Origin of the sequence: Pseudomonas sp. NFACC14, from assembly GCF_900106885.1 — a bacterium.
In the GTDB taxonomy this organism is placed as follows: domain Bacteria; phylum Pseudomonadota; class Gammaproteobacteria; order Pseudomonadales; family Pseudomonadaceae; genus Aquipseudomonas; species Aquipseudomonas fluorescens_AA.
Genome location: NZ_FNOA01000035.1, coordinates 1 through 44,371, shown reverse-complemented (window position 1 = coordinate 44,371; position 44,371 = coordinate 1). Strand labels below are relative to the sequence as shown.

Annotated in this window: 38 protein-coding genes and 3 pseudogenes; 15 read left to right on the top strand and 26 right to left on the bottom strand. The window is 62.0% G+C overall.

The genetic code is table 11. The annotated features are described in order from the left end of the window. Nucleotides 1–173 precede the first annotated feature (173 nt). Nucleotides 174–1,661 (bottom strand): aldehyde dehydrogenase family protein, encoded by a 1,488-nt coding sequence (locus tag BLU85_RS28905; protein WP_092205220.1) that lies wholly within the window; start codon nt 1,659–1,661, stop codon nt 174–176. A 208-nt stretch (nt 1,662–1,869) separates the two neighbouring features. Here BLU85_RS28905 and BLU85_RS31570 point away from each other — a divergent pair. After that, nucleotides 1,870–2,829: pseudogene (locus BLU85_RS31570) on the top strand (methyl-accepting chemotaxis protein); the annotation flags it as partial. A gap of 64 nt (nt 2,830–2,893) precedes the next feature. On the opposite strand, the pseudogene BLU85_RS28895 reads toward BLU85_RS31570, so the two are convergent. Then, a pseudogene (locus BLU85_RS28895) lies at nt 2,894–3,493 on the bottom strand (hypothetical protein); the annotation flags it as partial. Nucleotides 3,494–3,784: 291 nt separating this feature from the next. Between BLU85_RS28895 and BLU85_RS28890 the strand changes: the two are divergent. From BLU85_RS28890 to feaR, 3 genes are all read left to right on the top strand, one after another. Next, nucleotides 3,785–5,284, top strand: a complete 1,500-nt coding sequence (locus tag BLU85_RS28890; protein ID WP_092205218.1) for an APC family permease — start codon at nt 3,785–3,787, stop codon at nt 5,282–5,284. Continuing rightward, nucleotides 5,229–5,849 carry a DUF3156 family protein gene (locus BLU85_RS28885; RefSeq protein ID WP_170847668.1) on the top strand — a complete coding sequence of 207 codons (621 nt, stop codon included), beginning with the start codon at nt 5,229–5,231 and terminating at the stop codon, nt 5,847–5,849. Before BLU85_RS28890 ends, BLU85_RS28885 begins: the two co-directional genes overlap by 56 nt. A gap of 123 nt (nt 5,850–5,972) precedes the next feature. Beyond that, complete coding sequence (gene feaR, locus BLU85_RS28880; RefSeq protein ID WP_092205217.1) at nt 5,973–6,935, top strand: transcriptional regulator FeaR; 963 nt, start codon at nt 5,973–5,975, stop codon at nt 6,933–6,935. A 172-nt stretch (nt 6,936–7,107) separates the two neighbouring features. Here feaR and BLU85_RS28875 read toward each other — a convergent pair whose 3' ends face one another. The 6 genes from BLU85_RS28875 to BLU85_RS28850 all read right to left on the bottom strand — a co-directional run bounded on the left by BLU85_RS28875 (nt 7,108) and on the right by BLU85_RS28850 (nt 11,978). Further along, nucleotides 7,108–7,875, bottom strand: coding sequence for an SDR family oxidoreductase (locus tag BLU85_RS28875; RefSeq protein WP_092205216.1), 768 nt, complete (start codon nt 7,873–7,875; stop codon nt 7,108–7,110). Further along, nucleotides 7,868–8,668 (bottom strand): SDR family NAD(P)-dependent oxidoreductase, encoded by an 801-nt coding sequence (locus BLU85_RS28870; protein WP_092205215.1) that lies wholly within the window; start codon nt 8,666–8,668, stop codon nt 7,868–7,870. The genes BLU85_RS28875 and BLU85_RS28870 overlap by 8 nt, the downstream gene beginning before the upstream one ends. Further along, nucleotides 8,661–9,482: a molybdenum cofactor biosynthesis F family protein gene (locus BLU85_RS28865; RefSeq protein WP_092205214.1), complete on the bottom strand. Its 822-nt coding sequence runs from the start codon at nt 9,480–9,482 to the stop codon at nt 8,661–8,663. The genes BLU85_RS28870 and BLU85_RS28865 overlap by 8 nt, the downstream gene beginning before the upstream one ends. A 79-nt stretch (nt 9,483–9,561) precedes the next feature. Beyond that, nucleotides 9,562–10,218, bottom strand: coding sequence for a helix-turn-helix transcriptional regulator (locus tag BLU85_RS28860; RefSeq protein WP_092205213.1), 657 nt, complete (start codon nt 10,216–10,218; stop codon nt 9,562–9,564). Between the two features lie 51 nt (nt 10,219–10,269). Next, the gene (locus tag BLU85_RS28855; RefSeq protein ID WP_053122428.1) at nt 10,270–10,635 is read right to left on the bottom strand and encodes a cupin domain-containing protein; all 366 of its coding nucleotides are present in this window, start codon (nt 10,633–10,635) and stop codon (nt 10,270–10,272) included. 44 nt (nt 10,636–10,679) lie between these two features. Continuing rightward, a complete protein-coding gene (locus tag BLU85_RS28850; RefSeq protein WP_092205212.1) occupies nt 10,680–11,978 on the bottom strand; it encodes an NAD(P)/FAD-dependent oxidoreductase in 1,299 nt (432 codons plus the stop codon). Between the two features lie 311 nt (nt 11,979–12,289). On the opposite strand from BLU85_RS28850, the gene BLU85_RS28845 reads away from it, so the two are divergent. The 3 genes from BLU85_RS28845 to hpaR (BLU85_RS28835) all read left to right on the top strand — a co-directional run bounded on the left by BLU85_RS28845 (nt 12,290) and on the right by hpaR (BLU85_RS28835) (nt 15,187). After that, nucleotides 12,290–13,459 carry a p-hydroxyphenylacetate 3-hydroxylase oxygenase component gene (locus BLU85_RS28845; protein WP_092205211.1) on the top strand — a complete coding sequence of 390 codons (1,170 nt, stop codon included), beginning with the start codon at nt 12,290–12,292 and terminating at the stop codon, nt 13,457–13,459. A 65-nt stretch (nt 13,460–13,524) separates the two neighbouring features. Continuing rightward, the gene (locus BLU85_RS28840; protein ID WP_092205210.1) at nt 13,525–14,466 is read left to right on the top strand and encodes a p-hydroxyphenylacetate 3-hydroxylase reductase component; all 942 of its coding nucleotides are present in this window, start codon (nt 13,525–13,527) and stop codon (nt 14,464–14,466) included. A 298-nt stretch (nt 14,467–14,764) separates the two neighbouring features. After that, on the top strand, nt 14,765–15,187 hold the full coding sequence (gene hpaR / locus BLU85_RS28835; protein ID WP_060742164.1) for a homoprotocatechuate degradation operon regulator HpaR: 423 nt from the start codon (nt 14,765–14,767) through the stop codon (nt 15,185–15,187). Nucleotides 15,188–15,326: 139 nt separating this feature from the next. On the opposite strand, the gene hpaI is transcribed toward hpaR (BLU85_RS28835), so the two are convergent. The 8 genes from hpaI to BLU85_RS28795 all read right to left on the bottom strand — a co-directional run bounded on the left by hpaI (nt 15,327) and on the right by BLU85_RS28795 (nt 22,775). Then, entirely contained in the window at nt 15,327–16,124 is a 798-nt protein-coding gene (gene hpaI, locus BLU85_RS28830) for a 4-hydroxy-2-oxoheptanedioate aldolase (protein ID WP_092205209.1), read from the bottom strand. Nucleotides 16,125–16,138: 14 nt separating this feature from the next. Continuing rightward, a complete protein-coding gene (gene hpaH / locus BLU85_RS28825) occupies nt 16,139–16,942 on the bottom strand; it encodes a 2-oxo-hept-4-ene-1,7-dioate hydratase (protein WP_092205208.1) in 804 nt (267 codons plus the stop codon). 12 nt (nt 16,943–16,954) lie between these two features. Beyond that, nucleotides 16,955–18,259, bottom strand: a complete 1,305-nt coding sequence (locus BLU85_RS28820; protein WP_092205207.1) for an MFS transporter — start codon at nt 18,257–18,259, stop codon at nt 16,955–16,957. A gap of 52 nt (nt 18,260–18,311) precedes the next feature. Further along, complete coding sequence (locus BLU85_RS28815; RefSeq protein ID WP_092205206.1) at nt 18,312–18,704, bottom strand: 5-carboxymethyl-2-hydroxymuconate Delta-isomerase; 393 nt, start codon at nt 18,702–18,704, stop codon at nt 18,312–18,314. A gap of 83 nt (nt 18,705–18,787) precedes the next feature. Then, on the bottom strand, nt 18,788–19,645 hold the full coding sequence (gene hpaD / locus BLU85_RS28810) for a 3,4-dihydroxyphenylacetate 2,3-dioxygenase (RefSeq protein WP_092205205.1): 858 nt from the start codon (nt 19,643–19,645) through the stop codon (nt 18,788–18,790). Between the two features lie 219 nt (nt 19,646–19,864). After that, on the bottom strand, nt 19,865–21,325 hold the full coding sequence (gene hpaE, locus BLU85_RS28805) for a 5-carboxymethyl-2-hydroxymuconate semialdehyde dehydrogenase (RefSeq protein WP_092205204.1): 1,461 nt from the start codon (nt 21,323–21,325) through the stop codon (nt 19,865–19,867). Nucleotides 21,326–21,330: 5 nt separating this feature from the next. Beyond that, nucleotides 21,331–22,101, bottom strand: a complete 771-nt coding sequence (locus tag BLU85_RS28800) for a fumarylacetoacetate hydrolase family protein (RefSeq protein ID WP_092205203.1) — start codon at nt 22,099–22,101, stop codon at nt 21,331–21,333. Further along, nucleotides 22,098–22,775, bottom strand: coding sequence for a fumarylacetoacetate hydrolase family protein (locus tag BLU85_RS28795; protein WP_092205202.1), 678 nt, complete (start codon nt 22,773–22,775; stop codon nt 22,098–22,100). Before BLU85_RS28795 ends, BLU85_RS28800 begins: the two co-directional genes overlap by 4 nt. Nucleotides 22,776–22,959: 184 nt before the next feature. On the opposite strand from BLU85_RS28795, the gene hpaA reads away from it, so the two are divergent. Further along, entirely contained in the window at nt 22,960–23,865 is a 906-nt protein-coding gene (hpaA, locus tag BLU85_RS28790; RefSeq protein ID WP_092205201.1) for a 4-hydroxyphenylacetate catabolism regulatory protein HpaA, read from the top strand. 62 nt (nt 23,866–23,927) lie between these two features. Then, on the top strand, nt 23,928–24,350 hold the full coding sequence (gene hpaR / locus BLU85_RS28785; protein ID WP_060742174.1) for a homoprotocatechuate degradation operon regulator HpaR: 423 nt from the start codon (nt 23,928–23,930) through the stop codon (nt 24,348–24,350). Between the two features lie 168 nt (nt 24,351–24,518). On the opposite strand, the gene BLU85_RS28780 is transcribed toward hpaR (BLU85_RS28785), so the two are convergent. From BLU85_RS28780 to wecB, 6 genes are all read right to left on the bottom strand, one after another. After that, on the bottom strand, nt 24,519–24,767 hold the full coding sequence (locus BLU85_RS28780) for a phage infection protein (protein ID WP_092205200.1): 249 nt from the start codon (nt 24,765–24,767) through the stop codon (nt 24,519–24,521). A gap of 199 nt (nt 24,768–24,966) precedes the next feature. Further along, nucleotides 24,967–25,839 carry an alpha-amylase family protein gene (locus tag BLU85_RS28775; RefSeq protein WP_170847667.1) on the bottom strand — a complete coding sequence of 291 codons (873 nt, stop codon included), beginning with the start codon at nt 25,837–25,839 and terminating at the stop codon, nt 24,967–24,969. 87 nt (nt 25,840–25,926) lie between these two features. Then, complete coding sequence (locus BLU85_RS28770; RefSeq protein ID WP_092205198.1) at nt 25,927–27,735, bottom strand: bacteriophage N4 adsorption protein A; 1,809 nt, start codon at nt 27,733–27,735, stop codon at nt 25,927–25,929. Then, nucleotides 27,732–29,846 carry a glycosyl transferase family protein gene (locus BLU85_RS28765; protein ID WP_092205197.1) on the bottom strand — a complete coding sequence of 705 codons (2,115 nt, stop codon included), beginning with the start codon at nt 29,844–29,846 and terminating at the stop codon, nt 27,732–27,734. Before BLU85_RS28765 ends, BLU85_RS28770 begins: the two co-directional genes overlap by 4 nt. Before the next feature lie 12 nt (nt 29,847–29,858). Then, the gene (locus tag BLU85_RS28760) at nt 29,859–32,072 is read right to left on the bottom strand and encodes a hypothetical protein (RefSeq protein ID WP_092205196.1); all 2,214 of its coding nucleotides are present in this window, start codon (nt 32,070–32,072) and stop codon (nt 29,859–29,861) included. A 36-nt stretch (nt 32,073–32,108) separates the two neighbouring features. Beyond that, nucleotides 32,109–33,341: a non-hydrolyzing UDP-N-acetylglucosamine 2-epimerase gene (gene wecB, locus BLU85_RS28755; protein ID WP_092205221.1), complete on the bottom strand. Its 1,233-nt coding sequence runs from the start codon at nt 33,339–33,341 to the stop codon at nt 32,109–32,111. Nucleotides 33,342–34,237: 896 nt separating this feature from the next. On the opposite strand from wecB, the gene BLU85_RS28750 reads away from it, so the two are divergent. The 3 genes from BLU85_RS28750 to BLU85_RS28740 are packed head-to-tail and all read left to right on the top strand — an operon-like array spanning nt 34,238 to nt 37,145. Continuing rightward, nucleotides 34,238–34,798, top strand: a complete 561-nt coding sequence (locus BLU85_RS28750) for a TRAP transporter small permease (protein ID WP_092205195.1) — start codon at nt 34,238–34,240, stop codon at nt 34,796–34,798. Then, entirely contained in the window at nt 34,795–36,075 is a 1,281-nt protein-coding gene (locus tag BLU85_RS28745) for a TRAP transporter large permease subunit (protein ID WP_092205194.1), read from the top strand. The genes BLU85_RS28750 and BLU85_RS28745 overlap by 4 nt, the downstream gene beginning before the upstream one ends. Before the next feature lie 50 nt (nt 36,076–36,125). Beyond that, nucleotides 36,126–37,145: a TRAP transporter substrate-binding protein gene (locus BLU85_RS28740; protein ID WP_092205193.1), complete on the top strand. Its 1,020-nt coding sequence runs from the start codon at nt 36,126–36,128 to the stop codon at nt 37,143–37,145. A 187-nt stretch (nt 37,146–37,332) separates the two neighbouring features. Here the strand turns inward: BLU85_RS28740 and BLU85_RS28735 are convergent, their stop codons facing one another. Together BLU85_RS28735 and BLU85_RS28730 are read right to left on the bottom strand one after the other, a co-directional pair. Beyond that, on the bottom strand, nt 37,333–38,124 hold the full coding sequence (locus tag BLU85_RS28735; RefSeq protein ID WP_092205192.1) for a transporter substrate-binding domain-containing protein: 792 nt from the start codon (nt 38,122–38,124) through the stop codon (nt 37,333–37,335). Nucleotides 38,125–38,217: 93 nt separating this feature from the next. Continuing rightward, nucleotides 38,218–38,871 (bottom strand): TetR/AcrR family transcriptional regulator, encoded by a 654-nt coding sequence (locus BLU85_RS28730; protein ID WP_092205191.1) that lies wholly within the window; start codon nt 38,869–38,871, stop codon nt 38,218–38,220. Between the two features lie 141 nt (nt 38,872–39,012). Between BLU85_RS28730 and BLU85_RS28725 the strand changes: the two are divergent. Continuing rightward, a pseudogene (locus BLU85_RS28725) lies at nt 39,013–40,242 on the top strand (arabinose transporter). A 56-nt stretch (nt 40,243–40,298) separates the two neighbouring features. Continuing rightward, entirely contained in the window at nt 40,299–41,165 is an 867-nt protein-coding gene (locus BLU85_RS28720; protein WP_092205190.1) for an SDR family oxidoreductase, read from the top strand. Between the two features lie 111 nt (nt 41,166–41,276). Here the strand turns inward: BLU85_RS28720 and BLU85_RS28715 are convergent, their stop codons facing one another. Continuing rightward, nucleotides 41,277–41,909 carry a response regulator gene (locus BLU85_RS28715; RefSeq protein ID WP_024619432.1) on the bottom strand — a complete coding sequence of 211 codons (633 nt, stop codon included), beginning with the start codon at nt 41,907–41,909 and terminating at the stop codon, nt 41,277–41,279. A 32-nt stretch (nt 41,910–41,941) separates the two neighbouring features. After that, nucleotides 41,942–43,303: a cache domain-containing protein gene (locus tag BLU85_RS28710; protein WP_092205189.1), complete on the bottom strand. Its 1,362-nt coding sequence runs from the start codon at nt 43,301–43,303 to the stop codon at nt 41,942–41,944. A 313-nt stretch (nt 43,304–43,616) separates the two neighbouring features. Between BLU85_RS28710 and BLU85_RS28705 the strand changes: the two genes are divergently transcribed. Beyond that, a partial coding sequence (locus BLU85_RS28705) for a carbon starvation CstA family protein (protein WP_305882190.1) occupies nt 43,617–44,371 on the top strand: 755 nt, incomplete at its 3' end.

The window sequence follows — 44,371 nt, the reverse complement described above, 5'->3', positions numbered from 1 at the left end:
GGATACTGGATCTGTGGACACCGAAGAACCCATGTGGGAGCGAGCTTGCTCGCGATGGCGTTGTGTCAGTCGGCATCATGGTTGGCTGATAGTCCGCTATCGCGAGCAAGCTCGCTCCCACAAGCGGGATTTTTGCTGGTAGGGCTCTGGGATCGTCACAGAGCCCTTGAAGGTCAGTAGCGGATCATCACCGATTTCAGTTCGGTGTAGTCGTCGATGAATGCACTGCCGAATTCACGGCCCACCCCGGAAGACTTGCTGCCACCAAAAGGCACGGCCGGGTCGAGCAGGGTGTGCATGTTCACCCATACCGTGCCCGCTTCGATGGCGGGGACCATACGCAGGGCCTTGCCCAGGTCGTTGGTCCAGAGGCTGGCGCTCAGGCCGTAGGGCGTGTCGTTCATCAGTTCCAGCAGTTCCTCCTCAGTGTCGTAAGGAAAGAACGTGGCGATCGGGCCGAAGGTTTCTTCGTTGAGCAAGGCGTCGTCGCGGCGATTGGCGAGGATGATGGTCGGCTCGACGTAGCAACCCGGCCCATCGATCAGCTTGCCGCCGTGGATAATGGTGTTGTTCTGCGCGAGGGCCTTGGCGAAGAACTCCGCGAGTTTGTGCTGGTGCTGGCGGTTGGTTACCGGGCCGAACTCGGTGCGTTCGTCCAGGGGCGAGCCGATGATGAGTTTGCCCAGGCGCTGGGCCAGTTTGTCCATGATCGACTCGATCTGCGAGCGGTGGACGAAGAACCGTTCCGCCGCCGCGCAGATTTGTCCCGAATGCAGAAAACCCGCCTCGATGATGCCGTTGACCGCCACCTCGGAGTCGATGTCACGCAGGAACCCCGCCGCATTCTTCCCGCCCAATTCCAGGGTCGCCCGGGTCAACCCGGCACCCATGGCCGCCTGGCCCACTGCCAGGCCGGTGGGCACGGAGCCGGTGAATGAAACCTTGTTGGTGCCGGGGTGTTCGATCAGCCCTTTGCCCACCTGGCCGCCGCCCGTCAACACATTCAGGGCCCCGGCCGGCAGGCCGGCCTCCATGGCCAGTTCGGCGATGCGCAGAATGGTCAGGGGGGTGAACTCGCTGGGCTTGATGATGACGCTGCAACCGGTCACCAGGGCTGAGGCCAGTTTCCAGATGGCGATCATGGTGGAGAAATTCCACGGCACGATACCGACTACCACCCCAACCGGTTCGCGCAGGGTGAATGCGGTGTAGCGTTCGCCAGCGAAGGAGGGCAACGAGGGGGTGATCGTCTCGCCGTTGATCTTGGTCGCCCAGCCAGCGTAGTAACGCAGGAAATGAGCGGCCTGGTCGACTTCGAAGGCCCGGGAGATGTGGATGATCTTCCCCGACTGGCAGGTCTCGATCTGCGCCAGCTCTTCGCGGTTGCGTTCCAGCAGGTCTGCCAATTTGAGCAGCACATGGCCGCGGACCGCGGGTGCCGTTTGCGACCACTGCTTGAAGCCGCGGCGGGACGACTCCACCGCCACATCAATGTCGCCGGAAGTGGCGTCGCTGACCTGGGCGATGACTTGGCCGTTGGCAGGATTGACGACGTCAAGTGTCTGGCTGCTCTGGCTTTCTACGTAGCCACCGTCGATGAACAGGGCGTGATGTCTGCCGAGGAAGGCTTCGACCTGAGGCAGCAGGGCAATATCGCTCATGAGGGTTTCCTGATCACGAATAGGGAAAGTCTTGAGGGTAATCCCGGCAGGACCATCCAGCTTGACTGAGCCTGCCGCGCCGTATGTCTGTGGCTGCCAGCCTGGGTGGTTGGCAGCCAGGAGCAAGGCCTCGTGCAGGCAGGGACAAGCCAGCCTGGCCGGTTTGCGATCAGATCCGGGTTTCGACTTGATGGCATAGGGGCGGGCGATGTTTCTCCAGACCAACAAACAGAGACTGGCGTTGACTGCGCAGGTGCAACGCGTGCTGACCGGCGAAACGGAGCACACGCCGCAGCTCGACGCGTATCCGCAACTGCGCACCGTCCTTGAGCAGCATGCACGGCAGGTGGCGAGCGCGACTGCACATCTGCATCAGGTCGAAGCACAACTACAGGCGCAAACCCTGCAATGGCAGCACTGCGAGGGTGAGATGCACAGGGTTCGCCAGCAATTGGAGCAAGCCCTTGAGCGCGAGCAGGCGCTTGAAGTTCGACTGGGCGAACACAGCCGGCAGCTACAGCAACAACGCCAGGATGCGCAGATCTGGGAGTTGCTGCAATCGACCCTGACTGAAGGCTGCTGGGATATCACGGTCGTCAACGGTGACCTCCAGCATCCGGCCAGTGGCATGCGCTTTTCCAGTCAGTTCCGTTCGCTGCTGGGGTATGGGCCGGATGACTTGCCCGATGGCTGGGATGCCCAGGTCGGCATCACCCACCCGGACGACTTGCCCAAGATCATGGCCATTTTCGACCGGGAAATCCTTGGCTCCCAGGGCAGCGGTGAATACGTCTTCGAATACCGGATGCGCCACAAGACCCGGGATTACATCTGGTGTCGTGAACGCGGTCGGGCGGTACGCGACTCGCATGGGCAACTGGTGCGAGTCATTGGTGCGGTGCGTGATATCAGCGATGAGCGCTCGGCCCAGTCCACCCATCAGCGCATGCTCGAACAGAACCAGGTGACCTACGCCCAGATTGCCACGGTGGTAGGGGTGATCAAGGGCATCGCCGACCAGACCAATCTGCTCGCCTTGAACGCCGCGATTGAAGCCGCCAGGGCCGGAGATGTCGGGCGCGGTTTCTCAGTCGTGGCCGATGAGGTGCGCAAGCTGGCGCAGAGCACCCGGCAGGCGACCCATCAGATCCAGACCATGCTGCATCAGCACAAGTAGTAGGCCGAGCGGGAGCTGCCGTCGGGGCAGCTCCCGCCACGTTCAGAACGCAACCGCCACGGTTCTGGCCGTTGAACATCGAGTCCCAGTCCTTGGAGTAATGGCTGTAGCGATAGGTCAGGTCCGGTGTCCAGGGCAGGTCGGAAGGTGTAGCCGGCTTCGCCGTACCAGGCTTTCTCCGGGCCCGCGTCCTTGTCCTGCCAGGCGTACTCGAAGGAGAAGTGGGCGTTTTCGATGCCAGCATTGCCGGCGCCGCGCAGGCTGTAGATGTCCATGCCTTCGCGCTGTTTCTGGAAGTTGCTGGCGTAGCGGTCATCGACATCGATGCCATGGATATAGGCCAGCCCCAGGGTGCCAGGCGCGGCGGTGTATTCCAGGGTTGGCCGTCCCGTAGAAACTGCCCAGGTTGCCGAGTGTCTGGTCGATACTCAGGCCATACTTGATGAAGCCTTCGCGCCAGCTTGAACCACCGGTGTAGCCGTCGTAGTTCTTGCGGCTGTTGAACAGCCCGTAGACCGCCAGGAAGTTGCCGATGACGATGGTGTCTTCGTCGGAATAAAGCTCATAAGCCTGGGCCGGTGAATCGGCGACCAGCAGGGCGATGCCCAAGCCGATGGGCATTGCGCAGCAAAGGTGTACGGCGTGTGTGCTCCATGGTGGATTCCCCAGTGTGATAGGACAGCAGAGCGCGCATTAAAGGGAGCGACACCCGGGGAAGTCTTTCACCTGCCTGCCATGGAGTTGATCCAGGCCGCCAGCGTGGCAGCGTTGGCAGGCAGCAACAAAACCGGCGGCAGACACGGGCAAGACGCCCGGGGCGGGGCGGCGCAGAGTAAGGCTGCACGCAACGCCGTTTCGATCAGGGACCGGTTGGGGAAGGCATGATCGCCGGCTCCTGGACGGCTGTGGCATCCATACTAAAAATCCGCTTTCGAGGATCCGCACGATGTCGATCAATGACAGGCTCACCGAGCACTTGAACCGGGGTTCGGTGGGTTTTCCCACCGCGTTGGCCAGCACCATTGGCCTGATCATGGCAAGCCCCGTGATTCTCACCGCGACCATGGGCTTTGGCATCGGCGGCAGCGCCTTTGCCTTGGCGATGCTGATCGCCGTGGTGATGATGCTGGCCCAGGCGACGACATTCGCCGAGGCAGCGTCGATTCTTCCGACCACCGGCTCGGTCTATGACTACATCAACTGTGGCATGGGGCGTTTCTTCGCGATCACTGGCACCTTGTCGGCCTATCTGATTGTCCATGTGTTCGCCGGCACCGCCGAGACCATCCTGGCCGGCGTCATGGCCCTGGTGAACTTCGAACACCTCAACACCCTGGCCGAATCGGCAGGCGGCTCCTGGTTGCTGGGCGTGGGGTTCGTGGTGGTGTTTGGCGTGCTCAATGCGTTCGGTGTCAGTGCCTTTGGCCGGGCCGAAATCATCCTGACGTTCGGCATGTGGACCACCCTGATGGTGTTCGGCGTGCTGGGCCTGATCGCCGCTCCGGCAGTGGAGCTGGAGGGCTGGTTTGGCGCGTCCGTGGTGGGCACCGATATGGTCACGGTGCTGTCGCTGGTGGGCATGGCCATGTTCATGTTTGTCGGCTGCGAATTCGTCACGCCGCTGGCACCGGACCTGCGCCAGTCCGCCCGGACCATGCCCCGGGCCATGATGCTGGGCTTGTTCAGCGTCGCCACCTGCATGTTCATCTACGGTGCGGCGATGAAGCGCCAAGTGGAAAACGTGCTGCTCGATGCCACCAGCGGCGTGCATCTGCTGGACACCCCCATGGCGATTCCACGCTTCGCCGAACAGGTCATGGGCGATATTGGCCCGATGTGGCTGGGCATTGGCTTTCTGTTTGCCGGTGCGGCGACCATCAACACCCTGATGGCCGGCGTACCGCGGATTCTCTACGGCATGGCGGTGGACGGTGCGTTGCCGAAGGTCTTCACTTATCTGCACCCACGCTTCAAGACGCCGTTGCTGTGCATCCTGGTGGCGATGCTGATTCCGTGCCTGCACGCATGGTGGCTGGGCGGCAATACCGACAACATCATGCACCTGGTGCTGGCCGCGGTGTGCGCCTGGAGTTTTGCCTACCTGTTGGTGACCGTGTCGGTGGTCAGCCTGCGGATTCGTCGTCCCGATCTGCCGCGGGCCTATCGCTCGCCGTGGTTCCCGTTGCCACAGATCCTGTCCAGTGTCGGCATTATGCTGGGCATGTGGTTCATCACGCCGCCCGGCATGAACCCGGCAGACATCTACGTGCCCTTCGCGGTGATGCTCGGTGGCACGGCAGCGTACGCCTTGTTCTGGACCCTGGTGGTACAGAAGGTCAATCCATTCAAGCCAGCGTCGGTAGAAGACGTGTTGGCCAAGGAGTTCTCCCATGAGCCAGGGCAACTTGCGGGCGAGTTTGTCGACCCTGCTGCAAAAACTGTCTGAGTTGTTCAGCGCCCAGCGCACCCCGGCTGGTTATCGGCCCGGGGTGACCCTGGAACACCTGCGGCGCAACCTGGCGCTGGCGCGATTCGAGGTGGCGGGCCTGACTAGGGCGACGGCAGCCACCGACGACGGCAGCTTGCACTTGGAGATCGTCGAACGCACCGAGTCGCAGTTGTTGATGCACCTGGTAATGACCGAGTTTGTCCTGCGCGTGCCTGCTTCCCGAGAGGGCACGGCACGCCTGGAACTGCACCACAGCGGGGCTGTTCGGCGCAGTGGTATTCGCTGCCGGCAGCGGGACGGGCGCAGTGACCTGGCGGCCCGGTTGCAGGCGGCGGTGGAGCAGGATCCTGCGTTGTATCAGGCCCTCATGCCGCTGGATTTCAAACGGTTGAGCATCGATTTGCAGGGACGCCAGTGGTGCGTGCGCCTGGAACACATGGGCGGTAGCGAAGTGGTCAATCGCATGCCGGCCTTTCGACGTTACATCCCGTTGAGCCGCGAGCAGCGCGGCGTCTTGCTGGCAACCTTGAGCGGCCTGCAGCGGGTGCTGGCAACGCTCTGATCCTGTTGTGCTGCCCTGGCATCATTCCTGCTACTGCTCTGGCGATCAGGTACTTGTTGCGTGCATATAGATAACATGTTAACTATTGCCGCACAAAAACAATAAGCCACTGCGGAGAATGCCATGAGCATGCAACAGGTTGGGCAGGACGGTCTGGACATCTGGAACCGGGATCTGCGGGCGACTTGCGGCCACTTCGATACCGAGCTGGCCTTTAATCGTTCGCTGTTTATTGGTGAAGTGTCGAATTTCCATCGGGGTGGCCTTGCCCTCGCGAACCTGCGCACCAACGCCGGTAGCATCAAGCGTCACCTACCCAACGCGGATCACGACGATGACCAGGATTGCTTCCTGGTCAGCCAGCGCAGCGGCTACTGCCGCATTACCCAGAACGGCTTGAGCATTCAGCTGGCCCCCGGTGAACTGCTGCTGATGGATTCCGTGGGGGCGCTTGAGATCAGCCCGTTCGGCCTGATCGAACACGCGGTGCTGTCTTTGTCTCGCCAGGACGTGTCGCGACAATTGGGCGGAGAAACCAAGACCTTCGGCAAGGTTTCGTCCAGCAAGGCGTGTGGGCGGATGCTGCATGTGTTGATGGACCAACTGTGCAAGGACACGCCGGACGGCGAGGGTGCGGCGGGTGAGGGTGAAGCCTTGCAGAGTGCCTTCGTTTCACTGTTGGGCTCGGCCCTGGAACAGGGGAGCGATGGCCGTGACGAAGGGGTGGCCTTGCAGGGTAGTCACTTGCGCAGCTATGTGCAGAGGGTCATCGACGAATCACTCACCCAGCCCGGTCTCAGCCCGGTTGGCCTGGCCAATCGACTGAATATCTCGGTGCGGCATCTGTATCGCTTGTTCGAAGAGCAGGATGACAGCGTTTGCCGCTACATCCAGCGGGCCCGCCTCAAGCGCAGCGCCGATGACCTGACCAACCCGTTCCTGCGGGACGAGTCCATTACTTCGATCGCCTACAAATGGGGCTTTACCGATTCGGCGCACTTCAGCCGTTCGTTCAAGAAGCAGTTCGAGCTGTCGCCCAAGGAGTTTCGCTCCAGCCGTTTGCAGGTGGGGCAGGGGGTGGCTTGAATGAGGCCGTCGTTGACTGGACGATCGCTATCGCGAGCAAGCTCGCTCCCACAAAGGGATTTGTGATGAACATGCTTTTTGTGAGGGACACTGGAAAGTGTAGGAGCGAGCTTGCTCGCGATGACGGCGGTACATTCACCACCATCGTCAGCGAGGCACCGCTCCCATCGGTTCAAACCTCCGGCAACGTCGAACCCCCATCGACCACCAACGTCTGCCCGGTCACATAACTGGCCAGGCCCGAAGCCAGGAACAGCATGGCGCCGGCGATGTCGCTCGGTTGGCCCAATCGACCCAGCGGCACCCGGCGGGCAATGTCCTGGTTGACTTCATCGTCGCCCAGGTTGGCCATGGCCGGTGTCGCGATCATGCCCGGCTCGACCCCGTTGACGCGGACATTCTCGGCCGCCAGCTCCAGCGCGGCGTTGCGAATGAAACCATTGACCCCGGCCTTGGAGGCCGCGTAGTGGCTGAGCCCCGGATACGCCACCCGCGGGCCGGTGACCGAGGAGGTCACCAGCACGCAGCCTCGGCCCTGGCGCCGGAACATCGGCAGCGCCGCCTGGGTCAGCCAGAACAGCGCCGACAGGTTCACCGCCAGCGTCCGTTCAAGCATCGCCGGGGTGATCTCGGCGAACGGCATCAACGGAAAATACCCGGCGTTGTGCACCAGGGTATCCAGCCTCCCCAAGCGCTGTTCCAGTGCGCTCATCATTTCGAAGATCGCCGTCGCGTCGGCCAGGTCAACGCCCACCGCCTGCACCTGACAGCCTACGGCCGTCAGTTCGCCGGCTAGCGCCTCGGCGCGGGCCAGGCCCAGGTCGGCAATGACCACACTCGCTCCGCGCAGGGCAAACGCTTCGACGATGGCCCGGCCAATGCCCTGGGCGCCGCCCGTGACCAGTACGGTCTGGCCACTGAAATCCAGATCCTCAGACATCGCTGGCCTCCATCCGGCTGAAGGCCAGTGTCGGCACGTCGACGATGCTGGAGCCGCCATCGGCCACCAGCGTCGCCCCGGTGATGATCGATGCATCGGGCGAGGCCAGGAAGCGGCAGACGTTGGCGATTTCCTCCGCACTGGCAGCCCTGCGCAACGGCACGTCGGCGCAGACCCGGTCATAGGCCTGCTGCAACGTTTCGCCATGGAACTGCATCAATGCCTGCATTTCTTCATCGGCCATGGGGGTGCGGACCCAGCCTGGGCAGACCGCATTGACCCGTACGCCGTGAGGCCCGTAATCCCTTGCCAGGGAGCGGTTGAGGCCCAGCAGGGCGTGCTTGGCGGTGGTGTAGCCGCACACGTGGGGGCCTGCCGCCAATGAAGCGATGGAGGCGATCAGCACAATATTGCCGGCGCTTTCCTGCAGCAGTGGCAGGCACGCCCGGGCGCTGTAGAAGGCGCTGTCGAGGTTACTGCGCAGGGCCGCTTGCCAGGCCGATGGCTGAGTCTCAGTGGCGCTGCTCATTCCCAAGCCACCGGCACAGGCGAGCAGCACGTCGAGTCGGCCATGACGCGTGCGAATCTGCTCGACGAAGCCATCCCAGGCGTTTGGACAGGCCGCGTCGCCCACCAACACCAGGCCGCCGATGTCCCCGGCGAGGGCTTCGAGGGGCGCGTGACGACGGCCGATCAGCACCAGGTTGGCGCCTTCGGCGGCATACAGGCGGGCGCAGGCGGCGCCGATACCGGTGCCGGCACCGGTGATCACCACGGTACGTGATTCAGGCATCGGGATACTCCGTCTGATTGAGCACCTGGCAGTAGGAACTGACCGGGAAATTGGAAAACTCGTCGAAGGACTCACCGGCATAGCCGAAGATCTTGCCGTCACTGCGGTGCTGCTGCAGGTCGATCAGCACCAACCCCAGGGTCGGGATGATCTTTTCTCGCCACACGAACAGGTACAACTGATCGGCGATCTTGTAGGTGTCGCAACGATCGGTGTCGCACAGGCCTTGCTCAACGCCTTTGAGGCACTGCCAGGAGTAGAACTGGTCGTTGAGGTAAATGTGTTCGTAGACTTCGCTCGGGCTGTAGCGATACAGGTTGCGCAGCCCCACCAGCTCCGTGGTCGATGCGTGCGGGCACAGGCCCGGCTGCCAGGGACGGTCGAGGCTGCCATGCAGGAACTGCACTTGAACCGAGGTCAATGGTTTGCCGGCCAATGCCCGGCTATAGAGGCCTTCGCCGGTTTCCGGCTGGCTTGGCATGCGGCCGATCACGGCGGTGAAGGCGGCGCTGGCGGTATCGAGCACGAGGCTTATCGACGAGGTCAGCTCGCCTTCGCGCTTGATGAAGTCCGCCAGGTACAGGCCTGGGCGTACGGATGTGGCCCGGTAGGTCGCGGAGCCGCTGGAGTGCCCATCGGCGGCGTTCCAGGTCAGGGTGTCCCGCTCGAAGCGATGCTCGATCTGCCAGCCATTGGCGAAATGCAGGGTGAACGTCTTGCCGTCCAGATCGGCCAGGTTTGGCAGGATGAAGGCTTCGGGGGCAAAGCCATCGGCCAGGGCGCCGACGGTGATCCAGTCTGTAGAGGTGCTCATTTGCAAGGTTCCGATGGTTGAATTAGCCACTCGGATCATGCGGCGCCGCGCAGTGGCGGCCTATCAACCAGATGGTTGATCAGAGGAACAGTGCGCTGACCAACTCGGTACGACTGCTCACACCGACTTTGCGGAACAGGTGGATCAGGTGAGTCTTGATGGTCGGCAAGCCCACCCCCAGTTCTCGGGCCAGTTGCTTGTTGCTGACGCCTTGGCGTAACAGCCAGGCGATCTGGCGCTCCTTGGGCGTCAAGTCGCCCAGTGCATCCTCATGGGCCGGCAAATGGGCCACGGCCAGTTGCAGCAAGGCCTGCAACGCGCTGAGTTGGCTCAACTGCTGACCGGTGAAGACGCCTTGCTCGGCGGTGCGCAACAACGAAATCGCAGCTTGGGGCTGACCATCGCGATGGGCGAAGACTTCCACCACGTCGACCACGCCGTAGCGCTGCAGAAAGTCGCGATAACGATGGTTGTCACGCAGCGGTTGGCGGGCCATTGCCAGGCCCAGCGGCACCACGGCCAGTTCGCTGGAGGTGCAGTGGCGCGGTTGCAGGGGGTCGAACTGGCGGTAATTGTCCAGGTAGTCGCGGTGCATCTCGCCGCTCATCCCATGGAGGCTGAAGTCGTGGGCTTGCAACTGCCGATCGACGCAGTAGAACGCCGCCCGGCTGACGGGAACCAGTTGGGTGAAGGCGTGCAGGCAATGGCCGGCGATGTCCTGGGCGATGACGTTCATGGTCGCAACCTTCGCAAGCGGGCTGCCGGGTGGGCCGGCAGCCCTGTCCGGTCAGACTACCGCGAAGTAGTGCTTGACGAAACTTTCGCTGACCACTTCCCACAGCACCGGTGTGCCCTTGGTCACGAACCAGCTGTCGCCTGCCTTGTAGCGGGTGCTCTGGCCGGTGGCCTCGTCGGTGAGGACCACTTCACCGGTGACCACGGTGGCTTGTTCGGCGAAGGGGTAGACCATCCGGAACTTGCCTTGGGTAGTGCCGAAGTAGGCGCTGCTGACCGGGTCGGTGGGGGCGCCGAAGGTCATCTTGCCGAAGGCTTTGACTTCGCCTTCGAGAATCTGCGAACCCAGGTCGGCAACGGTGCCCCAGGCGTCCAGGTCGGACAGCTGGATGTCTTTTTCGAGGGTGATGAGGGGCATGGCAGGTGACTCCTGATGATTGGAAGAAAGAAGAAGGTTGGCCGTCAGCGACGGCCGTTCCAGTAGCCCGACAACTGGTGCCAGGACTTGCCGGCGGTCAGCAGCAATGGGCGAATGGCGTCTTTGCCGATGATGGTCGGGCGGTGGATCGAGCTGACCAGGTCGTAGCGCGCCGAGCCTTCGCTCATGCCTTCGGCCAGCACCTTGCAGATGATGTGGCTCGGGGTGACGCCAAAGCCTGAGTAACCTTGGACGAAAAACGCGTTGCTGCGCCCGGGCAGGGTGCCGATCTGCGGGAACAGGTTCGGGCTGCAGGCCATCGGCCCGCCCCAGGCCAGGTCGATCTTCACGTCCTTGAGGTATGGGAAGATCTTCAGCATCAGGCGCCGGTTCCAGGCCTTGAGATCCTGGGGAATGTGCTCCACCAACGGCGTGGCGGCACCGAACAGCAGGCGGTTTTCGTTGGTGACGCGGTAGTAGTCGATCACCGGGCGAATGTCGCTGTAGGCACCGCGAATCGGGCTGATGCGCTGGATCAGTTCGTCCGACAGTGGCTCGGTCATCATCTGGAAGGCGTAGGTGTTGATGGTCGAGCGGTGCAGTTCCGGTTCCAGTTTGTTGAGGAAACTGTCGCAGGCCCATAGGAGCTTGCTGGCCCTGACCGAGCCGCGTCCGGTGCGCACGGTGATGCGCTCGCCATAGCTGACCTCCAGGGCCGGGCTGTTTTCGAAGATCCGTACGCCGTGGCTGACCACCGCCTGGGCTTCACCCAACAGCAGGTTCAGCGAGTGCACATGCCCGCCGCCCATGTGCAGCAATGCACTGCTGTAGGCCTTGGAGCCAATGATCTGCTGCACGTCGGAGCCGCCAAGGAAGCGGATCTCATGTTTGCTGTTGATCGACTTGAAGTCTTTTTCCCAGGCCCGCAGGGTTTTTTCCTGGCGGGCGTTGAAACCCATGTAGCCGTAGCCGTGGCAGAAGTCGGCATCGATGGCGTACTTGGCGATACGGTCCTTGATGATGTCGGCGCCCAGGTCGCTGATCTCGAAGACCTGGCGCAGGCCGTCTTCACCGACGTCCTTCTTGATCTTTTCCAGGTCATGACCGATGCCGGCCATGATCTGCCCGCCATTGCGCCCGGTGCCGCCGAACCCAAGGTAACGCGCCTCCAGCACCACGATGTTGGTGATGCCTTTTTCGGCGAGTTCCAGCGCGGTATTGATGCCGGAGAAACCACCGCCAATGACCACGACGTCGGCTTCCACGTCCTGTTCCAGCGTGGGGAAGCTGAGGTTGTATTTCTTGGTGGCCGTGTAATAGGTGGGCGTTTCGATATTGATCATGACGCAACCTGACAAAGTGAAAGGAAACTCCGTTGCCACGCCTACGCAAGGCATTGCAGGGGATGGCCCTATTAAGAGCCTTGGCGGGGCGCTTGTCTTGATCATCCGTGCCGGGGGATTTGACCGAGCGCGCCATGGCGCCGAAACCTTCCCCATGAAAAGTACAATCTTGGATCTGGAAGGTGCATTTTTCACCTGCCCGCGATTGCCCATACTGGACCGGCCTTAATCACGGATCCCGCTGTTTGTGCAACCTGAGGTTGCCGGGCAAAGGCGGGATCGGCAGATGCCAATAATAAAAGAGCCCGTCCATGAAAAAGCCAAACCCGCTGCTCGAAGACCTCAAGCCCCTCCTGCCGGCCATCGCCGCCAACGCCTTCCAGGCGGAGAAGGACCGTAGCGTGCCTGCCGAGAATATCGCCTTGCTCAAAAGCATCGGCATGCACCGGGCCTTCCAGCCGAAACCCTACGGTGGGCTGGAGATTTCCCTGCCGCAGTTCGCCGATTGCATCGCGCTGCTGGCCGGTGCCTGTGCTAGCACGGCCTGGGCCATGAGCCTGTTGTGCACCCACAGCCATCAGTTGGCGATGTTCCCGGCCAAGGCCCAGCAAGAGGTCTGGGGCGATGACCCGGATGCCACCGCCAGCAGTAGCATCGCGCCGTTTGGCCGCACCGAGGAGGTCGACGGCGGTGTGATGTTCAGCGGTGAAATGGGCTGGAGCAGCGGTTGCGATCACGCCGAATGGGCGATCGTGGGGTTTCGCCGGAAAAACGCCGAAGGCACCCAGGACTATTGCTTTGCGGTACTGCCGCGCAGCGACTATGAAATTCGCGATGACTGGTTCGCGGTGGGTATGCGCGGCAGTGGCAGCAAGACGTTGATCATCGACAACGCTTTCGTGCCGGAACACCGGATCCAGAAGGCCAAGGACATGATGGAAGGCAAGTCCGGTGGATTCGGCTTGTACCCCGACAGCAAGATTTTCTACTCGCCGTACCGGCCGTACTTCGCCAGTGGTTTCTCCACGGTCAGCCTGGGCGTGGCCGAACGCATGCTGGAGGTCTTTCGCGAGAAAACCAGGAACCGCGTGCGGGCCTACACCGGCGCAGCCGTCGGCGCCGCCACCCCGGCGTTGATGCGCCTGGCCGAGTCCACCCACCAGGTGGCGGCCGCCCGTGCCTTCCTCGAGAAAACCTGGCAGGAGCACGCCGAACATAGCGAGCGCCACGAATACCCCAGCCGGGAAACCCTGGCGTTCTGGCGGACCAACCAGGGTTACGCCACCAAAATGTGCATCCAGGCCGTCGACCGCTTGATGGAGGCGGCCGGCGGCGGCGCCTGGTTCGAGAACAACGAGTTGCAACGGCTGTTCCGCGATGCCCACCTGACCGGCGCCCATGCCTACACCGACTACGACGTCTGCGCGCAGATCCTCGGTCGTGAACTGATGGGGCTCGAACCCGATCCGTCCATGGTTTGACCGCCTGTTCGCTGAACCCTAGAACAATAATCGAGGCCGTCCCTTGAGGCGGCCGGGAGTCTTGCATGTCCAGTCTTTGTGATACCGCTTTCGACACCCGCGCGTTCCGCCGGGCCCTGGGTAACTTCGCCACCGGCGTGACCGTGGTCACCGCCGCCACTGAAGATGGCCGCAAGGTCGGTGTGACGGCCAACAGTTTCAACTCGGTGTCCCTGGACCCGCCACTGATCCTGTGGAGCATCGACAAACGCTCCAGCAGCCACGAAGTGTTCGAAGCCGCCAGCCATTTTGCGGTGAACGTGCTGGCCGCCGACCAGATCGACCTGTCGAACAACTTCGCCCGACCCAAGGAGGACCGCTTCGCTGACATCCAGTTCGAGACCGGTGAAGGTGGCGCTCCGGTGTTTGTCGATTGCTCGGCGCGTTTTCACTGTGAAAAATTCCAGCAGGTCGACGGTGGCGATCACTGGATCATGATCGGCAAGGTCGTGACCTTTGACGATTTCGGACGCTCGCCCTTGCTCTATCACCAGGGCGCCTACTCGATGGTGCTGCCCCACACTCGCATGACCAAGCGGGAAGAGGGCCAGTCCCCCAGCAGTCATTTCCAGGGCCGCTTGAGCCATAACCTGTATTACCTGATGACCCAGGCGCTGCGGGCCTATCAGGCCAGCTACCAGCCGCGTCAGTTGTCCACTGGGTTGCGCACCAGCGAAGCGCGGATGTTGATGGTGCTGGAGAACGACGCCGGGCTGAACCTGTGCGACCTGCAGCGGGAGGTGGCGATGCCGGTGCGCGAGATCGAAGAAGCCGTAGCCAACCTCAAGCGCAAGGGCCTGGTGAGCGATGAAGGCGAGCGGGTACGCCTGACCGCCAAGGGCATCGATGAGACCGAGGGGCTCTGGGCCATCGCCAGGGAACAGCAGGACAAGGTGTTCGGCCAGTTCAGCGAGGAACAGGTCGAGCATTTCAAACAAGTGCTCAAGGGTGTGATCAAGGGCCTTTGAGCGACTTGATTGGTATCCACCCCGGGTCAAGCCGATGCATTCCTGTGGGAGTGAGCTTGCTCGCGATGGCGGTGGCCACGTCGAAGCTGATGTTGACTGACAGGCCCCTATCGCGAGCAAGCTCGCTCCCACAGGGTTATGTGCGCAGTCCAGCGGGAGCAAGCTCCCTCGTCACAGGAACCGTCGCGTTGACGGAACTTGGTCCTGGTCCAGATTCTGCGAGCGGATGGTCCGGCATGGGTGGAAGCTGTTAAGATTTAGTTAACTCATTAACTAAATCTTCTCGCGAACTCAATCCATGCCCAAGCCGCGACAATCCTTGACCCTGACCCTGCTACAGGCCCGTGAAGCGGCCATGGGGTTTTTCCGGCCTTCCCTCAATCAGCACGGCTTGACCGAGCAGCAATGGCGGGTCATCCGGATTCTCAGCCAGCACGACGAGCTGGAGATCAATCGCCTGGCCGAACTGGCCTGCATCCTCAAGCCCAGTATGACCGGCGTGTTGGTGCGCATGGAAGCGGCGGGCATGGTGGTGCGGCGCAAGGCCGAACAGGATCAGCGGCGGGTGCTGGTGCGCCTGGCGCCGCAAGGGCAGGCGAGCTTCGATTCGATGAGCCAGAGCATGGAAGAGAATTACCAGCGGTTGCAGGACCAGTTAGGGGAGGAAAAACTGCAGACGTTGCTGGGGTTGCTCAATGAGCTGAAGATGATCAGGCGCTGAGATCCCGGGCTGGTTGTTTTCTGTGGGAGCAAGGCTTGCCCGCGATGAAGACGCTGCGGTCTTTCAGAGACCGAGGTGCCTGTTTCGCGAGCAAGCTTTGCTCTCACAGATCCCCTTGCCACAAGGTATTTGATAACGATCAGTACACGCCGCCAGCCGCAGGCTTTGGCGTGTCCTTGAACGTCGCCGCCAGTGTCTGCAAGCCTCGCATCAACACCGTCGTATCCACGCCCACCGCGACAAACGCCGCGCCGAGTTCGATGTAGCGCCGGGCCAGTTTTTCATCGGCGCTGAGAATCCCGGCGGCCTTGCCGGCCTGGCGGATGCGGGCGATGGCGTCTTCGATGGCCGCTTGCACCTGCGGGTGGCCGGGGTTGCCGCGAAAACCCATGGACGCGCTCAGGTCCGCCGGGCCGATAAAGACCCCATCCACACCTTCCACCGCGGCAATGGCATCCAGGTTGGCCAGGCCTTCGCGGCTCTCGATCTGCACCAGCAGGCACATCTGCTCATCGGCCTTGTCGAGGTAGCCGGGGATGCTATTCCAGCGTGACGCCCGGGCCAGCGCGCTGCCGACGCCACGTACACCCTGGGGCGGGTAGTGGATGGCGCGCACCAGTTCACGCGCCTGGTCGGCGCTTTCCACCATGGGCACCAGCAGGGTTTGCGCACCGATGTCGAGCACCTGCTTGATCAGCGCCGTGTCACCGACCACCGGGCGTATTACCGGCTGGCCGGGGTAGGGCGCCACGGCCTGGAGCTGGCCGAGCAGGGTGCGCAAGTCGTTCGGCGCGTGTTCACCGTCGATCAGCAGCCAGTCGAAGCCGGCATTGGCCGCCAGTTCCGCACAGTAGGCATCGGCCAACCCCAGCCACAGGCCGATCTGCGCCTCTCCACTGCGCAGGCGTTGCTTGAAGGTATTGATGGGCATGTCCATGAGGCGGTCTCCGATCAGACGAAACGGCAGGCGATGGAACCGAGCATGTCGTAGTCGACATGGAAGGTATCGCCGGGGTTGGCGGCCACGGGGCGGGTGAAGGAGCCACCAAGGATGATCTGTCCCGGTTGCAGGGTGACGTCATAGGCCGCCAGCTTGTTCGCCAGCCAGGCCACGCCTTTGGCCGGGTGATTGAGCACCGCCGCCGAGACACCGGACTCTTCGATCACACCGTTGCGGTAGAGCACCGCCGGCACTTTGCGCAAGTCGATCTCGGTCGGGCGTACGGCGCGACCACCCATGACCACCCCAGCATTGGCGGCGTTGTCGGAAATGGTGTCGAACACCTTGCGGGTCGCCTTGGTCTGCGGGTCGATTTGCTGGATACGCGCATCAATGATTTCCAGTGCGGGGATCACCCATTCGGTGGCATCGAGCACGTCGAACACCGTCACGTTGGGGCCTTTCAAGGGCTTGCCGAGGATGAACGCCAGCTCCACTTCCACCCGCGGCACGATGAAGCGCTCGAAGGGGATGTCGGTGCCTTCGTCGAAGAGCATGTCGTCCAGCAGCGCGCCGTAGTCCGGTTCGGTGATGTTCGATGACACTTGCATGGCGCGGGAGGTCAGGCCGATCTTGTGGCCGACCAGCTTGCGTCCGTCCTGGATTTTTTGTGCCACCCAGGCACGCTGGATGGCGTAGGCATCCTCAATGGTGATGCCCGGGTGATCGAGGGAAAACTGCCGCACCTGTTCGCGGGAGCGCTCGGCACGGTCGAGGCGGGCAGCGGCTTGCTGGATGAAAGTCTGGTCAATCATGACAAAGGTCTCTTATTGAGGGTTGACGATGGCCGCGCGGGTGCGCAGCACCAGCAGGCCGCCAAGGGTGATGAGCAGGGCCAGTACGTACAGGGCGAGGCTGGCGCTCTGGGTGGTGTCGCGCATCCAGCCGATCAGGTAGGGCGCGAAGAACGAGGCGATGCTGCCGAAGGAGCTGATCAGGGCGATGCCGGCGGCCTGGGTGCCGTTGGACAGGAAGGCCGGCGGCAATTGCCAGAACATCGGCAGCGCCGCACTGGCGCCCATGCCGGCGACGATCAGCCCAGTCAGCACCAGGGTCGGGTCGGTGGGCGAGAGCCCGGCGACGGCAATGCCTGCCGCTGCCATCAACAGGGGCACGCAGAGGTGCCAGCGGCGTTCGCGATGGCGGTCGGAGGAGCGCCCGCAACCGATCATGAAAAAGCAGCCAGCCAGGTAGGGCACCGCGCTGAGCAGCCCGACCTTGCCGTCGCTGCCGATGCCGGCGCCGTGGATCAGGGTCGGCATCCAGAAGGCCAGGGTGTTCACCGCCAGCATCACCGCGAAGTACACCGCCACCAGCAGCCAGACCTGTGGGTTGTTGAGGATCGCCGAGAACGACGTAATGGATTTGCGCTGTTCTTCAAGGCTCAGTTGTTCACGCAATTGCTGCTTGGCGTGCGGTGTGAGCCAGTTGACTGTCTCGAAACTGTCCGGCAGGCACTTGAGCACCACGAGGCCGAGCAGGATCACCGGCAGCCCTTCGATGACGAACATCCACTGCCAGCCGCGCAGGCCGCCAAGGTCATGGAAATGCTCGAGAATGCCACCGGACAATGGCCCACCAATCACCCCGGCCATCGGCACGGCGATGGCAAACAGGGCGGTCACCTGGGCCCGGCGCCGGGCCGGATACCAGCGATTGAGAAAGACCAGGATGCCAGGAAAGAAACCCGCCTCGGCCACGCCGAGCAGGAAGCGCAACACGTAGAAACCAGCGGCGCTCTCGACGAGGAACATGCCGGTGGACAGGGCGCCCCAGACCACCATCAGCGTGGCGATCCAGCGTCGCGGACCGACCCGGTCCAAGGCCATGTTGCTGGGTACGCCAAACAGCGCATAAGCGATGAAAAACAGGCCGGCGCCGAAGCCGTAGACCGTATCGCTGAATTGCAGGTCGGTGCTCATCTGCATCTTCGCGAAGCCGATGTTGATGCGATCCAGGTGGGCGAAGAGGTAGCAGACCAGCAGCAACGGCATCAGCCGCCAGGTGATGGTGGCATGGGTGCGGTCGTGGGCGACGGTGCCGGCAGTGTTGGCGGTATTGGCTGTGCTCATGATCTTGTACTTTTTGTCAGAGAGGCCGATGGGGAGCGCGGGGCAGACGGATTCAGGTGGCCTGGGCCTTGAGAAAGGCGTGGATGTTGTTGGCCTTGAAGTTGAGTTGCTCGTGCAGTTCGATCATCTCGAACGACAGGGCCAGCAGGCGTTGGGCCTGGAGTTCGGCGAAGTGCGCGGTAATCACCTCGAAGAGTTTTTCCGCGACGTTCTGGCGGGTGGCCAGGTCGCGGCCATGGCCGACTTTCAAGGTCATGTGCACGAAGGCGTAATCATGTTTGCCGTCGGCCATGCGCCAGGTGTCCAGGCGCACGCCACGGCTGCGGATGCCGCCCAGGGGGAACACGCCGCTGTCGCCCAGCAAGGCGTGGACCTTTTCAAACAGGCCGGGCAGGTCGGCTTGTCGTTCGATGTTGTCGGTGTATTCAGCGATGAAATGCGGCATGGGAGCCTCCTGCGTCGGCAGCTTCGAGTGGTGAGCTACAAGCGGCAAGTTGCAAGCGATCCGCTTGCAACGTGTGGCTGTTCTTAAACTGGGAAAATGGCGTTGATCTGGCCGGTGCCGGAACTGCCAAAAGGTTCGGTGATGATTTCGGCGGGTTTGTCGTAGTCCGGTCCGCCGAGCAATCCCAGCAGCATCGCCGTGTCATGCATCTTGCCTTCACCGAAGCAGTGTTCGGCGTAGTCCGGGAGCATCGCGCAGAACTCTTTCCAGCGGCCCTGGCGCCACATCTCGACGACGTGCAGGTCGACCTGCTTGTCGAACTCCCGTGTCCAGTTGTGGATGTTGGCTTCAGCGTTGCGATCATCGGAGAAACGGTGCGACAGCGAACCGGACGCCAGCACCAGCACCTTGCGATCGCTTTTCTCGATGGCCCGGCGCACGGCGGCGCCGAAGGCGAAGCTGTCTTGCAGGCGATGCCAGGCGCACCAGGCGGCAATCGACACGACGTTGAATTTCTGGTCTTGCGGGACATCCATGTGCATGTAGCGCATGGGCACCAGCGTGCCGTATTCCAGTTCAAGGCTTGGGATGTTGTGGGCCAGGGTCCGCACGTCGACGGCATTGGCCTCGGCGGCGATCAGTTCGCCCAGTTCCGGGGCGCCCGAGTATTCGTACTCCATGTTCTTGATGAAGTGCGGCAGCTCGTTGCTGGTATAGACGCCCTTGAAGTGCTCGCCGCTGTTGACGTGATAGGCGCTGTTGACCAGCCAGTGCACGTCGAACACCACGGCGGTATCGGCCCCCAGCTCACGGGCGCGACGGCCGATTTCCTTGTGGCCGGCAATCGCGGCGGCGCGGCAGCCGTGGTGCTTGCCGGGCAGCTCCGACAGGTACATCGAGGGAACGTGGCAGATTTTCGCCGCCAGGACGACTTCGCCCATGATGATTCTCCTGAAAAATTGTTCTTGTTGGATCTTGGATAATCGGTGAATCGGGTCTTGCTTGTGTTGGAGCTTTTGTGGCGAGGGGATTTATCCCCGCTGGGCCGGGTAGCAGCCCCAATATTTGAGAAGTCGGTGTGCCAGGTCTACCGAGGGGGGGCGCTTCGCGCCCCAGCGGGGATAAATCCCCTCGCCACAACGTTCATTACTTACCTTGGGTTAAACACCCCACCGCGGTATGTGATGACTGCCCATGGAGATGCAAACGTTCTTGATCTCGGCAAACACTTCAAAGCTGTACTGTCCGCCTTCGCGGCCGGTTCCGGAACCCTTCACGCCGCCGAAAGGCTGGCGCAGGTCGCGCACGTTCTGGCTGTTGATGAACACCATGCCGGCCTCGATGCCGTGGGCCAGGCGATGGGCCTTGCCAATGTCCTGGGTCCAGATGTACGAAGCCAGGCCATATTCGGTGTCGTTGGCCAGTTGCAAGGCTTCGGCTTCATCCTTGAACGGAATCAGGCACACCACCGGGCCGAAGATTTCTTCCTGGGCGATGCGCATCTTGTTGTTGACGTCGGCGAACACCGTCGGCTGGATGAACTGGCCGCGGCTCAAGTGCGCCGGCAGGTTGGCCGGGCGTTCCAGGCCACCGGCGACGAGGGTGGCGCCTTCTTCGAGGCCGATCTTGATGTAGCCGGTGACCTTGTCGTAATGGGCCTGGGTGATCATCGAACCGACCTGGGTTTTCGGATCTTGCGGGTCGCCGACGATCAGGCGTTTGGCGCGGGCGGCAAACTCGGCCACGAATTGTGGGTAGACGCTTTCCTGGATGAAGATCCGGCTGCCGGCGGTGCAGCGTTCGCCATTGAGGGAAAAAATGGTGAACAGCGCCGCGTCGAGTGCCCGTTCCAGGTCGGCGTCTTCGAAAATCAGCACCGGCGACTTGCCGCCCAGTTCCATCGAGTACTTTTTCAACCCGGCGGTCTGCATGATTTTCTTGCCGGTGGCGGTGCCGCCGGTGAAGGAGATCGCCCGCACATCCGGGTGGCGCACCAGCGCATCGCCGGCGGTGGCGCCGTACCCCTGGATCACGTTCAACACGCCATTGGGAATGCCGGCCTCGACGGCCAGGCGCCCCAGCTCGTTGGCGGTCAACGGCGACAGCTCGGACATCTTCAGCACGGCCGTGTTGCCCAGGGCCAGGCACGGCGCCGTTTTCCAGGTCGCGGTCATGAACGGCACGTTCCAGGGCGATACCAGTGCGCAGACACCCACCGGTTGGTACAGGGTGTAGTTGAGCATCTGGTCGTCGACCGGGTAGGTATGGCCGTCCATCCGCGTGCAGACTTCAGCAAAGAAATCGAAGTTGTGGGAGGCCCGCGGGATCAGCACGTTCTTGGTCTGGTGGATCGGCAAACCGGTGTCGAGGGTTTCCAGTTCGGCCAGCTTCGGCACGTTCTGCTCGATCAGTTCACCGAGCTTGCGCATCAGCCGGGCGCGCTCCTTGGCCGGGGTGTTGGCCCATTTCGGAAACGCTTCCTTGGCCGCCGCGACCGCCTGGGCCACTTCCTCGGCGCCGCCGCTGGCGACTTCGCCGATGGCCTCCCCGGTGGCCGGGTTGTAGTTGACGAAGACGTCTTTGCTTTCGACCTCACGGCCGTCGATCCAGTGTTTGATCATGCTGCTCACGCCTCTTTACGGGATGCGAAGAACTCGGCTTCGCTGACAATTCGATTGACCAGGCGACCGACGCCTTCCACTTCCACCACCACTTCATCACCGGGCACCACGTCGGCCAGGCCTTCCGGCGTGCCGGTGGCGATCATGTCGCCGGGCTGCAGGGTCATGAAACTGGACAGGTATTCGATCAGGTAGGGGATGTCGAAAATCATGTCCTTCGTGCTGCCTTCCTGGCGCAACTGGCCGTTGATCCAGGTGCGCAGTTTCAGGTTGCTCGGGTCCGGTACATCGGCCACGTCGACGATCCAGGGGCCGACGGGCGTTGTCGCATCACGGTTCTTCACCCGCAGGTTGGGGCGGTAGTAGTTTTCCAGGAAGTCGCGGATCGCATAGTCGTTGCACACGGTGTAGCCGGCCAGGTAGCCCAGTGCATCCTCGCGCTTGACGTTGTGCGCGGCTTTGCCGATGACCGCCACCAGCTCGCACTCGTAGTGCATGTAGGCGACGTTGTCGGGACGCCAGGTCACCTGGTTATGGCCGGTGTAGGTGCCGGGCGACTTGATGAACGCCAGGGGCTCGGTCGGCGGCTTGAACGCCAGCTCGGCGGCGTGATCGGCATAATTCAGGCCCAGGGCGAACATGTTGCCGGTGGCCGGGGGCAGCCACTGGACCTGGTCCTCGGCCAGCAGGAGACCGTCCGCCAGGCGTACGGCGTTGTGGGCTTCAACGGTGACGGCGTGATCCTGGCCTTCAAAACGAATGCGCGCGTGCTTCATGAACCTGCTCCTGTTTCCTCGGCCACGACGGTATTGACCAGACGGCCCAGGCCGCTGATCTCCACTTCGATACGGTCTCCGGGCAATACGTCGACCCGACCCTCAGGCGTGCCGGTGATCAAGACGTCACCGGCACGCAGAGTCATGAACTCGCTGATTTCAGCAATCAACTGGGGAATGTTGCGAACGAAATTGGCCGTGCTGTTTTGCTGGCACACCTCGCCATTGACGTACAGCGTGATCGCCAGGCTGTGGGGGTCAGCCACCTGGGCTATCGGCACCAGTTCCGGGCCGATGGCGCAGAAGCCGTCCCGGCACTTGGCCTTGACGGCGGGGCGGTAATAGCTGTCTTCCGGGAGGCTGAATTCATTGACGACGGTGTAGCCGGCCACGTAGTCCAGGGCTTCGGCGACACTGACGCGGCTGGCCGACTTGCCCATCACCACGCCCAGGGCCGGTCCGGGTTGCAGCCTTTCGCCATGACCCGGATGAACCACTTCGGCGCCGTGCCGGTTGCGGGTATTGGGCGTCTTGATGAACAGCACGGGCTTGAGCGGCGGCTTCTGGTAGGGCGGTTGCTCGAACTCGGCGAGGCGCTGCTTCAGCAGCCCCTGATAGTTCAGTGCGACCCCGAACAGGGTGCCGGTCGCGACGTCATGCAGGGCACGGCTCATGCTTGTCTCCTGGCGATGGCAGAGTGATGAGGCTCTGCGATTATTGTTAATGTATTAACAGTTATAATTAAGATGTTAACTATCGTCAAGCGTGACAGAATGACTGGCACTGGTTGCCTCGTCGGATTCGGTGCAGGATGAGTGCGACAGGTACCTGAATCAGAATAAAAACGAGCCCTGCGTGATGACCGACCGCCAGCCGATCCCGAACATCAACATTGGTCAGGTGTATGACCAGCGCTACAGCGACGCCGAAGTGCATTACGACCGGCTCGCCAACCTGGCGGGTTTTTTCGGCCGCAACATGCCGGTGCATCGCCACGACCGGTTCTTCCAGGTGCACTACGTCAAGAGCGGCACCGTGCGCGTGTACCTCGATGACCAGCAGTACGTCGAATCCGGTCCGATGTTCTTCCTCACTCCGCCGACCATTCCCCATGCCTTCGTGACCGAAGCCGACAGTGACGGGCATGTGCTGACGGTGCGTCAGCAATTGGTGTGGCAGTTGATCGACGCCGACCCAAGCCTGGCGCCGGCGGGTGCGCAAATGCCGGCTGCCTGCGTGGCCTTGGCGCAACTGGGGCCTGGGCAGGCGGGGGAGGTGCGGCGGTTGGAATACTTGTTCGAGGAACTGAGCGAGGAAGTAGCGGCGGCGCGTCCGGGGCGCAATGGGGCGCTGGATGGGTTGACGCGGTTGATCATGATCAGCCTGTTGCGGCTGTGTTCCAATTCCCTGGAAGCCAGGCCGGCACGGCATGAAGACCTGAAGATCTTTCATCGCTTCAATGAGCTGATCGAAGCCCACTACCTGCAACATTGGCCGCTGTCGCGCTACGCCGAGGGCATCGGCGTGACCGAGGCGCGCCTCAACGACGTGTGCCGACGCATCGCCGACCTGCCTTCCAAGCGTCTGATCATGGAGCGGCTGATGCAGGAGGCCAAGCGACTGCTGTTGTTCACCGGCAGCTCGGCCAATGAAATCTGCTACCAGCTCGGGTTCAAGGACCCGGCGTATTTCAGTCGTTTTTTCCAGCGTTACGCTCAACTCACGCCGGGGGAGTATCGCCAACGGCAATCGGGGTTGCGTTGAGCGCTTGCAGCGCTGTGACCGCGACACTAAGCTGCCGACTCGCCCATTCACACAATTCGAACATGGCCAACCCCAGACCTTCTTTGACCCTGACGTTGTTGCAAGCCCGCGAAGCGGCGATGGCTTTTTTCCGCCCGGCGCTGAACCAGCATGACCTCACGGAACAGCAGTGGCGAGTGATCCGCATCCTCCATCAGCAAGGTGAGCTGGAAAGCCACCAGCTCGCCCATCAGGCCTGCATTCTCAAGCCGAGCATGACCGGTGTGCTCAGTCGCCTGGAGCGCGATGGTCTGGTGCGGCGACAGAAGTCCAGCCAGGACCAGCGTCGGGTTTTCGTCGGCCTGACCGAACGCGGTCAGCAGTGCTTCGTGTCCATGAGCGAGGGCATGGAAGGCAACTACCGGCGGATCGAAGAACAGTTCGGCGAGGAAAAGATGCAGCAACTGCTCGCCTTGCTCAATGAGCTGAAGAACATCAAGCCCTGAGCCACAAGCTTTTGTGGCGAGGGCGCCTGCTCCCGCGGGTGAAACCCGTAGGAGCTGTCGAGCGAAGCGAGGCTGCGATCTTTGCGCTGCCAATCAAGATCAAAAGATCGCAGGCTTCGCCAGCTCCTACAGCGTCGAGCGGGAGCAATCTCTGGCCACACAATCGCCTCACACCGCGCTGCGTTCACGCAGCTCCTGCAACCGATCAGCCCCGCCTTCAGCCACGCGATTGTCGATCAAGCGATCGGAGCCGCCCTCGGCCACGCGATTCTGGATCAAACGATCGGACCCGCCTTCAGCCAGTTGATGCGCAGTCTGGGCCGGGGCGCTCTTTGCCGAGGCAGCGTTCGACAGGCCGACGCCACCAACCAGTGTCAGGGCGATTGCAAGAGACGAAAGTTTCGAGAAGTTGAACATGGTGATTCTCCTTGCGTTTGATTGAGTGGGCCGGTGGCAACGAATGTGTTGCTGTCCGGTGATCACAGTTAAACGCGCAGATGTATCGACGATGTGTGCCAGGAGAAGGTGAAATCCATCGTTTCGTATCAGCCCGCATTTTATATACAGACCGATACAAACTCAGTAAGCGAGGCGAGCGGATAGCTCAGATGTCTGGTCAGGGCTGGGCAAGGGCTTGCTTCAGCTGGTCCACTGACGCAGGCGTCATATAATGCGGGCCATCGAACAGGTAGAGCGGGTAGCCCGAATAGGCCGCCAGTTGTGGCTTGAGCTCGGCGACGGTGGCGGCGCGGAAACCGCCGCCGTATTGGGGGCGGAAGGCTTCGACGATGATCCGCACACGATCCTTGCCAAGCCGATCGCGCAGGGCGTCGGCGTAGTTCCGGGCCACCGGGGCGGTGCGGGCGTAGACGCCGACGCCGTCCTGGAAAAACACGCCGATATCGTTCGGCAGCCATTGCTTGAGCCAGTCTGCGGTGGCGGCGGGGCCGATGTTGGCACCGTCGTAGACACTGATCCACAGCGGCCGCGGCAGCTTGGCGAGCAGGGCCGGCAACTCCGTGGCGCCTGACCAACTGGGGTCGACTTCAGCCGGAAAATACCAACCGGTGACATGCAATGGCGTGGGCAAGCCAGCGATACGCTCCGACAGCGCCGCCAGTTGTTCGATATCGTCCCGAGAGCGGTTCTCGCTGAAATAGCCGGCCAGCCCGAGGATGACATCCTGGGCCCAGGGCTCCTTGGCGATGCGCACCCAATCCGGCTGCACCGGCACGCTGGTCAGGCCGGTGCCGGGCACGAAGGCCTGGTCGTCCACCACCGTCCATTGCACCAGCAGCTCGTGCACGCCCAGTTTTTCCCAATTGCCGCTGATGCCGACGGTCTGGTTATCCGGCTGCCAGACGATGCCGACGATGTTCGGTGCCGCGCGGGTGGTCATGTAGTACGTCCCTGTACCTGCGGCGAGAAGCGCGGCCAGTAACAGTGCCGCGACAGTCTTGCGATGGATGAGCGTTGCGAAGCTTTTCAAACAAGTTCCTTCTGGATGCAGTGTAGTCGCGGCTCGGCAAGACGAGCCGCTTTTCGTAGCGATGGACCGACTGGCACACCCAGCGGATCAATAGGAGTAGGTCAAGCGCGCGAACACCCCTTTGGCGCGATCCTCGCCGAACACCCTGGCGCGGTATTGCAGGGAAAAATCCACATAGGAACGTGGCGCATTGTAGGCGTCTTCCCGGAACCAGTAGCGTACGTTGTTTCCTATCCCGATCCCCCCGGCGTCACCGGAAGAAAAGCCGCCACCGGCCTCGCTCTTCATCTTCGAATCGTAGTCGATCGCCGCCACGACATGGGGGAAGGTCACCCAGCGCGAACCGGTCCCGCCGATAGCGTAGCTGCGGCCCACTTGCCATTCGCTGTTGAAGTAATTGCGCGAGTCATTGATGTAATGGCCGACCTCGGCATACAACTGCGAGGTCCACCAGCTCGGCACATCGACCCGCAGGTCGGTACCGATGCTCGAACCGTAGCCCAGGCGCACCAGCCAATCGCCGTCGACGTTGGACGATCCAAGGGGAAAGGTGCGTTCCAGGGCGGCCATGATGTTGACGGAACTGAAGGGTTTGACCCGTACGCCAACGGCGCCTTGCAGGGCATCGGCGCCGGTGTCCGAGTCGCTGTTCTTGCTCCACAGGGTATCGGTGATACGCCCGTAGAGCTCGACAAAGCGCGCGTTGCGATAACCCAGCGGGCGCCAGGACAGCTCGGTGCTGTTTTGCAGCAAGTCATTGCTTTGGCTGCCGCTGCCCCCGGTGCTCGGCGCGGCGCTCAGGCCACTGGAGCTGTTGCCGCGATAGCTGGTGGTGCTGGTCAGGCCCATCCTGCGCGAAACGTCACCCACGGCGCGACGGGTATCGAACAGTTGTTGCGCGGACATGGGCGTCTCTGCTGTTTCTTGCCCGTCGATCACGCGTTTGAAGTACGCGACGGCTTCGTCGTCTTCATTGACACGCATCGCGTTGTAGGCCGCGTCCTGGGCCGCCGCCGGCTTCAGTGGCTCAGTGGCGTCGGCCTTGCGGAACGCGGCGTGGGCCGCCTCGTCATCGCCGCTGCGGACCGAATCATAAGCAAGCTGCAAATCGCTCACCGGTGCCCGCTCATAGGTGTTGACCGGCCGGGTGGCGCACGTCAGGCCGAAGGCGCTTTCCTGACACTCCAGGATCGGTGCGTCGGGATCATTGGCATCGAGCAAGGCATTGTCGAGCAGTTGCTGGTTGGCGGCGATTTCCGGAGCCCAGCCTACGGCTTTACGGGCCTTTTCCACAGCCAGGGCTCGGTTTCCTTGCTGCAGGGCGCGGTAGCCCTGGACCGCCAGTGGTGCTGCCAGTTGGCGGCGAATTTCTTTGCGCCGCATCAGCAACGTGGTGTCATTGGTGAAGACCCCTAGCGCATCGGTAACGGCTTGATCGGCTTCTTCCAGATGTTGCTGGCGCTGCAGGGCGTCCACCAGTAGCAACCGGTATTCGCGGCGTCGTGGCGCCTGGGTGATGGCCTTGCGCGCCGATTGCGCGGCCAGGTCGAATTGTTCGCGATCATAGGCTTTGAAGCCCTGGGACGCGGCGGCGAAGCCCGGTGCTGGCGGCGCTGCGCGGGATGACCTGGCGGTTTGCGGCTGGTCGCGCAGTTTCTTGTCCCGTTCGGCCAACTCGATCAGTGTGTTCAGGCGCGTCACGTCGGCGCGCAGGCGCAGGGCTTCGCGCGCCTTGGCGATGGCCAGGTCGTAGTCCTTGCGCTCGTAGGCGCTGTAGGCCTCGTTGGCGGCGGTGTAGGCCGGCCCCGTCAACGGCAGCGGCAGTGTCTCGGCGGACGCCAGCGCGGGAATCAGGCTCATCCCCGCGGCCAAGAGGGTCAGAAGGGGGCGGTTCATGCCGGAAGCTCCATTGGGTAGCGGCTGTGCTGGCGTGCCACCACCTGTTCGATCGTCGCCCGGGGCAATACGCCGCTGTCGACCAGGTAGTCGCCGATCCGGCCGTGATGCTGCGGGCGATACTGCAACATGGCGCGGCTGAACTGATCGCGATCGAGCAGGCCCATTTCGATCAGCAGGTCGCCCAGCAGCGGCGCGCTGGCATTCGGTACGGCATGACCGTTGTTCGCCGGCAATCGGCGCAACAACGCGAGAATTTCACTCTCCCGGGCGATCAGTTGCACCGGCTCGCTGCCCAATTCGGCGCTGACCTGTTGCAGGCCTTCATCGGAAAGCGGGTTGGCGACGGCGATCTGTTCACGTCCTTCGCCATTGCGCCCCAGGGGGATGACGCGCCAGCGCAAGGCAAACTCGCTGGCCAGCGACGACGTCGAGGCCGACGCTTTCTGGGCCACTTCAAAGACCCGCGGCAGGTCATTCTGGAACGCGATGGCTTCGGCCAGGGTTTCGTCGTCCAGCCAGCCGTTATTGAGCAGAATTCGACCCAGCGGCACATTACGCGACTGCTGTTCGTCGAGGGCGCTTTGCAGGTGGGTGTCGGTAATGGCTTGCCAGGACAGCAATACACTGCCCAGGCGGCGTGGTGCGGTGGCGACCAGGTCGGTGGACGGGAAGTCATGCATGGTCTTGTCCCAGACCAGCTTGCGGTTCATGACCTTGCCCACCAGGAACATGCGCCAGGCGCGAGAGGCGGCCATGAAGTTGACGAAGTTGCCCACCAGCATGCGCGGGATCGACAGCAGGCCGTGCTGCCAGCCATACAGCACCGTGGTGAAGTAGTAGCGGTGCACGATCCGCCAGGCCAAGGCAACGCCGTTGGCCAACAACAGGTATTTGATCACGCCATTGGTTTCAAAGGGCGTAGGGAAACTGACGTCCCACAAGCCGCTGTTGCGCAAAATGATCAGGCCCAGCAGTTGCACCAGGATCACATAGGCGATGATGCTGATGAACGCTGTCACGACGCCCTTGCGGTCGCGAAACAGCAGGTATCGGTTGGCCAGCGAGCCATTCCAACCCATCTGTTCCCAGCCTTGCAGGCCGATGCCCAGGGTCCAGCGCGCCTTTTGCCGGAAGGCGGTGCGGAAGGTGTCGGGGAAGAACTCACGCACGCACAGCGGCATCGTCAGGGTCGATTCATAGGGCTTGCGGAACCAGGATTTGCGCAGCACCCGGAACTGCACCGGGAAGCGCACGAAGATCGCGTTCATGCCGACCTTGGCCAACCGCGCGCCGACGTCATAGTCCTCAGTGAGGCTGTCGGTGTTGAACGGCTGGTTTTCGGTTTCGCCGGCCAGCACCCGCAGGGCGCGATGGGAAAAACAGGTGCCTACGCCGGCCGAGGGCACGGTGTCGGTCATGCTTTCACGCACCACCAGGTCCTTGCCGTGCCATTCGGCAAACTCGTCCATGTAGACGCCCGCCACCCATTCGTACCAGTTGCGTTCCAGCGAGACCACCGGCAACTGGATCATGTCCTTGCGCGGCAACAGGTAGTTGAACAGGCGCAATTCCAGCGGATGCAGCACGTCCTCGCTGTCGTGCAGCACGACGCCGGCGAAGGTCATGCCATGGGTTTTCTCGTGCAGGAAAATCGCCTGGATCACCCAGTTCAAACAGTCAGCCTTGCAGGTCGGCCCGGCATGGGGCACTTCCACGCGGTGCAGCTGCTTGTAACGCCGGCGCATCCGCTCGACTTCGTCGATGGTGCGCTGGTCGTTGATGTAGGTGCCGACGAAGACGACGTAGTTCTGGTAGTCGAGCGTCGACACCATGTTTTCGATCATCGGCGCGATGACGTCGTATTCCAGCCAGGCCGGCACCATGATCGCCAACGGCTGTTCGTCCCGGGCCAACAGCTGCTCGGCGGTCAGCGGCCGGTATTTGCGATCCACGGTGAACTTGCGGTACAGGCGGCGAGACCAGTACCACACGTCAATGATCAGATCGTCCAGGCTGGAGATCAGGATCAGTACCGCGACCACAATGGTCGCGGCTTCCAGGTAGTTATAGTAGTGGGCCAGCCAATAGGGCCAATAAAGCGACGTCATCAAAGGTTACCGTTACTGGCGATTGCGACGGGCGCTACGGCCAGCCAGCAACAAGATAAGGAACAAGGCAATGCCACCGGGGATCAGCCAAAGCAGTGAAGGTTTGCGCCAGGCATCCAGCCCCTTGGGTTCTTCTTCGCCGATCAACTGGCTGCCGTTGGGATCCTGGGTATCGAAGATCGCCACGGCACCGTTGTCGCCCAGAATCGCCACATCGCCACGGGTCAGTACGACCGGTTTGGCCAGGCTCGGGGGCAGGTCGCCCAGGGCCCGATAGACCAGGCCGTGCTGGCCCGAGGTCTGCACCACTTGCAGCGACGCCAACTGGTTGAGGCGCTGCACATCCAGCATCACCTGGTCCTTATGGTTGATCCGCAGGTGACCCTGCTCGTCGACCTGGACCGACTCCTTGCTGTCCTTGAGCGGCAGTTCGAACGCCAGGAAGGCTTTGTCCGGGCTGACGACGGCTTTCGGATCGGTACTGACTTTCAACTGTGCGCGCAGCGGCGAGACACCCGAGGCGTCGGCCACCGGGATCACCTGGGCCAGGCTGCTGGCCGGATGGTCAAGGTATGCCTGGGGAACGAGCACTTGGGTGTCTACGGCAAAGCGTGCGGCGATGCCGGCGAAATCGTCACCCAATGAGGTTTTGTCCAGCACGATATGGCTGGTAGGCAGTACGGACACCGGGAACGCCTGAGGCGTTTCGAGGCAACGGTCGCTGACCGGTTGGCGCTGGAACGAGACGCGCAGTACGTTTTTCGAACCCAGGGCGTAGCGTGGGATGTGAGCCTTGATGCGTTGGGGTTCGCCATCGGTGGTCAGTTGTTGGGCACCGATCAGGAAGTCATTGAAAAACAGCGAGGCCACGGGCGCGGTGTCCGAAGCGCCGGGTGCGGCGGAAACGTCGACCACTGCGGTGACAGGCAGGCGACCGTCATACGCCACGTTGCCCAGGGGGAACGACGTGCTCCAGTCGAATCGCGAGGCCACGTCGAAGTTACCGGGAGCGCCGCCCAGTCGCGACAGGGCCACGCGGCCATCATCGCTCAACGGGGTTTGCGCTTCGTTCACGGTCAGTTGGCGGCTGCGCGCCAGCTTATTCCATGCAGAGCCGAACAAGGACAAGGCTTTGCCGGTCGCATCCGGGGCGATCGTCAGCACCGGGCGAGTGCCCAGCAGCGCCAGACGCACGTTGTCAGTGCCGGTGCCCACCATGGCGGCGTTGACGTGGGCATCGCGCCATTGGGTCAAGGCCGCTGCCGCCGTGGTGTCGACGCCTTGTACCTGGCTTTGCAAGGCATCCAGGGACTGGTTGATGGCCTGGAGCAGTTGCGGGTCGCTGATGGCCAGGTCGGCCTGCAGGTTCGGCACTTGCCCAAGCATCAGCAGCGCACCGATTTCGGCTGGGTTGGCCAAGGTATGTTGGCCCTTGGCGTTGAGGCTGGCGAAGGCAGGAATGTTCAACAGTTCGGCCGGGACGCGCAGGTTGCTCAGGTCGACGCTGTCCTGCAGGGCAGGGAAGGGCAGGATACGGGCATGCTTGCCGATCCGCTCCAGGGCCACGCCCAATCGCCAGGCGGCATCATAGCTGCTGGCCGACAACGAACCCGGTGCGACCAGGATGCCGGGGTTGGCGGGCAGTGTCGTCCAGGCGGTGCCGACATCCTTCAGTTGGCTGGCATCGTAGCTGTAGTTCAGGCGGGTATCAGGCTGAATGCGCAGCACGTTGCCGATGACCCGGTCGTCTTCGCACAGCGGCCGGGAGACCACCGACGACCAGGCAATGCCCAGGCGTACCAGGCCGTTGTCCCGTGGGGCCTGGTCTACGCCCAGTTTAACGCTTGCATCGCCCTGCGCCTCGCTGAGGCCTTCGGCGCGCACCGGGTAGCCATCGAGCGACAACAGCATGGTATTGCGGCCGCCTTCGCCATTGAGATAGCTGGCGTCCAGTTGCAGTGTCGCATCGCTCAAGGTCACGCCAGCGGGGACTGGTAAATACAGTTCGCGTCGAGCGTCGCTGGCACCCAGTAGGATTGGCGCGGTGATGCCCAGGTCGCTCAAGCGGATCTCACGCTCCTGGTGGGTATCGGCATTGAGTCGATGGATTGCCTGGGTAAGCGGGCTATCCGCAGCCAGGGCAAAGTTTGGCATGAGCGCGAGCAGGCTCAGGCCACAGGCAAGGGCGCTGAGCGCGCCCGTAGAAATGGCAACGGAAGGCTTCATTCAGGCAAATCTCGATCTGATAAGGGTGGGTAGCGGTTATGAGGTGAAATCGGCGAGCAACTCGCGTGGCTCGGACAGCGGCGTGTGTAACGGCTCGTGCGCCGGTTGCACCTGACCCGCGACAAAATCGTCGACCGCACGCCCCATCAGGGTGTCGACGATGCGCTGGCTGGCCTTGCCATCGCCGTAGGGGTTGACCGCCTGAGAGGTACGACGCCACAAAGCCACGTCGTCGAACAGCGCGGTCACGCCGGCAATGATCGAGGCCGGGGAGGTGCCGACCAGGCGCACGGTGCCAGCGGCCACGGCTTCGGGGCGTTCGGTGACGTCGCGCATCACCAGGACAGGTTTGCCCAGGGACGGGGCCTCCTCCTGCACACCGCCGGAGTCCGTGAGGATGACGTGGGCATGTTGCATCAGGCGTACGAACGCCAGGTAATCCAGGGGCTTGATCAAGTGCACATTGAGCAGGTCACCCAGTTGTTCGGTCACTGGCCCCAGTACATTGGGATTGAGATGCACCGGGTAGACGATCTGGATATCCGTGCGCTGGGCCAGCTCGCGCAAGGCCTTGCAGATGTCCAGGAAACCCTCGCCGAAGTTTTCCCGACGATGACCGGTCACCAGCAGCAGCTTGCGTCCGGTTTGCAGGAACGGGAACTGTTGGTCCAGATCACCGCGCAGTTGGGCATCGTCATTGATGCGTTGGGCAGTCAGTTGCAGTGCATCGATCACCGTGTTGCCCGTCACCAGGCAGCGGCCCTGCAGGCGTTCGCCCAGCAGGTTGTCGCGGGATTGACCGGTAGGGGCAAACAGCAGGTCGGCACTGAGGTCGATGCAGCGACGGTTCATTTCTTCCGGCCACGGGCTGTAGATATCGCCGGTGCGCAGCCCGGCTTCGACATGACCTACGGGGATGCGCCGGTGGAAGGCGGCCATCGAGGCCACCATGGCCGACGTGGTGTCGCCATGGACCAGCACCCGATCCGGCCGGGTCTGTTCCAGGACCGGGTCGATGGCGCTGTACAGCGCGGCAGTCAGGGAGTTGAGTGTCTGGTGTGGCGTCATCACGTCCAGGGTGAAATCAGCCTTGAGGTCGAACAGATCCAACACCTGCTTGAGCATGCTTTGATGCTGGCCGGTAACGCAGATCAGCGATTCAATGCCGGGTTCGGCGGCGAGGGCCTTGACCAGAGGAGCCATCTTGATAGCTTCGGGACGGGTGCCGAAAATCGACAGGATCTTGATTCGTGGGACTTGAGTAGCGATGACGCCCTTCCTCGCGCAGTTTGCTGCGCCGCACAACAGTTCGCCCAAGTGCGGGCACGCACTTGAGTAAGTGATTTAATTTAAGTGGTTCCAATAATCCGAAAGGGGTTTTGCGCGTAAAGAAAGTTACGTGGTGGCACCTTGGTTTTTGGTTCGGAGATTAATAGCATCAAAGTGCGTGACCGCAAAGTTTTTTATATGAAGTTTCATTAATATTTTTTCAAAGGCCTCGCTGAGGATAGTGAGAGAGCTGTTAATTTGCCGAATTATTGCTGTTTTCTATTGATTTTAAAGGGTTTTATTTTTGTTTTTTATTTTGGTGGGGCGATGTGTGTCGTTATTAATTATTGGCGCCTGAAAAAACAAGATGAAATTTCTGCATGCCGTTAGACTGGCGCCGGAATGTTGTCGTGAGCCGTAATTAGTGGGCTTAAGTTGAATTTTCGCAAGGCGCCTTGAGTGAGTTTTGTTCATTTTATTTTTATTAATTATGACGAACGGTTAATAAATAACTTTTAATCGGGCGTGCTTCTGTTCCTCAACCAAGGAAAGTTTGTGCCTGGTTTCGCCGGTATGGGGATGGGCAGGCCTGTAAATGCGTAGCCGATAATCGCCCGTTTTGTCATGGGTTCGTGCTTGGGATATTGACCGTACTAACCGGTTGGTACATTTTAGGCGCCACATACGTCTTGCGACGCATTGCCAAGACCATAATAAAAAAATAGAGGAACACCTCATGCGAACCTGTCTGCAAACGCCCGACGCCTTTCTCTCGATCCGGCGCTTCTGGCCTGAAGCCCCTCGGAACACCTCCACTTGGATTCGATAGCGGACACCGCTGCCGTTCTATTGCGCCGGTTGGAACCCGGCACTCGACAATCCGAGAGGTCTTCAAGATGGCAAAAGTCGTCGACTTGTATTTCAAGCTGCTGAAGCTGCTGATCGTGCTATGCATGCTCGCAATGATCGTGCTGGTGTTCGGCAACGTGGTGCTGCGCTATGCCTTCAACTCGGGCATCAGTGTGTCGGAGGAATTGTCTCGGTGGTTCTTCGTCTGGATGATTTTTCTGGGTGCCCTGGTGGCGCTCAAGGACCGTGCCCATCTGGGCATGGACAGCCTGGTCAAACGCTTGCCGTCGGCAGGCAAGCGGATCTGCCTGGTCATCGGGCATCTGCTGATGTTGTACATCTGCTGGTTGATCTTCAGTGGCAGTTGGCAACAGGCGGCGATCAACCTGAACGTAGTCGCCCCGGCATCGGGGTTGTCCATGGCGCTGTTCTATGGCGCCGGCCTGGTGTTCGGCGCCAGTGCCGCACCGATCCTGCTCTACGAGCTCTACCTGGCGCTGTTCGGCAAGCTCGGGGATGACGAGCTGGTGATGGTCAAGGACAACGACGCCGAGGCGATGCCTCATAACCCCAGCATCCCTGATTCCATCAAGAGTACCCGCCCATGACGCTGGTTATTTTTCTCGGGTCCTTGATCGGCAGCATGGCACTGGGCATGCCCATCGCGTTCGCCTTGCTGGTGGTCAGCGTGGCGTTGATGGTTTACCTGGATCTGTTCGATGCGCAAATCATCGCCCAGAACCTGCTCAACGGCGCGGACAGTTTTCCGCTGATGGCCGTGCCGTTCTTCATGTTGGCCGGCGAAATCATGAACGTCGGCGGCCTGTCCAAACGCATCGTCAACATCGCCATGGCGCTGGTGGGGCATAAGCGCGGTGGTCTTGGTTACGTGGCGATCATCGCTTCCTGCCTGCTGGCGTCGCTGTCCGGTTCGGCCGTGGCCGATGCGGCGGCACTGGCCGCGTTGCTGGTGCCGATGATGGTGCTGGCCGGGCACCATCGAGGGCGCTCGGCCGGGCTGATCGCCGCCGGTAGCATCATCGCGCCGGTCATTCCGCCGAGCATTGGCTTCATCGTCTTCGGTGTGGCATCCGGGGTGTCGATTTCCAAGCTGTTCCTGGCCGGTATCGTGCCGGGGTTGATGCTGGGGGCTTCGCTGGCCGTTGCCTGGTGGTACATCTCCCGCAGCGAGAACGTCGAGACGCCGCCCAAGCGTTCCCGTGCCGAAGTGCTGCGCACGTTGCTCGATGGCAGTTGGGCGATGGGCCTGCCCTTGATCATTATCCTGGGCCTCAAATTCGGCATCTTCACGCCCACGGAAGCCGCGGTGGTCGCGGCGGTCTATTCGCTGTTCGTGTCCCTGGTGATCTACCGGGAAATGAAGGTCAGCCAGTTGTACGAAGTGATCCTATCCTCGGCCAAGACCACCTCGGTGGTGATGCTGCTGGTGGCGGCGGCCATGGTTTCATCGTGGCTGGTGACCATCGCCGACCTGCCGGGCCAACTGGCGGAGCTGCTGGCGCCGTTCATGGACAACCAGACCCTTCTGTTGCTGGTGATGATGGTGCTGATCATCCTGGTAGGGACGGTGATGGACATGACCCCGACCATCCTCATCCTTACCCCGGTGCTGATGCCGGCCGTCATCCAGGCGGGGATCGACCCGGTGTACTTCGGCGTGCTGTTCCTGATCAACACCGCCATCGGCCTGATCACGCCGCCCGTGGGCACGGTGCTCAATGTGGTTTGCGGAGTGGCCAAGCTGGACTTCGAGGAAATCGTGCGTGGGGTGTGGCCGTTCATGTTTGCGCAGTTTGTGGTGCTGTTCCTGTTGGTCCTGTTCCCGCAATTGGTCCTGGGGCCGTTGAAATTCTTCACCGGATAACCCCGGTGCTGTTAGCTCGACCTTAAAAACAATAACGATCGGAGAGTGACATGGGAAAACTGATGAAAACCCTGCTGGCCGGGGCGTGTGCGACGGGCTTGCTGTTGACCGGCGTGGCCAGCCACGCGGACGAAATCCGCGAACGGACCTTGCGATTCGCCTTTCAGAACGTCAAGGAGCACCCCCAGGGCCAGGGCGCGCAGAAGTTCGCCGACCTGCTCGGCGAGAAGAGCGGCGGCAAGATCAAGGTCCGCCTATTCCCCGGCGGTACGTTGGGCGGTGATGTGCAAACGGTGTCGGCGTTGCAGGGCGGCACACTGGACATCACGGTGCTCAACTCCGGCATCCTGGCCGCCCAGGCACCGGATTACGCCATGCTCGATTTCCCGTTCCTGTTCAACAACGTCGAGGAAGCCCATGCGGTCATCGATGGGCCGGTCGGGCAGAAACTGGCGGCGCAACTGGACAGCAAAGGGCTGGTAGGGCTGGGTTACTGGGACCTGGGCTTTCGCAACCTGACCAACAGCAAGCATCCGGTGACCAAGCTTGAAGACATGCAGGGCCTGAAGATTCGCGTGATCCAGTCGCCGATCTACCTGGAGACCTTTGCCGCGCTGGGTGCCAACCCCGTGCCGATGGCGTTCCCCGAGGTCTACACCGGCCTTGAGCAGCACACCATCGATGGTCAGGAAAACCCTTTCACGGTGATTGAGGGCAACAAGTTCTACGAGGTGCAGAAGTACCTTTCCGTCACGGGGCACATCTTCAATCCGCAATCGTTGATCATCAGCCAGAAAACCTGGAACCGTCTCAACGACGATGAAAAAGCGATGATTCGCGCGGCCGCGGCCGAGGCGCAAACGTTCCAGCGTGAAGTCACGGCGGCGAGCATGGACAAGGCCAAGGCCACATTGGCCGCTGCGATGACCGTCAATGAAATCACCCCGGCCGAGAAAGATCGCTTGCGTGAGCGGGTGAAACCGGTAGTCGACAAGTTCGCCAAATCCCTGGATGGCGACCTGGTGAAGACGATGTACGAGGAAATCGCCAAGGTGCGCGCGGCGCAGTGAGATGAATGGGCCTGCCCGCAACAGACCCCATCACAGGGCCCCTGTGGGCTGACCCCAGGATTCACATACGCCACAGACCCCCTGTGGGAGCGAGCTTGCTCGCGATTGCAGTGTGTCAGTCAATATCAACGCGGCTGACCTGACGCCATCGCGAGCAAGCTCGCTCCCACAGGGGGGCAGCCAATGGTTACTGGGCGGCTGGCACGGCCAGCCACTGGCCAATCACTTTCTGGTAGCTGCCATTGGCCTTGCTCAGGTGCAGCCACTGATCGACGTACATCTTCCAGGTGTTGTCATCCCGTGGCAGCAGGTAGGCCTTCTCGCCATATTGCAGGTAGCGGGTCGGGTTGACGGCACACAGGCCGGGCTTGAGTTTCTGTTGGTAGAGCGCTTCCGAGGCGTCGGTAATCATCACGTCGGCTTTCTTGTCCAGCAGTTGCTGGAAGATGGTCACGTTGTCATGGAAGTTGAGCTGGCCGTTGGGCAGGAACGCCCGGACGAAGGCTTCGTTGGTGCCGCCGGCCGGCTCGACAAGGCGCACCGAAGGCTGGTTCATCTGCTCGAGGGTCTGGTAACGTTCCTTGTCTTCGCAACGCACCAGCGGGATCTTGCCGTCCACGTCCAGGGTGGTGCTGAAATAGGCTTTCTTCTGACGCTCCAGCGTCACCGAAATCCCACCCATGCCAATGTCGCATTGGCCTGCAACCATATCCGGCATCAGGGTTTTCCAGGTGGTCTGCACCCATTGCACCTTGACGCCGAGGCTGGCCGCCAGGGAGCGCGCCATGTCGATGTCGATGCCTTCGTATTCGCCTGCTTCGGTTTTAAAGGTATAGGGCTTGTAGTCGCCGGTGGTGCACACCTTCAGTTCGCCGCGTTGCAGGACCTGGTCCAGCAGCGAAGGTGTCGGCTCGGCCAGGGCGGCGCAAGAGAGCGCCAACAGGCCACAGAACGTCATCGAGCTTGTTATGGTTTTCATCGTGAGGGGACGTCTCGTAGCGGAGGGAAACAAGATCGGGGAGTGTAGTAAAAGTGTTGGCAGGCTGTCACTGGAGCAGGGCAGACGACCCTGTCAGCAGGCAGCGGTCTCAAAGGGGCGTCGCTGCAAGCTTTCCAGGTAGGCGCAGAACATATCGGCCATGGCGTCGCTGTAGATGGCAACGTCCGCAGGAGAGCGGGGCGCTGATGAAAAACGCTTACCCACGGCACTGAGCGTGCTGATGACCAAGTCACCTGCCAGGGTGCGGGTTTGGGCCGGGGCGTCTGGCAATGCTTGCAGCATGAAGGCGTCCACCGACTGTTGCACCGACATCCGCGCGGCCTGGTGCTCGGGTGCGTCACGGTAGAGCGGGGCGGCGTCGTTGAGGGCGACGCGTATCTGGGCCTCGTCGCATTCGGACTGGATGAACGCCTGCACCAGGGTACGCAGGCGCTCGAAGGGCGGCTTGAGATTGTCTTCAAGAATCTCGCGCAGCATGTCGCTGGTTTGCCGCCATTCATCACTTTGCAGGCGGAACAGGATCGCCGCTTTGTTCGGGAAGTATTGATATACCGAGCCGACGCTGACGCCCGCCCGCTCGGCAACCCGGGCCACCGTGAAACGTGCCGCGCCCTGGGTCGCCAGAACCTGAACAGCCGCTTCCAGAACCGCGGCGACGAGCTCGGTGGAGCGTGCCTGTTTCGGCTGTTTGCGCGAGGAAATCTGCGGGCTTGAGCGTTCGGACATGTGGGCATGAACCTCGGCAGGGAATGCGAATAGGAAACGCGACGGATTGTTCGTATCTTGAATGCGACGAATTGATCGCATTCTAGTCGGCTCCACAGGCAGCGTTCAACGTCACATCGCATCCTTTCCGTGGGTAGGGTTATGACACAAGACAATATTCATCTCGGCGCTTCCTCGGCGCCCCAGGCAGCCGTCGAGGCCAATCCGGCGCTCAAGCTGTTGCCGCTCACACTGACTGTATTCATCGGTTTCCTCACGATCGGCATGCAACTGCCTGTCTTGCCGCTCCATCTGCATGACACGCTGGGCATGGGCACGCTGGTCATCGGCCTGGTGGTCGGCGCGCAGTTCGCCGCGGCGCTGTTGTCACGGGCCTGGGCTGGCAATTTTGCCGACATGCGCGGTGGTAAACGCGCGGTCATGACCGGGCTGGTGACAGCCGCGGTTTCAGGGCTGGTCTATCTGCTTTCCCTGGCGTTCGTTGCCGCGCCGGTCACGTCGGTCTGGCTCTTGTCGGGCGGTCGGGTGCTGTTGGCAATTGGCGAAAGCCTGATTGTCACCGGTGCGCTGGGGTGGGGCATCGGCCTGGTGGGCGCGCAGCATGCCGGCAAGGTCATGGCCTGGAATGGCATCGCCATGTACGGCGCCTATGCCCTGGGCGCTCCGCTTGGCGTGGCGCTGAATGGCGGCTGGGGATTCACGGGCATCGCCATGGCCTCGATGTTCATTCCGCTGCTGGCCTTGGCGATTGTCGCGGGCGTGCGCGCTGTCGCCCCTACGGCGACCCGGCGCACACCGTTCTACACGATGCTCGGTGCTGTATGGGTTCCGGGCATGGGATTGGCGTTTTGCAGCGTCGGCTTTGGTGTCATCACGGCGTTCATTGCCCTGTTGTTCGCGGCCAGGGATTGGGGCAACGCTTCCTTGGCCTTCACGGCGTTCGGTGTGGCTTTCATCGCTGCGCGCCTGCTTTTCGGCCACCTTCCGGACAAGATTGGCGGCGCCCGCGTCGCGCTGGTCTGTGTATTGATCGAAGCCGTTGGGTTGCTGCTGATCTAGAGCGCCGACACCGCGACCATGGCGTATGTGGGCGCGGCCTTCACCGGCTTCGGTTATTCCCTGGCGTTTCCCGGCTTCGGCGTGGAGGCGGTACGGCGTGCGCCACCGCAGGCACGCGGTCTCGCCATGGGGGCCTACGTCGCGTTTCTTGATATTTCCCTGGGCATCACCAGTCCGCTGGCCGGTTTGTTGGCCAGTGGCTGGGGCATCGGTGCGGTTTACCTGGGCGGTGCCATTGCCGTTGGGCTGTCCTTCGGGGTGGCCTTGATGCTGCTCAGAGGACGACAAGCACAAGTTCAATACAAATCCTGAGTGTTCGATGGGTTATAAGATTTTCGGTCTCGTTTTTTAGAACAGGAGCGTTGCACATGCACGTATTCGTTACCGGTGCCACGGGCTGGGTTGGGGCGTCCGTGGTACAGGATCTGATCGCCGCCGGGCATCGGGTCACCGGCCTGGCCCGATGCGAAGAGAAAGGCGCCACACTGGCTGCGACAGGCGCGAAGGTGATTCCAGGCACCTTGGATGATCTCGAGGTCCTGCACAACGCAGCCTCGGCGGCGGACGCGGTGATTCACACGGCGTTCAATCATGACTTCTCCCGATTTGCCGAAAATGCCCAGCAGGACCGCCGCGCCATCGAAACGTTGGGCGATGCCTTGCGAGGCTCCGACCGGCCGTTGCTGGTGACGTCGGGCCTGTTTGGATTGACGCGGGGCGCGAGTGAACTGGAAGTGGTGAGCCCGGCCTCGCCCCGCAAGTCCGAAGCCGCCGCCCGGGACCTGGCCGAGCGTGGGGTGCGTGTGGCGACGGTGCGGCTGGCGCCCTCGGTCCATGGCCTCGGCGACCATGGGTTCGTGCCGATCCTGATTCGCCTGGCCCGGGAGACGGGCGTCTCGGCCTATCTCGGAGACGGTGGCCACTGCTGGTCGGGCGTGCACCGGTTGGATGCCGCACGGGTCTATCGGCTTGCGCTGGAGCAGGGCGTGACACAGTCGGTCTACCATGCGGTCGCCGACGAGGCCGTGCCGTTCAAGGACATTGCCCTGGCGATCGGTCGTGGCCTGGGGTTGCCGGTCGAATCCCGGGAGCGCGAGCATTTCGGCTGGTTCGCCCACATGGCGGGGGCGAACATGGCGGTGTCCAGCGAATACACCCGTGCCTTGCTGGGCTGGACGCCAAGCGGTCCGGGGTTGTTGGATGATCTTGAACACCCTGGTTATTACGCTGGATAAGGGGCACCTGTGGCGAGGGAGCTTGCTCCCGCTGGGTTGCGAAGCGACCCCAATATTTTACGGTCGCTGCGCAACCGAGCGGGAGCAAGCTCCCTCGCCACAATGGTTTCTCTAGCGGGAAATGATCCCGTGGTCGATTGCGTATTTCACCAGGGCCGCGGGCTTGTCGATGTTCAGTTTGCGGCGGATGCTCAGGCGATGGGTTTCGACGGTGCGTACGCTGATGTCCAGTTCACGGGCCATTTCTTTGTTGTTCAGGCCCTGGACCATTTTGTACAGCACCTGGCTTTCCCGTGGCGTCAGCTCGTTGTCGGTGTGCGGGTCGGTGGCGAGCCGCTGGGCGATCTCGGCACTGTAGAAGGTGCCGCCGCTGATGATGGCTTCGATGGCCGCGATGATCTCCCGAGACGGTGCGTTCTTGAGCACGTAGCCGCTGGCGCCGGAACGCACGGACTCGCTCACGTACTCATAATTGTCGTACATGCTGAGAATCAGGATCTTGAGGCTGGGGTATTGCTTGCCCAGCAGCCGGGTCAGCTCGAGCCCGTTCTTATCCTTGAGGCCGATGTCCATCAGCAGCAGGTCCGGTTGGCAGCGACCGACCATTTCGATCGCTTGCGCGCCGTTCTCGGCTTCGCCCACCACATCCAGTTGCGGCATCACCGACAGCAGGGCCCTGATGCCGTCGCGGACCAGGGAATGATCATCGACCAGTGCGACGCGAATCACGGGCGGCAGGTTCATCGACGAGTGCTCCTGTTGGCCTGGGGCGCGCATCAGCTTTGCGTGACCGAGAGGTTCATGGGCAACAGGATGTCCAGTTCGCTGCGGCCCGGTACGGACGTCACTTCCAGGCGTCCGCCGAAATGCTCGACCCGCTCGCGGATGTTACGCAGGCCGATGCCGGCATGGCCGCGTTCCACTTGCGGGACGTTGAACCCCATCCCGTCGTCGACTACCGTCAGTCGCAAGGACTGGCTGGAGCCGAACAGGGTAATGCCGACGCTTTTCGCCCCGGCATGGCGCTCGATATTGGTCAGGGCTTCCTGGGCGATGCGAAACAGCGAGACAGGCGCGCCATTTTCGAGGCGGCAATCGAATTCGTTGCTTCGATAGGACACTTCCAGACCGCTGCGCTGCTGGAATTCGGTGGCGAGCTGGCCGATGGCGGCGGGCAGGCCCAAGGTATCGAGCAGGGACGAGCGCAAGTCGTGGGAGATATTACGGATCTCGCCGATGGCTTCGCCGAGCCGGTCGGTGGCGTTCTTCAGGATGCCCAGGCCATTTTCCTGGCCGTTCTCCAACACGTGGCTGGCCAGTTCGAACTGGAATTTTATCGACACCAGCAGTTGGCTGATGCCGTCATGCAGCTCGCGCGAAACCCGCGAGCGTTCTTCTTCCTGCAAGCTGACGATGCGCTGGTTCAAGCGCTGCAGTTTCTTATCGGCCAGGCGATGTTCGCTGACATTGAGGGTCATGCCACCGGCGAACACCAGCAGGACCGCCACCAACGCGATCGCGGCGATGGCTTGCATGGTGGTGTGGATGCCATGGGCGACTTCGTCACGGGCCTGCTGGGTGGCGCGCTCGACATCTTCCAGGTAAATCCCGGTGCCGAGCATCCAGCCCCACTTGTCCAGCATCACGACATAGGCCAGCTTGTCGGTCACCTGGCCGGAGGAGGGCTTGTTCCAGGCGTAGCGCTGGAACCCTTCGCCTGACTCGGCGCTTTTGATCAGCGCCTGGATGACCGGCAGGCCGTGGGGGTCCTTCATGTCCCAGAGGTATTGCCCCACCAACTCCGACTGGCGGGCATGCATGAGGCTGCGGCCCTGGCGGTCGTAGACGAAGAAGTAACCGTTGATGCCGAAGCTGAGCTTGCGCAGTTCTTCCAGGACCTGCTGTTGCGCCCGCGCGTCGCCCTGGCCATCGTTGTACAGCGGTGCGATCAGGCTCTGCGCCATCTCGACATAGTTCTTCAGCTCGGCGCGCTTGCTCGCCAGGATGCTGTCTTCGATCAGTTGCGCCTGTTGATCGCCCAACTGGCGGTTGAGCGAGATCACCAGGGCGCAGATGACCGCGATGGCCAGGACCAGCGGCAAAATCCCGAGGGCGACGATTTTGTGTTTGAGCAGCATCTGTACTCCTGTCCGGGCTCGGCGGGGAGGCGAATGGCGGCATCATATGCCAAACCCATGGGTGAGGCATAAAACCTGTGGGGCAAGACATGTGGGAGCAAAGCTCGCTCGCGACGCTGGCGCCGCGGTTCATAAAGACCGTATTGACTGTATCGCGGGCAAGCCTTGCTCCCACAGGGACAATTGGAGGTCTACGTAGTACTACGGATTTATTTATTGACGGCTTGCAGGGATATTGGGCCGGCTCCGAATAGCCGGGGCACACTATAAAAACAATCGCCGCAATCCACTGGATATCGGCAGGAGACATGCAATGACAACCCGTCTGGTTAAACACCTCGCCTGGTTTGCCGTGGCTGTTCTGGGAGCTTGTGCGTTGAGTGTCGTGGCCTTGCGCCGCGGCGAACCCATCAACGCCCTCTGGATCGTCGTCGCCGCCGTGGCCATCTACCTGGTCGCCTACCGCTACTACAGCCTCTTCATCGCCAACAACGTGATGCAACTCGATGCGCGCCGGGCCACCCCCGCCGTGCTCAACAACGATGGCCTGGACTACGTCCCGACCAACAAGCACATCCTCTTCGGCCACCACTTCGCGGCCATTGCCGGCGCTGGGCCGCTGGTCGGGCCGGTGCTGGCGGCGCAGATGGGCTACCTGCCCGGCACGCTCTGGCTGATCGCCGGTGTGGTGCTGGCCGGTGCGGTGCAGGACTTCATGGTCCTGTTCCTGTCCACGCGCCGCAACGGTCGCTCCCTGGGCGACATGGTGCGCGAGGAAATGGGCCGTATCCCCGGCACCATTGCGCTGTTCGGCTGCTTCCTGATCATGATCATCATCCTCGCGGTGCTGGCGCTGATCGTGGTCAAGGCCCTGGCCGAGAGCCCGTGGGGCATCTTCACGGTGATGGCGACCATCCCGATCGCGATGTTCATGGGCCTGTACATGCGCTACATCCGCCCGGGCCGCATCGGTGAGATCTCGCTCATCGGCGTGCTGTTGCTGCTGGGTTCGATCTGGCTGGGCGGGCAAATCGCCGCCGACCCGGTCTGGGCCAAGGCCTTCACCTT

Bases quoted from the DNA above. Each gene is read 5' to 3' on its own strand.
- BLU85_RS28735 (WP_092205192.1), bottom strand. From the start codon at position 38,124: ATGAAAACCATAACAAGCTCGATGACGTTCTGTGGCCTGTTGGCGCTC.
- hpaH (WP_092205208.1), bottom strand. From the start codon at position 16,942: ATGATTGACCAGACTTTCATCCAGCAAGCCGCTGCCCGCCTCGACCGT.
- BLU85_RS28865 (WP_092205214.1), bottom strand. From the start codon at position 9,482: ATGAGCACCTCTACAGACTGGATCACCGTCGGCGCCCTGGCCGATGGC.
- BLU85_RS28750 (WP_092205195.1), top strand. From the start codon at position 34,238: ATGGCAAAAGTCGTCGACTTGTATTTCAAGCTGCTGAAGCTGCTGATC.
- BLU85_RS28890 (WP_092205218.1), top strand. From the start codon at position 3,785: ATGTCGATCAATGACAGGCTCACCGAGCACTTGAACCGGGGTTCGGTG.
- BLU85_RS28740 (WP_092205193.1), top strand. From the start codon at position 36,126: ATGGGAAAACTGATGAAAACCCTGCTGGCCGGGGCGTGTGCGACGGGC.
- hpaR (WP_060742164.1), top strand. From the start codon at position 14,765: ATGCCCAAGCCGCGACAATCCTTGACCCTGACCCTGCTACAGGCCCGT.
- BLU85_RS28770 (WP_092205198.1), bottom strand. From the start codon at position 27,735: ATGAACCGCCCCCTTCTGACCCTCTTGGCCGCGGGGATGAGCCTGATT.
- BLU85_RS28730 (WP_092205191.1), bottom strand. From the start codon at position 38,871: ATGTCCGAACGCTCAAGCCCGCAGATTTCCTCGCGCAAACAGCCGAAA.
- feaR (WP_092205217.1), top strand. From the start codon at position 5,973: ATGAGCATGCAACAGGTTGGGCAGGACGGTCTGGACATCTGGAACCGG.
- BLU85_RS28765 (WP_092205197.1), bottom strand. From the start codon at position 29,846: ATGACGTCGCTTTATTGGCCCTATTGGCTGGCCCACTACTATAACTAC.
- BLU85_RS28860 (WP_092205213.1), bottom strand. From the start codon at position 10,218: ATGAACGTCATCGCCCAGGACATCGCCGGCCATTGCCTGCACGCCTTC.
- BLU85_RS28780 (WP_092205200.1), bottom strand. From the start codon at position 24,767: ATGTTCAACTTCTCGAAACTTTCGTCTCTTGCAATCGCCCTGACACTG.
- BLU85_RS28820 (WP_092205207.1), bottom strand. From the start codon at position 18,259: ATGAGCACAGCCAATACCGCCAACACTGCCGGCACCGTCGCCCACGAC.
- BLU85_RS28760 (WP_092205196.1), bottom strand. From the start codon at position 32,072: ATGAAGCCTTCCGTTGCCATTTCTACGGGCGCGCTCAGCGCCCTTGCC.
- BLU85_RS28885 (WP_170847668.1), top strand. From the start codon at position 5,229: ATGAGCCAGGGCAACTTGCGGGCGAGTTTGTCGACCCTGCTGCAAAAA.
- BLU85_RS28715 (WP_024619432.1), bottom strand. From the start codon at position 41,909: ATGAACCTGCCGCCCGTGATTCGCGTCGCACTGGTCGATGATCATTCC.
- BLU85_RS28745 (WP_092205194.1), top strand. From the start codon at position 34,795: ATGACGCTGGTTATTTTTCTCGGGTCCTTGATCGGCAGCATGGCACTG.
- BLU85_RS28875 (WP_092205216.1), bottom strand. From the start codon at position 7,875: ATGTCTGAGGATCTGGATTTCAGTGGCCAGACCGTACTGGTCACGGGC.
- BLU85_RS28815 (WP_092205206.1), bottom strand. From the start codon at position 18,704: ATGCCGCATTTCATCGCTGAATACACCGACAACATCGAACGACAAGCC.
- BLU85_RS28840 (WP_092205210.1), top strand. From the start codon at position 13,525: ATGTCCAGTCTTTGTGATACCGCTTTCGACACCCGCGCGTTCCGCCGG.
- hpaA (WP_092205201.1), top strand. From the start codon at position 22,960: ATGACCGACCGCCAGCCGATCCCGAACATCAACATTGGTCAGGTGTAT.
- BLU85_RS28800 (WP_092205203.1), bottom strand. From the start codon at position 22,101: ATGAAGCACGCGCGCATTCGTTTTGAAGGCCAGGATCACGCCGTCACC.
- BLU85_RS28850 (WP_092205212.1), bottom strand. From the start codon at position 11,978: ATGATCAATATCGAAACGCCCACCTATTACACGGCCACCAAGAAATAC.
- BLU85_RS28905 (WP_092205220.1), bottom strand. From the start codon at position 1,661: ATGAGCGATATTGCCCTGCTGCCTCAGGTCGAAGCCTTCCTCGGCAGA.
- BLU85_RS28710 (WP_092205189.1), bottom strand. From the start codon at position 43,303: ATGCTGCTCAAACACAAAATCGTCGCCCTCGGGATTTTGCCGCTGGTC.
- BLU85_RS28870 (WP_092205215.1), bottom strand. From the start codon at position 8,668: ATGCCTGAATCACGTACCGTGGTGATCACCGGTGCCGGCACCGGTATC.
- hpaI (WP_092205209.1), bottom strand. From the start codon at position 16,124: ATGGACATGCCCATCAATACCTTCAAGCAACGCCTGCGCAGTGGAGAG.
- BLU85_RS28795 (WP_092205202.1), bottom strand. From the start codon at position 22,775: ATGAGCCGTGCCCTGCATGACGTCGCGACCGGCACCCTGTTCGGGGTC.
- BLU85_RS28855 (WP_053122428.1), bottom strand. From the start codon at position 10,635: ATGCCCCTCATCACCCTCGAAAAAGACATCCAGCTGTCCGACCTGGAC.
- hpaR (WP_060742174.1), top strand. From the start codon at position 23,928: ATGGCCAACCCCAGACCTTCTTTGACCCTGACGTTGTTGCAAGCCCGC.
- BLU85_RS28845 (WP_092205211.1), top strand. From the start codon at position 12,290: ATGAAAAAGCCAAACCCGCTGCTCGAAGACCTCAAGCCCCTCCTGCCG.
- hpaE (WP_092205204.1), bottom strand. From the start codon at position 21,325: ATGATCAAACACTGGATCGACGGCCGTGAGGTCGAAAGCAAAGACGTC.
- hpaD (WP_092205205.1), bottom strand. From the start codon at position 19,645: ATGGGCGAAGTCGTCCTGGCGGCGAAAATCTGCCACGTTCCCTCGATG.
- BLU85_RS28720 (WP_092205190.1), top strand. From the start codon at position 40,299: ATGCACGTATTCGTTACCGGTGCCACGGGCTGGGTTGGGGCGTCCGTG.